General features: G+C 69.7%; 30 protein-coding genes and 1 pseudogene. 17 read left to right on the top strand and 14 right to left on the bottom strand.

Going from position 1 to position 42,108, the window contains the following annotated elements; translation table 11 throughout:
• Nucleotides 1-354 (top strand): winged helix-turn-helix domain-containing protein (locus A6A27_RS33425; protein WP_143194295.1); only part of this gene is annotated, 354 nt, incomplete at its 5' end.
• 52 nt (nt 355-406) lie between these two features.
• Here A6A27_RS33425 and A6A27_RS33420 read toward each other — a convergent pair.
• Nucleotides 407-961 (bottom strand): DUF4240 domain-containing protein, encoded by a 555-nt coding sequence (locus A6A27_RS33420; RefSeq protein WP_073838650.1) that lies wholly within the window; start codon nt 959-961, stop codon nt 407-409.
• Between the two features lie 208 nt (nt 962-1,169).
• Between A6A27_RS33420 and A6A27_RS33415 the strand changes: the two genes are divergently transcribed.
• Nucleotides 1,170-2,357: an RNA ligase RtcB family protein gene (locus A6A27_RS33415; RefSeq protein WP_073838649.1), complete on the top strand. Its 1,188-nt coding sequence runs from the start codon at nt 1,170-1,172 to the stop codon at nt 2,355-2,357.
• Nucleotides 2,354-2,971, top strand: coding sequence for a peptide chain release factor H (gene prfH, locus A6A27_RS33410; protein WP_073838648.1), 618 nt, complete (start codon nt 2,354-2,356; stop codon nt 2,969-2,971). Before A6A27_RS33415 ends, prfH begins: the two co-directional genes overlap by 4 nt.
• 24 nt (nt 2,972-2,995) lie before the next feature.
• Here prfH and A6A27_RS33405 read toward each other — a convergent pair whose 3' ends face one another.
• Both A6A27_RS33405 and A6A27_RS33400 read right to left on the bottom strand, forming a co-directional pair.
• On the bottom strand, nt 2,996-3,262 hold the full coding sequence (locus A6A27_RS33405; protein ID WP_073838647.1) for a hypothetical protein: 267 nt from the start codon (nt 3,260-3,262) through the stop codon (nt 2,996-2,998).
• 230 nt (nt 3,263-3,492) lie between these two features.
• Entirely contained in the window at nt 3,493-4,056 is a 564-nt protein-coding gene (locus A6A27_RS33400; protein ID WP_073838657.1) for a GNAT family N-acetyltransferase, read from the bottom strand.
• 471 nt (nt 4,057-4,527) lie between these two features.
• On the opposite strand from A6A27_RS33400, the gene A6A27_RS33395 reads away from it, so the two are divergent.
• Both A6A27_RS33395 and A6A27_RS33390 read left to right on the top strand, forming a co-directional pair.
• Nucleotides 4,528-6,507 (top strand): zinc ribbon domain-containing protein, encoded by a 1,980-nt coding sequence (locus A6A27_RS33395; RefSeq protein ID WP_073838646.1) that lies wholly within the window; start codon nt 4,528-4,530, stop codon nt 6,505-6,507.
• Between the two features lie 78 nt (nt 6,508-6,585).
• Nucleotides 6,586-7,923 (top strand): annotated as a pseudogene (locus tag A6A27_RS33390) (endo-1,4-beta-xylanase).
• Between the two features lie 99 nt (nt 7,924-8,022).
• On the opposite strand, the gene A6A27_RS33385 reads toward A6A27_RS33390, so the two are convergent.
• Both A6A27_RS33385 and A6A27_RS33380 read right to left on the bottom strand, forming a co-directional pair.
• Complete coding sequence (locus tag A6A27_RS33385; RefSeq protein ID WP_073838645.1) at nt 8,023-8,502, bottom strand: SRPBCC family protein; 480 nt, start codon at nt 8,500-8,502, stop codon at nt 8,023-8,025.
• Between the two features lie 5 nt (nt 8,503-8,507).
• The gene (locus A6A27_RS33380; protein ID WP_073838656.1) at nt 8,508-8,852 is read right to left on the bottom strand and encodes an ArsR/SmtB family transcription factor; all 345 of its coding nucleotides are present in this window, start codon (nt 8,850-8,852) and stop codon (nt 8,508-8,510) included.
• 72 nt (nt 8,853-8,924) lie between these two features.
• Here A6A27_RS33380 and A6A27_RS33375 point away from each other — a divergent pair, with 72 nt between their 5' ends.
• The 6 genes from A6A27_RS33375 to A6A27_RS33350 all read left to right on the top strand — a co-directional run bounded on the left by A6A27_RS33375 (nt 8,925) and on the right by A6A27_RS33350 (nt 16,311).
• Nucleotides 8,925-9,569, top strand: coding sequence for a class I SAM-dependent DNA methyltransferase (locus A6A27_RS33375; protein ID WP_073838644.1), 645 nt, complete (start codon nt 8,925-8,927; stop codon nt 9,567-9,569).
• A gap of 115 nt (nt 9,570-9,684) precedes the next feature.
• Complete coding sequence (locus tag A6A27_RS33370) at nt 9,685-10,623, top strand: superoxide dismutase (protein ID WP_073838643.1); 939 nt, start codon at nt 9,685-9,687, stop codon at nt 10,621-10,623.
• 614 nt (nt 10,624-11,237) lie between these two features.
• Nucleotides 11,238-12,617 (top strand): ABC transporter substrate-binding protein, encoded by a 1,380-nt coding sequence (locus A6A27_RS33365; RefSeq protein ID WP_073838642.1) that lies wholly within the window; start codon nt 11,238-11,240, stop codon nt 12,615-12,617.
• A 75-nt stretch (nt 12,618-12,692) separates the two neighbouring features.
• On the top strand, nt 12,693-13,646 hold the full coding sequence (locus A6A27_RS43675) for a carbohydrate ABC transporter permease (protein ID WP_073838641.1): 954 nt from the start codon (nt 12,693-12,695) through the stop codon (nt 13,644-13,646).
• A 12-nt stretch (nt 13,647-13,658) separates the two neighbouring features.
• On the top strand, nt 13,659-14,546 hold the full coding sequence (locus A6A27_RS43670; RefSeq protein ID WP_073838655.1) for a carbohydrate ABC transporter permease: 888 nt from the start codon (nt 13,659-13,661) through the stop codon (nt 14,544-14,546).
• A 103-nt stretch (nt 14,547-14,649) separates the two neighbouring features.
• Nucleotides 14,650-16,311, top strand: coding sequence for a glycoside hydrolase family 13 protein (locus tag A6A27_RS33350; protein WP_073838654.1), 1,662 nt, complete (start codon nt 14,650-14,652; stop codon nt 16,309-16,311).
• A 130-nt stretch (nt 16,312-16,441) separates the two neighbouring features.
• Here the strand turns inward: A6A27_RS33350 and A6A27_RS33345 are convergent, their stop codons facing one another.
• On the bottom strand, nt 16,442-20,716 hold the full coding sequence (locus A6A27_RS33345) for a discoidin domain-containing protein (RefSeq protein WP_073838640.1): 4,275 nt from the start codon (nt 20,714-20,716) through the stop codon (nt 16,442-16,444).
• A 345-nt stretch (nt 20,717-21,061) separates the two neighbouring features.
• On the opposite strand from A6A27_RS33345, the gene A6A27_RS33340 reads away from it, so the two are divergent.
• On the top strand, nt 21,062-22,144 hold the full coding sequence (locus tag A6A27_RS33340; protein WP_073838653.1) for a LacI family DNA-binding transcriptional regulator: 1,083 nt from the start codon (nt 21,062-21,064) through the stop codon (nt 22,142-22,144).
• 117 nt (nt 22,145-22,261) lie between these two features.
• Here A6A27_RS33340 and A6A27_RS33335 read toward each other — a convergent pair whose 3' ends face one another.
• Nucleotides 22,262-24,304, bottom strand: a complete 2,043-nt coding sequence (locus A6A27_RS33335) for a glycosyl hydrolase family 28-related protein (protein ID WP_073838639.1) — start codon at nt 24,302-24,304, stop codon at nt 22,262-22,264.
• An 819-nt stretch (nt 24,305-25,123) separates the two neighbouring features.
• On the opposite strand from A6A27_RS33335, the gene mptB reads away from it, so the two are divergent.
• Nucleotides 25,124-26,854, top strand: coding sequence for a polyprenol phosphomannose-dependent alpha 1,6 mannosyltransferase MptB (mptB, locus tag A6A27_RS33330; RefSeq protein WP_073838638.1), 1,731 nt, complete (start codon nt 25,124-25,126; stop codon nt 26,852-26,854).
• A gap of 90 nt (nt 26,855-26,944) precedes the next feature.
• Here mptB and A6A27_RS33325 read toward each other — a convergent pair whose 3' ends face one another.
• Nucleotides 26,945-27,883 (bottom strand): cyclase family protein, encoded by a 939-nt coding sequence (locus A6A27_RS33325; RefSeq protein WP_073838637.1) that lies wholly within the window; start codon nt 27,881-27,883, stop codon nt 26,945-26,947.
• A gap of 160 nt (nt 27,884-28,043) precedes the next feature.
• Nucleotides 28,044-28,448, bottom strand: a complete 405-nt coding sequence (locus A6A27_RS33320; protein WP_073838636.1) for a Fur family transcriptional regulator — start codon at nt 28,446-28,448, stop codon at nt 28,044-28,046.
• Between the two features lie 328 nt (nt 28,449-28,776).
• Between A6A27_RS33320 and A6A27_RS33315 the strand changes: the two genes are divergently transcribed.
• The 4 genes from A6A27_RS33315 (at nt 28,777) to A6A27_RS33300 (ending at nt 33,011) form a co-directional block, all read left to right on the top strand.
• On the top strand, nt 28,777-29,589 hold the full coding sequence (locus A6A27_RS33315) for an SAM-dependent methyltransferase (protein ID WP_274534614.1): 813 nt from the start codon (nt 28,777-28,779) through the stop codon (nt 29,587-29,589).
• 207 nt (nt 29,590-29,796) lie between these two features.
• Nucleotides 29,797-30,762, top strand: a complete 966-nt coding sequence (locus A6A27_RS33310) for a carbohydrate ABC transporter permease (protein ID WP_073838634.1) — start codon at nt 29,797-29,799, stop codon at nt 30,760-30,762.
• Entirely contained in the window at nt 30,759-31,589 is an 831-nt protein-coding gene (locus A6A27_RS33305) for a carbohydrate ABC transporter permease (RefSeq protein WP_073838633.1), read from the top strand. Before A6A27_RS33310 ends, A6A27_RS33305 begins: the two co-directional genes overlap by 4 nt.
• An 18-nt stretch (nt 31,590-31,607) precedes the next feature.
• Nucleotides 31,608-33,011: an ABC transporter substrate-binding protein gene (locus A6A27_RS33300; protein WP_083673080.1), complete on the top strand. Its 1,404-nt coding sequence runs from the start codon at nt 31,608-31,610 to the stop codon at nt 33,009-33,011.
• A gap of 128 nt (nt 33,012-33,139) precedes the next feature.
• Here A6A27_RS33300 and A6A27_RS33295 read toward each other — a convergent pair whose 3' ends face one another.
• From A6A27_RS33295 to A6A27_RS47805, 5 genes are all read right to left on the bottom strand, one after another.
• Nucleotides 33,140-35,794, bottom strand: a complete 2,655-nt coding sequence (locus A6A27_RS33295; protein ID WP_241825576.1) for a M36 family metallopeptidase — start codon at nt 35,792-35,794, stop codon at nt 33,140-33,142.
• Between the two features lie 519 nt (nt 35,795-36,313).
• Nucleotides 36,314-37,300, bottom strand: a complete 987-nt coding sequence (locus A6A27_RS33290) for a TrmB family transcriptional regulator (RefSeq protein ID WP_073838631.1) — start codon at nt 37,298-37,300, stop codon at nt 36,314-36,316.
• 137 nt (nt 37,301-37,437) lie between these two features.
• Nucleotides 37,438-41,145, bottom strand: a complete 3,708-nt coding sequence (locus A6A27_RS33285; RefSeq protein ID WP_073838630.1) for a S8 family peptidase — start codon at nt 41,143-41,145, stop codon at nt 37,438-37,440.
• A gap of 180 nt (nt 41,146-41,325) precedes the next feature.
• Nucleotides 41,326-41,886: a DUF305 domain-containing protein gene (locus A6A27_RS33280; protein ID WP_241825575.1), complete on the bottom strand. Its 561-nt coding sequence runs from the start codon at nt 41,884-41,886 to the stop codon at nt 41,326-41,328.
• Nucleotides 41,887-41,966: 80 nt separating this feature from the next.
• Nucleotides 41,967-42,053, bottom strand: a complete 87-nt coding sequence (locus A6A27_RS47805) for a hypothetical protein (RefSeq protein ID WP_443190024.1) — start codon at nt 42,051-42,053, stop codon at nt 41,967-41,969.
• Nucleotides 42,054-42,108 lie beyond the last annotated feature (55 nt).

Here is a 42,108-nt window from a genome sequence, read left to right as displayed (position 1 = left end):
CAGCCGTTACACCACTTCCAGGGGCTTGACCCGACCGGCGCAGTGGCGCTGGGACGCCTGGTGGTCGATCAGCAGCGGCAACAGGTCAGCTGGGCCGGCCAGGTCCTCCCGCTGACCCGCCTGGAACGGGACGTGCTCGCCGCACTGGCCAGCCCACCCCTGCGCGTCTGGACCTATCAGCAGTTGTACGAGCGGGTCTGGGGCGCGGACTACCTGGAGGACGCGGCAGCCGTCCGGTCCACCGTCAAACGCTTGCGGGCCAAGCTCCGCGACGCGAACGCCACCGTCGCCGTCGAGTCCGCACGCGGTGTCGGTTACTCCCTGGTGGACGCAAACTCCCATGGCCGCCACTGACGGCGCCCGAGAAATCGAGCACACTGGCCGGGCACCGGTTCACCCGCGGTGATCAGTCCTCCGGCCACCCGGTCGGGTTACACACGGACTCCCGTGAGATGCCCGAGCCGGTCTCGGGCCACACGCCGAAGCGCTCCTCGTACAGGTGGGCGAAGAGGTAACAGAGTCCCTCGCAGTCGGCGTCGAGCACAGCCATCGTCGGATTCGCCTGGACCGCCTCGTAGAACTGGCGGCCCATCGCCACGATGAACCCGCGGGCGTACAGGAAACCGTCGTCGGACCCGTCCGTCACCTCCTGGATGTCGGCGCGGTCGATGTCATACAGCTTCCGCTCGACGACCCGGTCGAGGTCGACCAACTCCGGGCCCGAGAGCTCGACGCACAGCTCACGCAGCTCGCCCAGGAACGGGTCGAGCCACTTGTCGATCGCGTACAGCCCGTCCCCACCCTCCTCGTCGTCCGCCGGGTCCCGGTCGAGCAGGGCGCGACGCAGCACCGCCGGCTCCGGGCCGAGTCGGGCCCACGCCTCCTCCACGAGCGCCCAGAAGCGGGACTCTTCCTCGCCCGTCGGCAACCGCGGCGGAGCCGCGAGATCGGTGTCGGTCACGGGCGCAGGCTATTGAAACCCACCGACAAGCAGCGGGCCTGAACGGGGGCCACGCGGCCGAAAAGTCACTTGCCGCGCCCCGGCGGGTTCCGGGAGGGTGAGCGCCATGACGTTCTGACGGACCGCACCCACTGATCCCAGGTTCCACGGCACCGACCAGTGCCGTCCTGGCCGTCCGCCCATACCTTTCCGTCAGAAGCGAGCGTCTTTGTCTCAGCACCCCTCACGGCGGGAGCCCGTGCCGCCGTCCACTCCGGCCACCATCACCGTGTTCGCCTCCCCCACCAGCTGGATCGAGTCCGACGCCGTCGCCCAGTGCCATCAGGTGGCCACCCTCGACGGCATGATCCACGTCGCCGCCATGCCGGACCTGCACCCAGGCAAGGGTGCCCCCATCGGCGCCGCGATGGCGTCGACCGTGCTGTACCCGTTCCTGGTGGGCTCCGACATCGGCTGCGGAATCGCCATGTTCCCGATCAAGCTCAAGCGCCCCACACCCGAGACGCTCGCCGCCCGGTTCCCCGATCTCGACCGCGCCCTGGACCCGCAACGGGGCGCCGACGACCCCGCCTGGGCCGTCGTGGACGGCGAGGTTCCCGCCGGCCACCTCGAGGGACTCGGCACGGTCGGCCGGGGTAACCACTTCGTCGAGCTGGCGCGCATCGGCACCGTCTTCGACCCGGGTCACGCGAACCGTCTCGGGCTCGACGCCGGCGACCTCGTACTCGTCGCCCACAGCGGCTCCCGAGGTCTCGGCGAACGGACTCTGCGGGCGCACACCGAGGTCCACGGCGCGGGCCCCGCCCCTGACCCCGCCGCCTACCTGGCCCTGCACGACCAGGCCGTACGCTGGGGTTCGCTCAACCGGCGGCTGTTGGCGGCCCGGGTCGCGCACGCGCTGGGGACCGAGCCCAGCGAACCGATCCTCGACCAGTGCCACAACCTGGTCGAAATCCGCGACGGGGTCTACCTGCACCGCAAAGGCGCGGCGCCGGGCGACGGCCGCGACGTGCTCATCGCCGGCACCCGCGGCACCCCGTCCTACCTCGTGGCCGCCCACGCCGGCCCGGACGCCAACCACTCCGTGGCCCACGGCGCGGGCCGCAAGATGTCCCGCGCCGACGCCCTGCGCCGGGGCCGCGCCAAACACACCGTCGAGGAACTGCGCCGCACGCCGGTGGGGTCGCTGGTGCTGTGCGGCGACCGCCAACTGCTGTTCGAGGAGGCGCCCAGCGCCTACAAACGCATCGAGCAGGTGATCAGCGACCTGGTCGACCACCACCTGGCCACACCGGTGGCGACCACGATCCCCCTGGTCACCTACAAGACGCCCGACGTCGGGGCCACGCCACGACCGGACCGCCGCGACAACCGCCGCAGGCGAGGCCAGCCATGAGTGTGCACCTGCTCATCTCCGCCGGGCGCGGCCCGCAGGAGTGCGCCTGGGCGCTGGCCCGGCTGCTGTCCCGTCTGGAGGCCGACGCCACCCGGCACGCGCTGACCACCCGCCGGGTCCAGACCGTGCCCGGTGACCGGCCCGACACCTACCGCTCCGTCCTGGTGCGCATCGCCGGCGCCCGCGCCGAGGAGTTCGCCGCCTCGTGGACCGGAACCCTGTGCTGGCCGGCACCCAGCCCCTACCGGACGAGCACCGGCCGGAAGAACTGGTACGTCACCGCCCGGCCCTGCCAGGTCGACACCCCGACCACGACGTTCACCGAAGCGGACGTCGACATCGTCGCCTGCCGCACCGGCGGCCCGGGTGGCCAGCACCGCAACAAGGCCAGCACGGCCGTACGGGCAACTCACCGGCCCTCGGGCGTCGTCGTCGTGGTCGACACCGAGCGCCAGTTCGTCCTCAACCGCCGCATCGCCATGCAACTGCTGCGGCAACGCATCGAGCACAGCGACGAGGAGGCACGCCGCGCCCTCACCACCGGCCGATGGCGCGTCCACGACGAACTCGTTCGCGGCAATCCCACCCGCATCGAGCGCCCAAAGCCGTCGTGACAGGACGGCCGGGGGCGAGACGCCTCAGCCGGGCGGCTCGAACGCCACGAACAGCGAGGTCGCGGCCCAGTCGGAGAGCGGCTCGCCCTCCCGCCAGCCCTGATACTTGGCGGCCAACAGGCGCCGGGCCAGCGCCTCCTCGCCTGGGGCGGCCACGAACCGGGCCGTCACGGCGGCCGTCCCGGGCAGATCTGCGTGCAGTTCGCGGGGACCACCGAGGCGCAACCGGGCGCTCGGCTCCCGGCGCAGGTTGCGTACCCAGTCGGCGCCGTCACCGTCGCCGGACAGCACATACCGAACGCCCTGGTGCTCCGCGTACCAGATCTCGATCGTGTGGGGGCCGACCGCTGCGCCGGCCGACGGTGGTCAGGTAGGCGAATTCGTGGACGGGCACGAGGCGACCCTATCGGCCCGCGGCGACCACCGCGCGCACCTGCACGACAGCCCCCTCTCGCGCTGATCGGGTACACGTGGTTGCGGCAGCTGGTGAACGGCGTATGCGTTCCACCACGGACCCCACGTCAGCCGGGGAGCGCCGCCGACCGCGACCGCCATTCCCGGGCCAACATCGCGAACACGAGCCGGTCGGCCCACTCGCCGCGGAACAGGTAGCTCTCGACATGCCGCGCCTCGCACCGCATCCCGAGCCGGGTCATCAGCCGGGCCGACGCCTCGTTGCCGGCGTGGCACCGGCCGTAGACGCGGTGCAGGCCGAACTCCTCGAAGCCCCAGTCCAGCAGCGCCGCCACGGCCTCGGTGGCCAGCCCCCGGCCGGAAAACTCCGGATTGAAGACGTACCCGACCTCGGCGGTCCGGTCGGCCTGGCTCCGCCAGACCAGCTCGACAGTGCCGGCCACCCGCCCCTCCGCCGCGGCGGCCAGGGTCAGGACGTCGCCCTCGACACGCAGCCCGTCCTCGCGGGCCATCGCCGCCACCGACTCCCGCGACTGCTCGCGGGTACGCGGCTCGCCGCCGAGCAGCCACCGGCACACGTCGGGCCGGCGCTGGTACGCGTACACGTCGTCAAGGTCGTCCGGGGTGACCGGCCGAAGGGTTAGCCGGCGGGTGCGGATCGGGGTGAACACGGCCGGAGCGTACCGGGACGGGCTTGTTCGGTCCGGCCGGTTTTCGCTCGGGGCCGGCACGGCCTCCCCGCCGTACGTCGGCCACCAGGCATCGATCGGCATGCCACGACACGTTGTGGACCAGAAAAGGTTCCGGTACTTTTTGATGGATATCCTTCGATCAACTCATGGTGGGGCGGGAGACGATCCCGGCGCGGCCTCCGGGCGGCCGCGCAGCGAGCCGACCACCGTGGCGGGCAGTGGTCGAAGAGTCCTCCTCATCGCACGGCTTTGGAAAGGCTCACCGATTTGCTTATCGAGCATCGGTGATCATAGATTGGTCTGTGTGGAACGTTTCGGCTTTCCAAGGCCGGGAAGGGTGTCGGTGTTCACCCTGTGGCGCATCACGTTGGGTTGGCTCGGGCGGGTTCCGGTGGCGTGGGTCGGCGGTGAGGGCCGGTTCTTGTGGATCGGTGTTGGGTCGTTGAGTCGGTGAGCGGGAAGCTGCGGCTGGTCGAGGGTGAGACGGCCCGGACCGCGTGCGCCCGCGCTGTGCTGCGCACCGGTGTGGACGAGGCAACCGGTGAGGTGCTGTCTGCGGCGGTGCTTGCGCAGCGGGTTGGTTGGTGTGCTGATCTGGTGGCGGGCATGGCGGGCGTCCTGGTCGGTGAGCATTGGAACAGCGTGGATGTGGAGGTGCTGGCCGGCGGGGTGGATGCGGGTGGGCGGAGGTTGCCGTCGCGCGCGTGGATGGCGTTGCGACGTCTTGGCTGGACGGTCGCCCCGCCTCCGGGTGTGCGGGTTAATGACCGGGTCGTGCGGATGGCGCAGGAGCAGGCGGGGCGTGTTCTTCGTTCGGCGGCGTGGCGTGCCGAGGTGACCGCCGGGATCCTGTCGACGTGGCCGGCCGATCCGCGCAAGCGCACCCCCGCCGAGTGGGACCAGGTCCGCAAGGCGATCCCGGGCGGGCAGCATCTGCCATCCAACGTCATCAAGGGCCGGACCCGGCAGGTCGTCACGTTCGGCAAGGTCAACGGTCGGCTGCCGGTGGATGTGTTCGAACTCGAAGGCGTCCCGAGGATCGGGCGGATGTTGCTGTTGGCCGCGTGTGACCGGCAGCAGGCCACCATCGAGCGCAGCGACACCGACCCGGCGAAGGCGCTGCTGCGGCTGCAACTGCCCACCCGTCCGGATCCGCAGACGTATCGGGACTGGACGTGGGTGGCGTGCCCGATCAGGCTGCCGTCCACGGTTCCCGCCGAGGCGGTGCTGCACCTGCCCACCCTCCGCCTCGCCGACGGGACGGTGCGTGCCGACATGGCATACACGCACGTCGTGCCGAAAGCCCGGACTACCGGTCACTCGGTGGCGGTTGGCGTGGACTGGGGCCTCAACACCCTCCTCAGCGCCGGAGCCCTACGACTACAGGCGGACGGGCGGATCACGGCGTTGGGGGCTGGTGGACAGTTCCGGGCCGCCGGGGTCCTGGCCAAGCAGCACCGCCTGCGCCGCCACAGTGAGCGGCTGCACGCGAAGGCCGACCAGTACGCGCGGCTGCTCGGCGGCCGCCCGGACGAGCATCTGGGAGCGAAACACGAGGTGCTGGCCGGCGAGATCCGCCACGTGTCCGCCCGCCGCCAAAACTTGAACGACGCGCTCGCGTGGGCTGCCGCCCGCTGGGCCGTCGACCAGGCGATCGCCACCCGAGCGTCCGTCATCTACCTGGAAGACCTGCGGTCGATGGAAGCCAAGGGCATGGGCCACACCCTGAATACCCGCCTGTCCCAGCAGGTCCGCGGAAAGATCAGCGACCGGATGCGGCACCTCGCCGCCGAGCACGGTATCGCCGTGGTCACCGCCCCCGCCCGCAACACCTCCAAACACTGCCCGCAATGTTTGACCCCGCTGCAGCACCGTAAAGCCCCCGACCGGCCCACCACACCGGGATGGAAGTGGGCCATCTGCCCCAACACCGGGTGCGGTTGGCAGGGCGACCGTGACCACGGCGCCTGGCGGCGTATCGCCGCCCGTGGCCTGACCCATCAGGGCAAGACCGTCATCGACAAGACCAGCGGCGCCATGGTGATCCGCTCGGTCGTCGACGAGCTCGAAGCTGCAGCCGTTGTCACCCCAAGCGCCTCCAAGACCAGTCGGTGGGACCGGTCGAAGTCCGGCCCTACCCGGCACAAGCCGCCACGCTCCGCGCCCAGGCGACGCAGGGCACCCTCCCCCACCCGGCCCCACAGCCTGGCGGGCAAGCGTCCGGAGGGACACGCACCAACGGACCGGCTGAGGCTGCCCCGCGCAGCCCACCGGCACCAGGGCGTGAACACGATCAGCACACCCACCACCACCGGCCACCGGCCATGCGGAGCCGCACTGGGCGCGGGATTCCACCTCCACGCCCACGCGACCCCACCACGATGGGAAACGATCCCGGAAACCCCATCCGGCTCAGGATCGCAAAGCTGATCAGGGACGCTTTCTGATGGACAAGGTGCTCGCCGCGACAGCGGGAGCTCAACGGCCCGGTCACGCCCGCATACCGCCCTGGCGTTGGCGGCGGCTGGTGTCGCGGTGTTCGCCGCCACGGTGGCGGTGACCTCCACGGCCAGCGCCGGCACGACCCTGGGGACCTCGGCGGCCGAGCAGGGCCGCTACTTCGGCGCCGCGGTGGCGGCGAACAAGCTGTCGGACGCCACGTACGTCGGCATCCTGAACCGCGAGTTCAACATGGTCACCCCCGAGAACGAGATGAAGTGGGACGCCACCGAACCGTCCCAGGGCCAGTTCACCTACACCAACGCCGACCGCATCGTCAGCCACGCCCAGACCAACGGCATGCGGGTACGCGGCCACGCGCTGACGTGGCACTCGCAGCAGCCCGGCTGGGCGCAGAACATTAGCGGCAGCGCCCTGCGCCAGGCGATGGTCAACCACATCACCCAGGTCGTCACCCACTACCGTGGCAAGATCTACGCCTGGGACGTGGTCAACGAGGCCTTCGCCGACGGCGGCAGCGGCGGCCGCCGGGACTCGAACCTGCAGCGCACGGGCAACGACTGGATCGAGGTCGCTTTCCGCACCGCCCGAGCCGCCGACCCCGGCGCCAGGCTCTGTTACAACGACTACAACACCGACGGGCAGAACGCGAAGTCCAACGCCGTCTACGCGGTGGTGCAGGACTTCAAGGCCCGTGGCGTGCCGATCGACTGCGTCGGCTTCCAGTCCCATTTCAACACCGCCTCCCCGGTACCCGGTGACTACCAGGCCAACCTGCAGCGGTTCGCCAACCTCGGCGTCGACGTGCAGATCACCGAACTGGACATCGAAGGCTCTGGCACCACCCAGGCCGACAACTACGGTCGGGTCGTCCGGGCCTGCCTGGCCGTGTCCCGCTGCACCGGCATCACCGTCTGGGGCATCCGGGACACCGACTCGTGGCGGGCCAGCGGCACCCCGCTGCTTTTCGACGGCAGCGGCAACAAGAAGCCGCGTACACCGCGGTCCTCAACGCCCTGAACGGCGGCTCCACCCCGCCACCGACCACGACTCCCCCGACCACGACCCCGCCGACCAGCCCGCCGCCCTCGGGCAGCGGCTGCACCGCGACCCTGACCCTCAGCCAGTGGCAGGGCGGCTTCGGTCACCTACGTCCGCGTCACGGCCGGTGCGACCCCGCTCAACGGGTGGACGGTCGGGCTCACCCCGCCGGGCGCCACGACGATCACCAACACGTGGAACGCCCAGCCCAGCGGCACGTCCGGTGCCGTGGCCTTCCGCAACCTCAGCTACAACGGCCAGCTCGGCGCCGGAGCCAGCACCGAGTTCGGCTTCCAGGGTGTCGGCATCGGACCCTCCGGCACCGCCACCTGCACCGCTGCCTGACAGAGCGCGGTCCGGCGCGGAAGATCCCGCGCCGGGCCGCCGCCCTGCATACCGGTGCCATCTCGTGCCGGCGCGGCCCACTCACCGCCGCGTCGGGTCTCAACGGGACTTCGCGACCTCGACCAGCTGGTCCAGGGCCGCGCCCCAGCCCTCGTGGAAGCCCATGTCCGCGTGCGACTTCCTCGACGAGGCGTCGGCGTGCATCGCGGTGGCCGTGTACTTCGTGCCGTCACCGTCGGGCTCGATGCTGATCACGGCGGTGAACGCGAACCCCTCGACGAGCTGTGGGCGGAACCCGGGGCCGAGACCCGAGGTGAAGACCAACCTCGACCCCTCCTCGACCACCAGGACACAGCCGGTGTTCGGATACTCGTCGCCCTCCGGCGAGCGCATGACGGTGTTGAACCTGCCTCCGGGCTGCAGGTCGAGCTCGCAGGTTGTCGTCGTCCAGGGCCTCGGGGCGAACCACCGCACGATCAGTTCGGGCGTCGTCCACGCTTTCCAGACCAGCTGGGGCGCGACGTCGACGGTGCGCTCCAGCACGAGGTCGAGCTCCGGGTTGGTGAGGTGAACGGTCATGACTGCTACTCCTTCAGGTCGTATAGAAGCGAATCAAGTTGATCGAGACGTTGGTTCCACAGCGCGCGCTGCGCGGCGAGCCAGGCGTCGACGCGGTCGAGCGGCTGGGGCGCGAGCCAGTAGGTCCGCACCCGGCCCTTCTTCTCCGACCGCACCAGGCCGGAGCGTTCGAGAACGCTCAGGTGTTGAGTGAACGACGGCAGCGCCATGTCGAACGGCCGAGCCAGGTCGCTGGTTGTCGCGGGCCCCTGGCCGAGCCGCTCGATGACCCGGCGGCGGGTGGGGTCCGACAAGGCGTGAAAGACCTCGTCCAGCGGCGCCACGGCCACGCCACCCCCATGCTTAGGCATGCACCTAAGTATGCCGGCGACCCTCACTTAGGTCAACTACTAAGTGACGTTCCGGGCCATTACCCTGTCCGGGTGAGCGATCAAGGTTGGTTGGCGGACACCCGGACCTCCTACGACACCGTCGCGGTCAGCTATGCCGACCAATTACGCGACGCTCTCACCCGCGCGCCCTACCTACGCGGGAGCTTGGCGGTGTTCGCCGACCTGATCCACACCGCCGGTGGCGGACCGGTCGTTGACGTGGGCTGCGGACCCGGACACGTCACCGCCTACCTGCACACGTTGGGCATCGACGCCTTCGGCATCGACCTCTCACCCGGAATGGTCGACGTGGCCCGGCGTGACCACCCCGGCCTGCGGTTCGAGGTCGGCTCGATGACGGACCTACGCCTCGCCGACACCTCCGTCGCCGGTCTGCTCGCCTGCTGGTCGCTGATCCACGTTCCCGACGACGCGGTCCCCGTGGCCCTCGGCCACTTCCGGCGGGCGTTGCGTCCCGGCGGACCACTGCTGCTCGGCTTCCACGTTGGAGACGGCTCGCGGCTGAAGACGCAGGGCTACGGTGGCCACCCGATGAACGTCCACGTTCACCGCCGCCAACCCGATCAGGTGGCCGCCTGGCTGCGCGACGCGGGATTCACGGTCGAGGCCCAACTGCTGATCGATCCGGACCAGGACGTGCCGGGGGCCCTCCTCTTCGCCCGCCGCCAGCCCTAGAAACGTGCGGTGCGGAAAGTACAGTGGGGAAAGTCCTGGCCCCGCTGATCTTGGCAGGCACCCGGTTCCGGCGATTTGCCCACCGGCAACCGGCCTGCCAGCCGGAAGGAGCACAGTGCGCAGACGTATCAGGAGCGCCCTCGGTGTCGCCCTGGCTGCCGCCCTCCTCGCCACCGTTCCGCAGGCTCCGTCGCAGGCGCACGGCAGGCAGGCTAAGCCGAACGTCATCTCGTTGCCGGACGGATTCCAGCCCGAAGGCATCGCCACGGCCGGCACGTACGCCTACTTCGGATCCCGCGCCACCGGCGCCATCTACCGCGCCGACCTGATCTCCGGCGAAGGCAAGCAGATCAGCCCCGCCACCGGCACCCCCTCGGTCGGGCTCAAGGTCGACCGGTGCGGCCGCCTCTTCGTCTCTGGCGGCACGGCCGGCGATGCCCGGGTGATCGACACCCGCACCGGGGCCGTCCTGGCGCGTTACCAGTTCGCCACCGCCCCGACGTTCGTCAACGACGTCGTCCTCACCAGAGAGGCGGCCTACTTCACCGACTCCAACAAGCCGGTCCTCTACCGCCTGCCACTCGGCCGCGACGGCGCACTGCCGCTGACCGACGGTTTCACGGCGATCCCCCTCACCGGCGCCTACCAGCAGGTCGGCACCGGGATCAACCTCAACGGCATCGCGCGGACGCCCGACGGGCAGGCACTGATCGTCGTTCAGTCCAACACCGGCGTCCTCTTCCGTGTCGACCCGGCGACCAGCGTCACCACCACGGTCGATGTGCCCGGCCACACCTTCGCCAACGGGGACGGGCTGCTGCTCGTCGGTCGCACGCTCTACATCGTCCAGAACCGGCTCAACCAGATCTCCGCGGTCGAGCTGAACCTCTCCGGGACCGCCGGCGCGATGACCGGGACCATCACCGACCCGAACTTCGACGTCCCGACGACGGTGGCAAGCGCCCTCGGCCGCCTCTACCTGCCCAACGCGCGCTTCACCACGCCGCCGACCCCCACCACGCCGTACACCGTGGTCGCGGTCCGTCCGCTCTGAGAGCACCTTCGGGGGTACGCGCAGCCCGCGCGTACCCCCGAGATGCTGCTTGTGACCCGCTGCCGTCGCGGCAAAGGTGCGCACGCGGTTCGGGGGCACGGCCTGCTCTATCGCCCGCGGGCTCGACGTCATCAGCGAACCATGGTCTCCGCTGATCCTGCGGCACGGCATCCTGGAGCGCTGCGCCACCTCCACGGGTTCGACGGCCACTCATTCAAAGGCGGCTGGCGACCGTCGGCTCCCGCACGCCGCCGCTGAAATGCGGCCCGTACGCGTCGCGCCGCCCCCGGGGACGCCGGCTCTGCACCACCACCGCACCATGCCGTCCGACACTGGGCGACTCCCGTCGGACAAGGCCGTCGAACGGAGCGCGGAGCCGTCCGGGTCGGCCCCCAGCCCGCCTCGGTTACATAGTTGCATCGGTTCTTTGCATGGATCAGTCGAAACCTTGCGGGCATCAGTCGCCGTCGCTACAGTGACGACTCACGCCACGCCTCCACGCCACCGGGGTCGACCTCGTCCTGGGGTGACTCGGGAAGCAGCACCACACCGCCGCGGTGACGGCCATCGCGGGACCCACCACTACGAACGCCCGTTCCCGAAGGGATGGACAGATGTCGCTACCGCACTACCGAAGGGCCGCGGTGGTAGCCCTCGCGGCCAGCCTGGGGCTCAGCCTCGCGGCCTGCTCCACCAAGAGCGACGACGGGTCGACCGACGCCAAGGGCAAGGTCACCATCACGGTCGACTGCATGCCGGTCGGCTCGCAGAAGGACCTGGTGAAGAACTGGAACGACGACGTAGCCGAGTTCCAACGGCAGAACCCGACCATCACCATCAAGAGCGTGAGCGTCGGCGAGCAGTGCAACAACCCGCCGGACTTCACCGCCCGCCTCGCCGGCGGCACCGTGACGGACCTGTTCTACGGGTACATGACCGACCTGCAGCAGGTGCTCGACTCCGGCCAGGCGATGGACGTCACCGAGTACGCCAACAAGAACACGATCCCGACCTGGGACAGCATCGACCCGGCGCTCAAGGACGTCTTCACCGACAACGGCAAGCTCTACGCCATCCCGACGAAGAACTACTCGATGGGGCTGCTCTACAACAAGGCCCTGTTCCAGCAGGCCGGGCTCGACGTGAACAACCCGCCGAAGACCTGGGCCGACGTCCGGGCGGCCGCCAAGAAGATCTCCGCCCTCGGCAACGGCATCGCCGGGTACGCCGACTACAGCGCCGGCAACACCGGCGGCTGGCACTTCACCGCCGAGCTGTACGCGCAGGGCGGCCAGATGGTGACGGCCGACGGCAAGAAGGCCGACTTCAACAACGCGATGGGCAAGCAGGTCCTGCAGAACCTCAAGGACATGCGGTACGGCGACAACAGCATGGGCCAGCGGCAGCTGCTCGGCTGGGGAGACCTGCTCACCCTGGCCGGCGCGGGCAAGGTCGGCATGTTCGTCGGCGCACCGGACGCGACCACCGCGATCGTGACCCAGTTCCAGGGCAAGTACCAGGACTGGGCGATGGCCCCGATGCCCGGCCAGGACGCCCCGGCGAAGGGGACCCTCGGCGGCGGCGAGGGCTACTTCTTCAAGAAGGGCCTGACCAAGGAGCAGGTCGAGGCCGGCCTGAAGTGGCTGGCGTACGAGAAGCTGACGCCGGGCAAGGGCCAGTTCGACTACGCACGGGCCAAGCCGCAGAACCAGCCGGTCGGTCTTCCCCAACCGACAATGTTCGCCGTCGGCAGCGACGCGCAGAAGCAGGAACTGGAGCTCCGCAAGGCGAATGCGAACGTCCCGGTGGAGAACTTCACGGCCTTCGAGGCGAGCCCGGCGCCGATCAAGGGCGAGCCGCGCAACGCGCAGGCGATCTACGCGGTGCTCGACGCCGCGATGTCCGGGGTGCTGACGAACCCGAACGCCAACGTCGACGCGCTGCTCAAGACGGCCGAGTCCAAGGTCAACCAGCTCCTGGCCAGCAACGGATGAGGGCACGGGCGGGGCCGGATTCCGGCCCCGCCCGTCGGCCGCAGCCAATCGCCCCGACGTGCAGGAGCTTGCCGCATGGCTCTCACCACCGCTCCCGGTACCGGACGCCAGCCCGGTAGCCGGCAGTCGCTTCCCGATCGACGATCGCGGGCCCGCCTCGGTCGGAGGGTGCGGGACAACGTCACCGGACACGCGTTCCTGATCGGGGCGATGCTCTGCTTCGCCCTCTTCGCCTGGTACCCGATGATCCGCGGTGTCGTCATGAGCTTCCAGCGGACCCGGCGAGGCGAGACCACCTGGGTGGGCTGGGACAACTACGTCCGCATCGTCAACGACCCCAGCTTCTGGACGGCGTGGAAGAACACTGTCTACTTCACCCTGCTCGCGCTCGTCCTCGGGTACGTGGTGCCGTTCGCCGTGGCGATCGTGCTCAACGAGTTCCGCCACGCCAAGGGGTACCTGCGGGTTCTGGTCTACCTGCCGGTGATGCTGCCACCCGCGTCGGCGCTGTTCCTGTTCAAGTTCTACGTGTACGACCCGAGCGACGCCGGCCTGTTCAACGCCATCTTCAGGGCGCTGCACCTGCCGACCTCGGAGTGGATGCAGTCCTCGACGATGACCATGCCGGCGATGGTGATCGCGTCGACCTGGATGAACATGGGCGGCGCCGTGCTGATCTACCTGGCGGCACTGCAGAACATCCCCGGTGAGCTGTACGAGGCGGCAGAGCTCGACGGGGCCGGAATCTGGCGGCGGATCGTCAACGTGACCATCCCCCAGACCCGGCTGATCCTCACCCTGATGGCGATGCTGCAGATCGTCGCCACGATGCAGCTGTTCATCGAGCCACTGATCCTCGCCAACGGCGCCGGCACGCAGGACGCCGCGACCTCGGTGGCGTACCTCATCTACCAGCACGGGTTCTTCCAGAACGACCTCAACGGCGCCGCGGCGCTCGGCGTGATCATGCTCGTGGCGTTGGGCGGCTTCTCCGCCGTCTACGCACGGCTGGCCGCACGACAGGACTAGGACGGGGTGACCATGGCACAGGACTCCGGGGGCCGTACCCTCATCTCCCCCGCCCAGCTGCGGCGGGGCCGCAGCAAGGTCGTCTACTGGATCTTGCTGTTCGCCGTCGTCGCCGGCTTCACGCTCGTCTTCCTCGGGCCGCTCTACTGGATGGTGACGGGCGCGCTGAAGTCGGGCCAGGAGATCGCCCAGACTCCCCCGACGCTGGTCCCGAACGATCCCCGGCCACAGAACTACGCCGACGCGTGGACCAACCTGAACCTCGCCAAGCTGCTGTTCAACACCTTCTACTACGCCACCGGGGCGCTGCTGTTCCAACTCGTGCTCGACACCGCGGCGGCGTACGCCCTGTCGAAGCTGCGCCCGGTGCTCGGCAACCTGATCCTCGGCCTGATGCTGGCCACGCTGATGATCCCGGCGATGGTGCTCATCGTCCCGCAGTACGTGACCGTGATCGACCTACCGATCCTGCACCTCAACCTGCTCGACTCGCCCTTCGCGATCTGGCTGCCGGCAGTGGCGAACGCCTTCAACATCTTCCTGCTGAAGCGTTTCTTCGACGCCATCCCCGAGGACCTGATGGCGGCGGCCACCATCGACGGCGCGGGGCCACTGCGGACGCTGTGGTCGATCGTCCTGCCGATCTCCCGTCCGATCCTGGGCGTGGTCTCCATCTTCGCGGTGACCGCGGTCTGGAAGGACTTCCTGTGGCCGAAACTGGTCATGCCCTCACCCGAAACCCGGACGGTGAGCGTCGGCATCTACGCGTTCTCCGCGGGCACCCCGATGAACGTGGTGGTCGCCGCCGCGGTCATCGCCGCCGTCCCCACGATCGTGTTCTTCCTGATCTTCCAGAAGAACATCATGTCCGGCCTGACCAGCGGCAGCCTCAAGGGCTGACCGAGGTCCGCGTCCCCTCGACGTGATGCGCGGCCACCTCCGCCAGGCGCGGCGGCAGCCGGCAGCACCGTACGCACGAGAAAGCAGGTAGTCCGTGGCGGAAATCCAGGCCCTTCAGGCCACCAGGGCACGCACACTTCCCACCGAATGGTGGCGTTCTGCCGTCATCTACCAGATCTACCCACGCAGCTTCGCCGACAGCAACGGCGACGGCATAGGCGACCTCGGCGGCGTACGCGCGCACCTGGACCACCTCGAGGCGCTCGGGGTCGACGCCGTGTGGTTCAACCCCTGGTACGCATCACCGCAGGCGGACGCCGGCTACGACGTGGCCGACTACCGGGCCATCGACCCGGTCTTCGGCACCCTGGCCGAGGCCGAGGAGCTGATCCGCGAGGCGCACGAGCGGGGCATCCGAATCATCGTCGACGTGGTGCCCAACCACTGCTCGGACGCGCATCCGTGGTTCGTCGAGGCGCTGCGCACCGGCCCGGGATCCGCCGCCCGCGACCTCTTCTGCTTCCGCCCCGGCCGGGGCGCCAACGGCGAACTGCCGCCGAACGACTGGCAGTCCATCTTCGGTGGCCCGGCGTGGACCAGGACCAGCAACCCGGACGGCTCCCCGGGCGAGTGGTACCTGCACCTGTTCGCCGCCGAGCAGCCCGACCTCAACTGGGAGAACCCGAAGGTCCGTGAGGAGTTCGAGGACGTCCTGCGGTTCTGGTTCGACCGGGGCGCCGACGGCGTACGCATCGACTCCGCCGCGCTGCTGATGAAGGATCCGGCGCTGACCGATTTCGATCCGGCCGATCCGCCGTTCCCCCACCCCTACACCGACCGGGACGAGGTGCACGCGGTGTACCGGTCGTGGCGAGCGATCGCGGACAGTTACCCTGAGCCGCGCGCGCTGATCGGCGAGGTATGGCTGCCGGACGCGGAACGGTTCGCCGCCTACCTGCGCCCCGACGAGCTGCACACGGCCTTCAACTTCGCCTTCCTCGGCTGTGCGTGGGAACCGGACGCGCTGCGCCGGGTCATCGACGAGACGATGGCGGTGCATGCGCCGGTCGACGCGCCGCCGACGTGGGTGCTGTCCAACCACGACGTGCCGCGGCACGTGACCCGCTACGGTCGTGCCGACACGTCGTTCAACCTCGAATACCGGCAGCTCGGCGCGCCCACCGACCAGTCGCTGGGCCTGCGCCGCGCCCGCGCCGCCATCCTGCTCACCCTCGCCCTGCCCGGCTCGGCCTATCTTTACCAGGGCGAGGAACTCGGGCTGGATGAGGTGGAGGACATCCCCGAGGTGCTGCGGCAGGATCCGATGTTCCACCGCACGCAGGGCGAGAATCTCGGCCGCGACGGGTGCCGGGTGCCGATGCCCTGGTCGGGCCAGGTGCCACCGTTCGACTTCAGCCCGGCCGACGCCTCGCGGGAGCCCTGGCTGCCGCAGCCGCGGGCATGGCGGGACCGGACGGTCGAGGCGCAGACCGGTGATCCCGACTCGATGCTGGAGCTGTATCGCCGGGCGCTGGCCTGCCGGCGCGGCGAGCCGACGCTCGGGGACGGCCCGTTCGCCTGGTTGCCGGCGCCCGAGTCCGTCCTCGCCTTCAGCCGGGGCCCGCAGGGTCGCTTCGTCTGCGTGGTGAACCTGTCGGACCGGGCCATCGAACTCCCTGTGGCCGGCGCGGTGCTGCTCAGCAGCGGCCCGCTGGACGGAGCGCTGCTGCCGCCGGACACCGCCGCCTGGGTGTCGACGCGCTGAACTGCCCTACCACGCGGGTGCCGCCAGGGCTCTGGCGGCACCCGCGCCGTCATGCTGTCCGCTGCCCGCAAGCAGCGGGGTACCCGGCGACGGTCTGAGCCACCGCCGGGTACCGCGGTCGAGCTGGCTGCTACGGGTTGACCGTGATGGTGAAGGTGGACGTCGTGTTCCGGATGTTCTGGTAGTTGTTCCGGAAGGTCAGGTTGTTGAAGGTCGCCGACCCGACCGCCGGTCCCTGTCCCGACTCCGGCAGCTCATTGGCCCAGATGCCGAAGCCGGACGTGGCGTCGAACGCGTCTCCGCTGCGCTGGGCGCCGGAGATGGTGATGTTCGTGAAGACGGTGTCGGTGACCGGGGTCTGCTCCGGGTACTTGGTCTGGAACATGATCCCGTGGTAGGTCGGGTCGACGATGTCGATGTCGCTGATCCGGATGCCGCGGAACTCCTTCGAGGCGGCGAAGAGCCAGATTCCGGGGAAGGTCTGCGCGCCCCAGAAATGGCCGCCCGCCCGGACGATCGAGGCGTTTTCTATCCGGGTCGGTGTGGTGCCGAATCCGACGAACGGGTAGCCGAAGTCGAGCGAACTGATGGTGATGCCGGCGTACGTCAGCATGTCCGCGATGTAGAGGTTGCGGAAGGTGTTGTTGGAGCCGCCGTAGACCGCGATGCCGGCCGCCCGCCAGGTGAGCGTGGCGGACAGGTTCTCGAAGATGTTGTTGTTGTTGCCGACCCCGGCGCCCTGGTCGGTGGCGGAGAACAGCGCGAATGCGTCGTCGCCGTTGCCCCGGCCCTCGTTGTTGCTGACCAGGACGTTGGTGGTGCCGTTGGTGAAGTTCACCGCGTCGGCGAAGGTGTTGCGGAAGCGGGAATTCTTGATCGTGACGGTGTCGTTGTGCACGCCCCAGTACGCGCAGACGGTGTGCTCGACCCAGACGTCGTCGATGGTCAGGTTCGAGACGTTCATCAGCTCACCCCACACCTTGCCGGGGCCGTCGATGCGGGAGGTGTAGTTGCCGAAGAACGCCAGGTGCTTGAACGACGAGCCGTTGGCCGTGCTCTGGACCGCGAAGCCGGCGTCGGTGTTCTCCTGGCCCGGCGGGGTCTGGAATCTCGTGTACCAGACGCCGGCGCCGACCACCTGGACCGGCTTGCCGTACACCTGGAGCTTCTGCGCGGTGTCGTAGGTGCCCGGCGGCAGGTAGACGCCCACCTTGGTGCCGGTGGTGTCCATGCGTACCGCGTCGAGGGCGTTCTGCACGTCCTGGTGGCTGAAGCCGGCCGGGACGACGTACCGGCTCGGGTCCGGGTTGGCGATCGGCGACACCTGCTCCAGGTTGACGAAGTCGATCGCGTACTGGGAGGTGTTGGCCGCGTCCTTCTGCAACCGGATGGTGCTGCCCTTCGGGACGCTGCTGTCGAGCAGGACGTTGGCCTCGTCGTAGATGTGGCGCGGGCTGCCTGCCCCCGGCGAGTTGCCCGGGGAGGCTTCGGCGCCATAGAGCCACATGTACTTGGAGCTGAGCGGGATCGCCTTGTGGAAGGCGCCGTTGACGTAGATGTTCAGCGTGGTGTTGATCCCGCCGCCACCTGGCGCGTCGGGGATGGAGAACCGGACCACCAGTGTGTTGGTCGGCACCCGGGTGGTCCACTGCACGTAGCTGCCGGTGCTGTTCAGGGTGACCGCCTTCCGGCCGGACGCCTCGCCGGCCAGGTCGCCGATCGTCCGGTTCGGCCCGACGACCTGGGCGCCGCCCCCGACCGTGCCGTCCTCGGCCTCGTACATGTCGTACGGCAGGTTGGCGCCGCGGCCGACGAACAGCGAGGTGCTGCTGGTGTTGTTGCCCTGCTTGACGGGCAGTTCGTTCGGGTCGACGGCGATCACCACCTGCACGGTGTACCTGCCGTTGACGGCCGTCCAGGTGCCAAGCGACACCGGCGTGGCCGTCGCGCCGGCCGCGATCGTCCCGTTGGCGGCGCCGCTCAGGGTCGCCACCGTGGTGTTGTTCGCGTCGACGACCCGTAGCGTGATGCCGTGTGAGCCGGAGCCGGAGGCCATGGTGCCCTGGTTCTTGACGGCGACGGAGAAGCTGACCGCGTTGCCGGCCGAGGGGGTGCTCGGCGACCAGGTCACCGACGCCGCCACCAGGTCGGAGCTCTGCACCGGGGTGACCACAAGGTTGGTGCTGCTGGTGAAGCTGTTGTTGGCGTCGTTGAGCTCGATGACGGAGTTGGCCTCGTCGACCTTGGCGGTGAGCTGGTAGCTGCCGGCGTCGCGGGTGCCGATGCCCGTCGACACCGTGGTGGAGTTGCCGGCGGCCAGCTCGGCGACGGCGGCGGTGCCCACCTTCGCGGTGCCGAGGTAGAAGTTGACATCGGTCGCGCCGGACGCGGCGGTGCCGGTGTTCTGCACGGTCGCCGACACGGTCACGGTGTCCGTCTCCACCGGCGCGGACGGGCTCCACGAGAGGCCGATCACCTGCAGGTCGGGGTTGGGCGCCGGGGTGCCGATCACCTGGAACTCGGCCACCTGGCCGCCCGGTGCGCCGGTGTTGCTGGCGATCTGCAGCCGCACGTCGGCGACGCGCCCGCTCACCGGGATCGTCACGGTGTTGCCCGACGACGGGTTGAAGGTGTGGTTCTGGGCGGCGGCGAGCGCCGTGAAGGAGCCGGTGTTCTGCTCCCGCCCGAGGACCTGGATGTTCTGGGTGCGGGTCGCCCAGGCCGGGTCGGGGTTGAGCTTGACCACGACGGACGTGACGTCGGCGTTGGCGCCCAGGCTGACCGTGAGGGTGCTCGGGAAGCCGGCGCCCTCGAAGTACGTGGTGACGTCGTTGTCGTTGGCGTTGGCCGGCACGTAGATGTAGGTGTTGGCCGAACCGGTGATCGGTTTTCCGACCGCCAGATTGGCCCCACCGCCGCCGCTCCCGACGCGGGTCACCGTGTTGCTGGCGGCCGAGGTGTTGCCGGCGGCGTCCTTCGCCTTGACGTAGTAGGAGACGGTCGCCGTGTCGGGCTGGCTGTCGCTGTACGAGAGGGTCGAGCCGTTGACGCCGGCGCGCAGGGTGCCGTTGGCGTAGATGTCGTAGCCGGTCACGCCGACGTTGTCGGTGGCGGCGCCCCAGGCGAGCCGGATCTGGCCGGAGCCGGGCTGCGTGTAGGTGAGGTTGGTCGGTGCCGTCGGCGCGGTGGTGTCCCCGCCGTGGCCGGTACGGGTCACCGTGTTGCTGTTGCCGGACTGGTTCCCGGCCGCGTCCCGAGCCCGCACGTAGTAGCTCACCGTGGCGCTGTCCGGCTGGCTGTCCGGGTAGGTCAGCGCCGTCCCGGGCACGCTGGTGAGCAGATTACCGTTGCGGTAGATGTCGTAGTTGGTCACGCCGACGTTGTCGCTCGACGCGTTCCAGGTCAGCCGGATCTGCCCGCTGGCCGGCTCGGTGTAGGCGAGATTGGTGGGCGCGGTGGGGGCCTGGGTGTCGCCGGTGCCCGGGCCGTAGACCTCCAGCTCGCCCAGTTGCGCGGCCGGCCAGCCGGTGTTCGCGGTGAAGTTCAACCGCACGTACCGGGTGGTGGTGGCGTTAACGTTGATGGTCACCGTGCTGCCGCCGGCCGGGTCGAAGGTGTACGCGGCGGAGCCCACGATGTCGCTGAAGCTCGACCCGTTGGTGCTGCCCTGGACGCTGAGCGTCTGCGTACGCGCCGACCAGCGCGAGGTGGGCAGCTTGAGCACCAGCCGGTTGACGCTGACCGAGGCGGCGAGGTCGACCTGGATCCACTGTGGGAACGCGCTGTTGGCGCTCTCCCAGTAGGTGGCCGGGTTGCCGTCGTTGGCGCGGCTCGCGGTGTAGACGTCGGAGTGGCTGCTCTCCGTCATGGTCCTGCCCTGGGCGAGGTTGCCGGTCGAGGAGGCGGTGCCGTACACCTCGAGCTCGGAGAGCTGTCCTGCCGGCCAGCCGGTGTTGGCGGTGATGTTGAGGCGGACGAAGCGGGTGTTGGTCGCCGGGAAGTTGATGGTGACGGTGTTGCTCGACGGCGGGTTGAATGTGTAGGTGGCGGAGGTGACGATTGTCGCGTAGCCGGTGCCGTCGAGGCTCCCCTGGACTGCCAGGGTCTGGGTCCGGCTGCCCCAGCCGCTGGGCAGCCGCAACACGGCCTGGTCGATGCTGGTGGACGACCCGAGGTCGACCTGAACCCACTGCGGGAAGGCATTGTTCGCACTCTCCCAGTAGGTCGCCGGATTGCCGTCGGTGATGTTGCGCGAGGAGTAGACGTCGGCGGAGCTGCTGGCCGAGGTGGCCTTGCCGGCGGCGAGGTTGGGCCCGCCGGCCGCCTGAGCCGACAGGGCCGGCGCGGAGGCCACGGTCAGGGCCGTGACGGCGACTGCCACGAGCAGCCGGTGCAGTGTTCTCATGTGCGACCTCAATCTTCCGCGGGGGACGCGTTCGCGGCGTAGCGGGGACTGCGCCGCGAGAGGCAGGGCAGGGTCGCTCACTTCGGTACCGCGCGAGGCGGCCCGATCGGCGCTGCCGAAGCCGCACCGGTCGTGCCTCCTCCCGTGGAGAACGAGAGGAGCGGCGGTAGGAACGGACGTAACGCCGGCAAGAATCGTAGGGATCGGTGCAAATTCTTGCGGTGTCAGGAAGGTTACCGAGGTGCTACGCGACGGTCAATGGGGCCAGACGGCTATTTATTGACGGGTTTCGCTGCCAACTTGATCGTGCAAGTAGTTGCACTGGCATGCACTATGATTGCGCTCGTGACACGCAGGTTGGCGGAAGTGGCCAGGTACGTCGGGGTCAGCGAGGCGACCGTGAGCCGGGTGCTAAATGGCAAGCCCGGCATCTCGGATGCCACAAGGGCCTCGGTGCTGACGGCCCTCGACGTGCTCGGGTACGAGCGGCCCTCGAAGCTGCGCGGCGAACGCGCCCGACTGGTCGGGCTCGTGCTGCCCGAGCTGCAGAACCCGATCTTCCCGGCGTTCGCCGAGGTCGTGGGCGAGGCGCTGGCCAAACGGGGACTCACCCCGGTCCTCTGCACCCGCACCGTGGACGGCCTGTCCGAAGCGGACTACGTCGACATGCTGCTCGACCAGCAGGTGTCCGGGGTGATCTTCGCAGGCGGCAACTACGCCCAAGCCGCCGCCGACCACGGTCACTACCAGCGGCTGCTCGACCGGCGGCTGCCGGTCGTGTTGGTCAACGCCGGCATCAGCGACCTCAAGTTCCCCACCGTGGCGACGGACGACGCCCACGCCGTCGACCAGGCGTACGCCCACCTGACCACCCTCGGCCACGAGCGGATCGGGCTCATCCTCGGCCCGCGTGACCACGTGCCCTCGTCGCGCAAGCTGGCCGCGTTCCAGCGGTTGACCGGGGCGGTCGACGACCGGGACGACGTGGACGACTCCCCCGCCGGTGGCCTCATCAAGCGGACGATCTTCTCCATGGAAGGTGGACACGCCGCCGCGACCCGCCTGATCAAGCGCGGCGCCACCGGCCTCATCTGCGCGTCCGACGTCATCGCGCTGGGTGCCGTCCGGGCCGTCCGACGGCTCGGCATGAGCGTCCCCGGGGACGTGTCCGTGGTGGGTTACGACGATTCCGCGTTCATGGCCTGCACCGACCCGCCACTGACCACCATCCGGCAACCGATCGACGCGATGGGTCAGGCCGCAGTGAAACTGCTGGTCAGCGAGATCGCCGGCAACGCCGTCCCGACCGACGAGCTGGTGTTCGAGCCCGAACTCGTCGTACGCGGGTCCACCGGAGCGGCGCCCAGCGCGCCGTCGGCCCCGCCGGCGAAGCGCCGAGCGCGCCGCACCGCGACCGCGCAGTCCTAGTCGTCCGGGACCCGCCCCCGTACGCCGGTTCGGCGGTCCCGCTGCACGGACGAGCCGGGTGCGGGCGGACGGTCCGGCCACACGGGCCGCACCCGTCCGCCCGATAGCGCCCGGGCATCACCACGCGGACGGCGGCGGTGGCGGAACCACCGGGGGACGGTCGTCGCAGGTGATGGTGTTCGGCAGTTCCCAGGGCGCGAGCCAGGGCCCGGTCGTGCCGCCACCGTCGTTGCCGCCGAGGTCCGTCAGCGAGAACTCCGAGCCGGCCGGGGTGAAGTGGAACGAGCCGCAGTTGTTGACGCCGACCGCGCCCACGTTGCGCGCGTCGACGTTCTCGAAGGACGCCGAGCCCGCCACCCGGGCGCTCACCACCGAGGTTCCCGTACCGTCGATCCTGACGTCTTTGAAGTTCACCCCGGTGATCGAGTACAGGTCCTTCACCGACCACTCGCTGACCAGCATGATCGCGTTGTACGTGCTGTCGAGGTAGTGGTCACCGGTCACCCGGATGTCCGCGTCGATGCTCCGGTCGAGCGCGTAGAGCCAGATCGCGCCCAGCCCGATGTTCCAGTTCAGCTCGTACGTGCCGGCCCGGACCACCGTGTTGTTCGTGATCCACAGGTGGCCGGCGAAGGGCTCGGCGCCGAATCGGGACCCGGCGTGGATACCGCTGCCCTCCCGGATCGGGTCGGCGACCAGATTGTTCGAGACCGTGTTGTCCGTGCCACCGTAGATCGCGATGCCGTTGGCCAGCGTCGGGATCTGCACGGTGTTGTGGTCGAACGTGTTGTTGGCGTTGGTGGTCTGCTCCGCCCACATGGCGAGGGCGTCGTCGCCCGTGTTGCGAATGACGTTGTTCGCCACGACGGAGTTCGTCACACCGGTGTGGAAATTGATCCCGTCGGCGATCTGGTCGACGATGACGTTGTCGGTGATCCGCAGGTTCGTCATCGGCCCGTCAAACCACATGCCGACCTTGGTGTGGCGGAGATAGAGGCCGTCGATGGTCGAGTGGCTCATCGCCCCACCGATGCCGTTCACCTGGTCGGTGTCGATCCGCTCGCGGACGTCGCCCTCGATCGCGAAGCCGGAGAGGTGGACATTGCGGCTACCGCCCGCCGCGGCGTCCCTGCCGTAGAAGCCGACACCGGTGTGCACGGAGCCGTCGGGGGCCGGCGGGTCGAGGGGCACCTCCCTGCCCTTGATGATCGTGTACCAGCTGCCCGCCCCCTCGATCGTGATGTCGTCGACGACGATGTGGCGGTTCACCTGGTAGGTGCCCGGCGGGAGGTAGACCGGCAGGTGGGCGCGCCGGGCGAAGGCGATGGCCTTGTCGATCGCCCCGGCGGAGTCGCGCCGGCCGGTCGGGTCGGCGCCGAACGCCAGCACGTTCGCGGTGGCGGCCCGCCGGCGCGGCGGCCCGACCAGCTCCGAGTCGAGCAGGTCGATGACCGTCCACGCGGCGCCGCTGCCGGCCGGAACCGTGAGCCGCACCCGGTCACCCGGCCGGTAGGTGCGGCCGAGCAGGAGCCGCTGCTCGTCGTAGAAGTGCATCGGGCGGAACGGCTTGGAAATGGACGGGAACGGGGTCGTGGCCGCCGGTACGCAGGAGCACTCGGTGATCCACCAGTCGGGGTGCAGCAGCCCGGCGGTCGGGTCGTTGGTGAACGGATACTGGTTGTAGAGCCAGGCGTACTGCGACGTGAGGATCATCGTCCGCTTCGGCCCGCGGTTCACGGAGACGTCCAGCGGCGCGGTGATACCGCCGCCGCCCGGCGCGTCCGGGATGCTGTACCGCACCGTGATCGCGTTGGCCGCGCCGGGGAGGGTGAACTCGACGTACTGGCCCGCGGTCAGCCTCACCGCCCGGCGGCCGGACGCCTCCGCCGGCAGCGTGTACGCGGACCGGTCCGGCCGGATGACCGTGCCGTTGGTCGCGGCGTTCTCCGCCTCCTGCTCGACGAAGCCCACGCTGGCGCCGCGGCCGGCGATCAGCGACGGGTCAAGGGCGGCGCGGGTCACGACCGGCGCCGGCCCGGCGGTGACCGCGGCCAGAGCGGGGGTACCGGTGACGACTGCGCACGTGGCGGCCGCCAGCGCGACCCAGCGCGATCGCCGCCAGGACCACCCCGCCGCAACTGCGATGATGCTCCGTGCCATGGATGACTCGTTTCTCTCGGGATGGGTTGCGGGTCAGGGGATGCCCGGGATGGTGTGCCGGGCCGTCGTGACCGCATCCGTCACTGGTTGACCGGTGCGAAACAAGCTGAGCCGCGATCATGCTATGGCAGGTTCCTGCGGTACTCAAGCATGCTTTTGCGATGCTCCATAGATTTTTTGCGGACCGTCCGCGGCCCTGCCCGGCCCGCCACCCCTGCGGCGGATGACGGCAACCCTCGCAGTGGACACCGTGGCTTTGCGCGCCGGAGGCACTCTCACCGGGGCGACGGAAAATCGCAAATAATGTCGGCTGACGGCCGCAACAAGAAACGGGCGCCACGTCGCAGAAATGATGGACGTCGCGAAATTGCGGATTACTTGAAAGTGCCTAGTTACTTGCCCCCAATCCGCCCGGGACGGCCATCCTCCCACCCACGGAACGGCACAGGCTGATCTTCCGGTCAGCCCCGTCCTGATGGGCCGGAGCAGGACGAAGCCGCACTTCCGCTTCGCCATTGCCGCGTTTCCCCCACGCCTCGCCCCGTCAGTCATCGCCGCCTACTTCCTCATCAGCAGCCACACCCTTCGTTATCCGGACCGCAAGGCGGCGGGAAACGTTAGATTCAGTCGGAGGTGCAGCCATTTCCGCTCGGCGGCGAGCGACCGCGGCGAGGGCTGCCAGGTGCGGCGGACGGCAGTCGCGGATCGCCTTCGACGGCGATCACTGCCCAGGCGAATGGTTGCTGATTGCTGATGATGTTGCTTAGCGCCACGACAGAGTGCGATGACAAGGTGTCCGCACGGCCCCCCAGGTACCGCTTGGCCGCGCACCGCGTGCTCGGGACGGCGGGTTCGCTGGTGACCGTGGTGGGCGGTCTGCTGGCGGGCGTACGGCCCGTCGGCGAGGTGGCGATCGACCTGCCGATCGTCCATCAGGTACGCGCGTCGACGGCTCTGTCGGTCGCCGTGGTCTACGTCGGCCTCACGATGCTGTTGCTCGCCTGGTGGCAGGTGGGCCGGCAGGTTCGTTCCGGTGACACCTCCTGCCGCAGCCTGGCGACGACCGCGGCATGGTGGGGAGCGCCCTTCGCCCTCACCATCCCGATCTTCAGCGGCGACGTCCACAGCTATCTCGCCCAGGGTGCGATGACCAGGGCCGGGCTGGACGCGTATCAGGTCGGACCAGCCGCCCTGGGTGGCCCCCTCACGGTGAACGTGCCCGACATCTGGCAGCACACGCCGGCGCCGTACGGTCCGATCTTCCTCAACCTCGCCGGCGGGGTGACCGAGGTGACCGGGGGTGGCGTCTGGGCGGGCATCCTCGGGATGCGTCTGCTGGCCCTGTTGGGGGTGGGCCTGATGGTGTGGTCGGTGCCCCGACTGGCCCGCTTCTGCGGGGTGCGCCCGGCGGCGGCGATGTGGCTGGGCGTGCTCAACCCGCTCGTGCTGCTCCATCTGATCGGCGATGCCCACAACGAGGCGGTGATGCTGGGCCTGATGTGTGTCGGCCTGGTCATGACGCTACGGCACCGACCGGTGGTCGGGGTCGTGCTGCTCACGCTCGCCACGCTCGTCAAGGCGCCCGCGGCGCTGGCGATCGCCTTCGTGGTGCCCATCTGGGCGCGGCAGATCGGTGGCCGCTGGCCACGACTGCGGGTTGCGCTGTGGGTCGGCGCGGTCGCCGGCGTCACCGCGGTGTTGGTCACGGCGCTGGCCGGGATGAGCTTCGGCTGGGTGCAGGCCCTGGGTACGCCCACCCACGCGCGTACCTGGATGTCGATCACCACCGACCTGGGCTGGGCGGTGGGCACGGTGCTGCACCACCTGATCGGCGTCGGTGTGGAGCAGACGAGGCACGCTGTCTGGCTGGTGGGTCTCGTCGGTGCCGCGGGGTTGTGCGTGGCCCTGTGGCGGCGCAGCGCGCGGACCGGACCGGTCACCGCCCTCGGCCTGTCACTCGCGGTGGTCGTCATTGCTGGCCCGGTGGTGCATCCGTGGTACCTGCTCTGGGCGATCGTGCCACTCGCGGCAGCCGCGAACGGCACCGCGATCCGTCGGGTGGTCACGGCCGGCTCGGTGGCCCTCGTCCTGCTGGTCCTGCCCGGCGGCGTCCAACCCGGCCTGCCCGCGCTCGTCGGCGCGCTGGCAGGAACGGTGCCCGTCCTTGTCGCGGCCGCGGCGTTCCTCCGCCTGCGGCGCCGAGGTGGATCAGCTTCGTCGGCAGCCGACCCGGCCGAGCGGATTCAGCCGGTGCTCACGGCCGGCCGGGCAGTCGGTCGTTCGCCCGGCGGCCGGCGACCTACCGCGCAACCAGCGCTGGTGGCAGCCACGGGCAACGCCGGTCGGCGGGCGCCCGCCCGTCACGTCGACCCGGCCGGCGACACTGATCACGACGCGCCGCCCGCCGCCGGACAGCGCCTCGCGCTGCGTGCGGTCAGCACGCGGCGCGGTGGCCTGCCGCGTTGGTACACCGCAGTTCCCACCACAGCGGCGGGTCCGGCGGTCTGTCACTGCTGGTGGTCCAGCGGGCCACACCGTCGGCATCGATGACCTGATCTCGTTCCGACTTTGACCCGGGTCGCCCCTCCCACCAGGTGCGGGCCGCGTCCTTCGCGGCATCTCGCCCCTCGTGAACCGCGGTCAGAATGTGGCGATCGGGTTGACCGGGCTGCCGGACGTACCGGCGAAGCGGACCGGCGCGACGGCGAGGTGGAAGTCCCACTGGCCGAGCTCGGCAGCCGTCGTCGCGCACGCCTCCAGGTCGCAGTTGTCGAGCAGCCACAGACCCATCGCGACGAGGCTCACGGCGTGAACCGGCATCAACACGTCTTCGTACCCCGACGGCTGAACGTCCTGGGGGGTGTCAGCACCGATCAGCGCGACCTCGCGTTCATGCAGCCACGGCAGGCAGGACGCGTGCCAGCCGGCCTGCGTGAAACCGCTGGCCGCACCGGCCTCGTGCCGGACGCGGCCATAGCCGGTCCGCAGGAGTACCGCATCGCCGGATCGCACCCGCACACCCTGGCGGCGCTCGGCCTCCTCGAGATCCTCGGGAAACACACCCTGCCCGGGTTCCAACCACGGCACGTCGCGGACCCTCGCGATGTCCAGCAGGACACCACGCGTGATGATCCCGTTCGCCGCCGCCGTGACGGCCGCCCACGCCGATCCCGTTGCGGCGTCGACCAACGAGTGCGAACGACCGTTGTACATCGTGCCGTCCCAGAAGATGTGGCACGGCGAGTCGATGTGGGTGAGGGTGTTGCCGTGGAAGGTGATGCCGAGCCGCTCGGACGAAAAGCCCCAGCGCCGGTCGGCGTGAAAGGCGGGCACCGGCATGTTCTCGGCACCTGGCATGTCGGCGGCGCACGGGCACGTCGTCGTCGACCGCTCCATGTCTTCCGGTACGGCAACCTCCCATGCGCACGACACGCTCCTGCCGTGGCGCACGGCCCGCGCCGCCGCCAGCCGAACGTCGTCGGTGATGTGGTTCAGGGTCCCCAACTGGTCGTCGTCGCCCCACCGTCCCCAGTTCGACAGCGTGTTGAAGTACCCGAGCACGTCGTCCTGTGTGGGCATCGGTCGCCCTGCCCTCATCCCAGCATCGACTCCTCCGGTCACGCGGTTCGAGGCACCGCAGGTAGGGTATCCCGCCTGGCGCGAGAAGCTCACCCGCGGCATCACCCTCGACGCCCTGCTCGACCGGATGCTTACCGTGCGAGCGCGTCGACTGCCCTGATCACTTCGCGCACTGGGCGCAGGTGCCGAAGATCTCCAGGGTGTGACCGACGTCGGTGAAGCCGTGCTGGGTCGCGACCTGGTCGGCCCAACGCTCCACCGCCGGACCGGCCACCTCGACCGTGCGACCGCACTCCCGGCAGACCAGGTGATGGTGATGCCGGCCCTGGCTGCACCGGCGAAACAGCTGCTCCCCGCCCGGCAGCCGGGTCGAGTCGATCTCACCGGCGTCGACCAGCAGCTGCAGCGTCCGGTAGACGGTGGTCAGGCCCACCCGGGCCTTGCGGGCGACGAGCATCTGGTGCAGCTGCTGCGCGGTGTGGAAGCCCTCCACCTCACGCAACAGCTGCAGTACCTCGCCGCGTTGACGGGTGTTCCGGGTCACCTTCGGGATCGCCTGAGTCACCGCACCGCCGTCTCCGCTCGTCCTCGTCGGCCGCCGTCACCCCCGCCGGGTTCATGCCATGCGCTGGCCGGGCGGCCGCCCAACCCATTATGCGTCGCGCATGTGCCGGCACCACCACCCGCGGCGGATCACGAGAACCAGCGCCACACTGACGAGGCCCGTTGCCGTCCAGGCCACCGAAGGTGCCCGGCCCCGGACAGCTCCCGACATTGGACAGCGCAACAGCAAGCTCCTGGAGACCACTCGCCCGACCGCGCCGCGCTAGGCTGTGCCGAATTCGCGAATCGTCCTCAGTGGGAGGTTGCTCGTGCGGCAGGGTGACGAGGCAGTGACAGATCAGCACCAGCCGGCGTCCGCCGGCATCGACGCCACCGTGCCGCACTCGGCGAGGATCTACGACTACTGGCTCGGCGGCAAGGACAACTTCGCCGCTGACCGGGCGGTGGCGGAGGCACTGGTCGCCGCGATCCCCACGATTCGGGCGATGGCCGCCGAGAACCGGAGCTTCGTGCACCGGGTGGCGCGCTACCTCGTCGGGCAGGCGAGGGTACGGCAGTTCCTCGACATCGGCACCGGCATCCCGACCCGGCCGAACCTGCACGAGGTCGCCCAGCAGATCGCCCCGGAGACCCGGGTGGTCTACGTCGACAACGACCCGATCGTGCTGGTGCACGCGCGTGCCCTGATGATCAGCACCGACGAGGGGCGTAGTGAATACATCCACGCCGACCTGCGGGAGCCGGAGAAGATCCTGCAGGACCCGGCGCTGACCGGCACGCTCGACCTCGACCAGCCGGTCGCCCTGACCTTGATCGCGATCCTGATGCTGCTCAAGGACGCCGACGACCCGTTTGGCAAGGTCCGGGTGCTGATGGACGCCCTGCCGTCGGGCAGCTATGTGGCCATCACCCACCCCACCGGGGACTTCGACCCGGAAGCGATGGCGACAGCCGTCGCCTCCGCCAGTCACGGCGGGATGACTCTGGTGCCCCGGAGCCGGGACGAGGTCGCGCGCTTCTTCGACGGGTGGGAACTGATCGAACCGGGAATCACGCCGGTGATGGCCTGGCAGCCCGACAACGGCGCGCCCAGCGATCCGCACGCCGCCTACTACTGGGCGGGAGTGGCTCGCAAGCCGTAGACTCCGCCGCCCTGGTGGCCACAGTCGATAGCACGGGCCTCGGCACCACCCCACCCACCAGCCAGCCAGGCCGGCGGGTGGTGGTGGCTGACCGTGCCCGCAGTTGTCATTTCGGACGGTCAGACTTCCAGCGCTGGAGATAATTTCCGGCCCCGAATGCGGGGTGTAAGGATTTCTTCTTATCGATGTCGTTGATACTGTGCTGCCGTGCCTCCCCCTCGCACCGTCAACGCACCACCTGCCGACCGTGCCCCGACCGGGGAGACCACTCGCTCCGGCGGCCCGCGTGGACAGCGCCTTCGCCTCCGCGAAGCCGGTCTCGGGTGGTTGCTGCTGCTGCCGTCGGTGGTGGTGTTCGCCCTGTTCGTGTTCTGGCCGCTCGGGCGAACCCTGTACCTGTCGGTACACGGCAATGACATCTTCGGCGCCCCGTCGGCGTACGTCGGTGCGGACCACTACCGGGAGATGCTGTCCGCGGATTTCGGTCGGGTTCTGGCCACCACCGCGTTGTTCACGCTCTTCTCGGTGCTGCCGGCCGTGGCCGGCGCGCTGGTCGTGGTGCTGCTGCTGGAGGCACGCATCCGGGGCGTACGGGTGCTGCGGACCGCGTTCGCGTTGCCCTTCGCGTTCTCGGTGGCAACCGCCTCGGTCATCTTCGCGGTCATCTACAACCCGGCGATCGGGGTGGCCAACGGCCTGCTCGGCGCGTTCGGGATCGACCGGGTCAACTGGCTGACCGATCCCTCGATCGCGCTGCCCGCCGTCTGCGCGGCGACGGTGTGGATGAACTTCGGCTACAACATCCTCGTCCTCTCCGCCGGTGTGGCGGCCATCCCGCCCGAGGTCGTCGAGGCCGCCCGGCTGGACGGCGCGACCGGCTGGCGGCTGGCGTCGCGGATCACCGTGCCGCTGCTCTCCCCGCAACTGTTCTTCCTCGTCGTGGTCTCCACGATCCACGCCCTGCAGAGCTTCGGGCAGATCCACATCCTGACCAAGGGCGGACCTGACCAGGCCACCACCACGCTGGTCTACTCGATCTACGAGAAGGCGTTCGCCTTCGGCTCGGCGGACTTCGGCGCGGCCAGCGCGCAGGCCGTCGTGCTCCTGGTCATCATGCTCGCCTGCACGGCCGTGCAGTTCGGCATCCTCGAACGGCGGGTCCACTACCGATGAGGAAACCCTCCCTCGGCCAGGTCGGCGTCTATGTCGTGCTCGGCGTGGCCGCGATCCCGGTCCTGTTCCCCGTCTACTACGGCTTCGTCGGTGCCGTGATGGGCCCGGGCGACCTGGCGACCTACCCGCCCGCGCTGGTGCCGACCGAACTGCACTGGCAGAACGTCGCCGACGTGTTCCGGTCGGTGCCGCTGGGCCGGTTCTATCTCAACTCCGCGGTCCAGGCCGGGGTCATCACCCTGGCCCAGGTCGTCACCAGCATCGTCGCCGCGTATGCGTTCGCGTTCCTCCGCCTGCCGGCCAGGGCCGCCACCTTCGGGCTGTTCCTCGCCACCCTCATGGTGCCGTGGGAGTCGATCATCATCCCCAACTACCTGACCGTCTCCGGTTGGGGGCTGGCCCGCGGCAGCCTGACCTACCTCGGCCTGGTGCTGCCCTTCCTCGCCTCGGCGTTCGGCACCTTCCTGCTACGGCAGGCCTTCCTGCAGTTCCCGGCCGAGTTGCGGGACGCCGCGGTGATCGACGGCTGCGGCCACTGGCGGCTGTTGTGGCGGGTCCTCGTGCCGCTGTCCAAGCCGTCCATCGCGGCGGTCGGCGTGTACGTCTTCCTCTCGGCCTGGAACCAGTACTTCTGGCCGCTGATCCTGATCCGGGACACCGAGTTCCAGACGCTCCAGATCGGCATCTCGCAGCTCAACGACGCGGAGGCCGCACAACCAGGTCTGGTCCTCGCCGGCGTGGCGCTCTCGCTGCTCCCCACGCTGGCCGTCGTGATCCTGGGTCAGCGCTACATCGTCCGCGGGCTCACCGCCGGCGCCCTGCGTTGAACCGACAGAAGGAGAAGCATGACAAGACTTCGGCTCCGCCGAACCATGGCGGCATTCGTCGCCCTGGTGGCCGTCGCGGCGATGGGCGGGTGCGGCGGCTCGGGATCCGATGCCGGCGGCGACGCGCTCGACGCACCCGGCGCCGAGGTGCTCGAGAAGGCCACGGGCAAGACCACCATCGAGTTCTGGCACTCGATGAAGGGACCGAACGCCCAGGCGGTCGACCAACTGGTCGCCGACTTCAACGCCCAGAGCGGGGGCAAGGTCGAGGTCAAAGCGGTCTTCCAGGGCAGCTACGACGAGACGATCGCCAAGTACAAGGCGTCGGTCCAGCAGAAGAGCACCCCAGCGCTGGTGCAGATCTACGACATCGGCACCCGCTTCATGGTCGACTCGAAGCAGGTCGTGCCGGTCCACAAGTTCGTCGAGAAGGACGCTTTCAACGCCGCCGACATCGAGCCGAACATCGCCAGCTACTACTCCATCGACGGCAAGCTGTGGTCGATGCCGTTCAACTCCTCCACGCCACTGCTGTACCTGAACAAGGAGGCGTTCGAGCGGGCCGGCCTCGACCCGACGAAGCCGCCGCGCAACCTCACCGAGATCGGGGAACTGGCGAAGAAGCTGACCGTCAAGGACGCCAGCGGCAAGACCGTCCAGTACGGCTTCGGCGCCGCGATCTACGGGTGGCTGCTGGAGCAGTTGCTCGCCACCGACGGCAAGGAGTACTGCGACCACGGCAACGGGCGTACGGGTCTGGCCTCGAAGGTCCAGTTCGACCAGGAGACCGCGGTAGGCGTCGCGCAGTGGTGGACGGACCTGGTGAAGGGCGGCTACGCGACCAACACCGGGCGCAAAACCGACGACGCGCAGGCCGCGTTCAAGGCGGGTACGGTCGCCATGCATCTGGAGTCGACCAGCGTGCTGCGTGGTTACGTCGACGCGGCGAAGGGAAAGTTCACCGTGCTCACCGCTCCCTACCCGAAGGTGGGCAGCTCGTCGGCGGGTGGCCCGATCATCGGCGGGGCCTCGCTGTGGATCGGCGGTGTCGGGCACAGTGCGCAGGAGAAGCGGGCTGCCTGGGAGTTCGTGAAGTTCGCGTCCAGCCCGGCAGCGCAGGCCAAGTGGCACACCGGCACCGGCTACGTGCCGATCAACGCCAAGGCCCTGGAGGAGCAGATCGACAAGGACTGGATGGCGAAGTTCCCGCAGTTCCGCACCGCCGTCGACCAACTGCACGCGCTGCCCCCGTCGGTCGCGTCGGCCGGATGCCTGCTCGGTGTGATGCCGCAGGCGCGCAAGGCGTCCGAGGACGGGCTGGAGGCGGCGATCGTCGGTAGCAAGCCGGCGGAGCAGGCCATGAAGGACGCCGCAGCCAGCGTGCAGGGCGCCATCGACAGCTACAACAAGTCCGTCGGCTGACCGTCCGGACAACCCGGGCTGGACTCGGCGACGATGAGGGCCAGCTCCATGCGGAGCTGGCCCTCATCGCTTGCCGCGCCGCCGGAGGGAGCGTTCCTCGTCGGGACGCTCCCACCGGCAGCGAGGGCTCAGCTGGTGAACTTGAAGTAGGCCCGGTGCTGGAATCCGTTGTCGAGGGTCAGGACGAACTCGCGGCAGGTGCCGGCCCAGGACGGGTCGGTTTTCCACGGGTAGTTGTACTGGCCGTTGGCGTTGACCGACATGCTCGATCCGCCCGGGTTGCGGGCCGCGACCGGGGTCGGCCGCGGGGTGGTGGCGCCGTCGGGGCCGACGGTCTTGAGGGTGTCGCAGTCGACCAGCCGCGAGTACGGCGAGCCGCTGGCGAGGATGTTCAGACCGCGGTCGGCGGCGAGCTTGAACTTCATCGGTACGGCGTCACCGGCGACGACGGTGTTCAGCGCCGGCTGCGCCGAGCGGCCGACGAAGTCGCCCCGGCAGGACGGGTGGGTGTCGAACGCCTCGGTGTTGTCGTTGCGACCGGTGGTGCCCTGCACCGCGCTGTAGCCGAGGCCACGGCGGGCGAAGGAGCCCCAGAGGATGCAGGCGTTCTCCCCGCCGGTGAGCGCGGCGTCGGCGGCGATGATCGCGTTGCGGCCGGTCACGAAGCCCGGGCCGCAACCCTGCATCTTCAGCCCGTCAATGACCAGCTGCAGCGCCAGGTTGTTACCGCCGGTGTTCCACGCCTCGTAGACGTTCGGGTTGAAGCCGTGGCGGTCGACCAGGTTCCAGGTCATGTCCCACAGGATCGAAGCCCAGCCGTGGCCGATGCCGTGCGGAGCCGCCAGCGAGGTGCCGTCCAGCCAGCCACCGGTCTTGATGCTGTCGTAGGTGAACGGCTGGATCTCCATGTTCCGCGAGTACGGCCGCGGCCGGATGCCGTCACCCACCCGGCTGTCCTGGAACAGCGCGTACTGCCCGTAGCCGCGGGCGTTCTCCGGGTCGTCGATCGCGGGGTTGAGCAGCGCGGTGATCGCGAGGAAGTCGCTCCAGCCCTCGCCCATCTGCTCGTCGCCGGTGAGGCAGTTGACCGTCGCGCCACCGGTCAGCCGGTTGGAAACACCGTGGCCGTACTCGTGGAAGATCGTCTCCGAGCGGAACGAGGCGTCCCGCATCGCCGGCCGGGCCAGGTTGCGGTGCACCCGACCCGCGGCCGGCAGGCCGCCCTTGATGCGGTTTCCGTCGGCCTGGCTCACCATGACCGCGGGAATGCCGACCGCCGGGCTCATGGATCCGCTCATCGCCGCCGGGGCGCCCGCCACGTTGTTGACCACCACCACGGCGGCGGCGCCGGCCGTCTCGGCGTTGGCCACCTGGGTGTAGAAGTTGCAGCCGCTGGTCCGGTCGACCACGGCGATCGCACCCTGGGGCAGGGTGTAGGCGGTGCAGCCGTCGCCGGTCGCCCCGACGCCGTCGTTGACCAGCACCACCTCGCCGGCGAAGCCGGCGCTGGTGGGCGCGGGCGTGAACCGCGCGTACTCCGCCTCGTAGGTGCCGGCGGCGGACCCCGCGTCGATCGTCACGGCGTTGGGCAGGCCGAACTGGTTGCCCGGCCAGAGGAACATCTGCATCCGGGGGCGACCGCCGTCCAGCGCCGGCGTGGAGAAGTTGGCGTTGTTCTGGCCGGAGCCGTCGTGCGCCTCGCACTGCACGTCGTCGCCGCCGGTGCCGCCCCGGCCGTAGTTGTTGACCTGGAAGTTGCCGGACGCCTCGTCGAAGCCGTACCGGTAGGTCAGGTCGTGGACCATGTTGCACCAGTAGAACTGGTTCACCACGGCGGCCTGGGTGTAGGTCTGCGGGTGCTCGTTCAGGTCGGCCGGGAAGTTGAAGGTGAGACCGGCGCCGCCCTCGGCGGAGCTGCCGGGGTCGATCTGGTTGTTGGCGTCCCGGTCCGTGTAGGCGTGCGCGTTGTTGCCCCGGGTGATGGTGTACTCGGCGCCCGGGGCACCGTTGGTGTCGTGCCAGCCGTACGGGGAGGCGTCCCCGTCCGCCGGGTTGGTCACCACGGTCTGCGGGCCGTCGTTCGGGTCACCCTTCGGGAACTCGAAGACGCGGTAGCTGGACCCGTCATCGACCGGGCTCGGGGGGCGGACCTTGGTGGCGGGGGTGCTGGTGGTGGCAACCGTCGTGGCGGGGGCCTCGCGACGGCCGAGCGTCGCGGCCAGGTCCTTCGGGCTGTCGTGGTCGGTCCAGTCGTCGGCGTTGAGCAGCTCGCCGCTGTGCGCGTCGACGCTGGCGTTCCACAGGTGGGCGTCGGAGGAGTCGTCGATGACCAGCTGCCAGGCCAGGCGCAGCCCGTCGTCGGTCGGCTGCCACCCCAGCTTGGCCGGGATGGGCTGGTCGGAGATGCCGCTGCCGGACACCACCGTCCGCTGCGCCGCACCGCCGCTGCTGCTCATCACCTTCGGGTTGGCCGGATCCGCCAGATCGAGGCCGTCGGCGGCAGCCTGCACGGCCTCGACCGCGTCCAGGGAAGCGGCCCCGGAGGCCTTGTCCGACAGGCCGGACACCAGAGTGCCAGCGCCACCGACGAAGATGACACTGCCGTCCCGGGCGATGCTCACCGTCGTCACGGCCCCGAACACGTCGAGGTCCTTGTACCGCTGCGCCAGGTTCACCTGGGTGACCCCGTTGTGGCGGCTGGTGGAACTCGACGCCACCACGAGATCGGACAGGTCACCGGCGGCGACACCGAAGTCACCGGGATGAGCCCGCAGATAGGACATGGCGATGTCCTTCGCCGCGCCCTCATTCGGGCCGGTCAGGAAAATCGGATTCTTCGGACCAGGCCCATCGGGCTCAGCCCAAGCCGGTCCCGCGGTCAACGACGTCGTAGCCGCGACCAAGGTCGTGGACAGCAACAACGCGGCGTTGCGACGACCACGGGACGGACGCCAATGCAGAGGCACCGTAGCTCCTTTCGGGGGTTGAAAAAGACAGCACGGAGCACCGATCCACCACCGCCACCCGGCGGCCCGCCACGACCATCCGCGGCACTCGCCCGGCGGTCACGTTCAGTAACCAGACCCGTGCGAGGTGAATCGCATCGACGCTACGGTGCCCTTTACCAGCCGATCATCCGACGAGTGGCGAAACATTCGGCCAGCACCTCCTACGCCTGTCGCGGTTCACCCGGTGACGCCAAAGTGGAGATCCGCGTGCGGCGGAAACCGCGAGATCCGTTGCCGAAACGGGGCTTACGAGGCAGCGCTCCGCAGTGGACGCCGACCGGGCGCCCGGACCGGTCACGCCCAGTTGTGGCGGGCGGCGTACCAGCCGAGCTGCATCCGGCTCTGGACGCCGGCGAGATCCATCAGGTAACGGAGGCGGCGTTGCAGCGTTCGCAGGGACAGGTCGAGCTGGCTGGCGACCGCCTGATCCGTGAGTCCGGCCAGCAGCAGAGCCAGGATCCTGCGGTCCAACCCGGTCGGCGCCGCCGAGTCGGCGCCCTGGGCGTCCTCGGTGGTGAGCTCATCGAATGCGGACACGTTGAGTGGATGGGCGTGGCGCCACACGATTTCGAACAGCGCGTCCATGGCGGACAGCAGGCCGCTGCGGTGCAGGAGCACGGCACCGGGTTCACCGCCCGATTCGGCCGTCAGCGGCACCAGACCCAGGTCGGCGTCGGCCAGAACGAGTTTGATCGGTAGCGACTCGGCCACCCGTACCTGGACGCCTTTACGCAGCGATGCGACGGTCTCGGCGATCATGCCAGGTTCGGCGAGCGCCGCTCGTTCCAGCACGACCCGATACTCCACCCCGCGGTCCATCATCACTGTTTCCAGCGCGTTGGTGCCGGGGGGCACGGCGACGAACGGGGCGGTAACGAGGTTTCGTACCAGAGCCCGGGCGGCGTGCTGCACCTGGGCGAACCGGTGTCGGATCCCGTCGACCCCGGTGACCACCTCGATCAATTCGCTGATGCTCCGACCTGCCATCGCGACGCGGTGTTCCTCGGCGAGGGTGACGAGTGCCAACTCAGCGGCGTGCAGGCCATCCCGCCGTTCGCTGATCAGCGCGCCGAGCGCGACCGCAGGCGGCGCGGCCGAAAATTCGCCGTCGGGCGTGCGTTTCACCAGCCCGTCCGCCATCAGTTGCGACAACGCCGCTCGGACCGTCGGTTCGGGGAGGTGGGTGGCATCCGTGAGGTCGGCTGAGCTGACGGCTGCGCGCCCGACCAGCTGGCGGTAGACGGACTCCTCGTCGGTGCTCAGACCCAACGCGCCCAGCATCGGCGGCTGCCTCCCCTCCACCTGTCGCTGCGGGGAGAGTATGCGCCACAGTGTTGGATCTTGCCCAGACCCAGGTGAGAAGGGGAAAGACGGGACGAGCCCTGGGACGTCGCCGCCCCAGGGCCCCTCGAACGGTCTCACCGGAGGCCGTACGCCCGGATGATCTCCTGCTTGATGCTGAAGCCGGCGTCGGTCGTGCCGGTGGCCCGCACCGACAGGAAGCCGCCCGGCTGCTTCGCCAGCTTGAGCTCACCGTTCCACCAGTCGCCGGTGTCCTTGCCCAGGGTCACCTGCTGCCAGTTGGCACCGTCGTCGTACGACACCTCCAGGGTCACCGAGGTGACGTTGCCGGTGCTGGGTCCGCCGCCCGCCTGGGGGATCGGCTTGAGGCGGATCCCCTCGGTGGTGCCCGCCTTCACGTCACCGTGCAGGTCGGTGTCGAGGCGGTACTCCATCTGCAGCAACGCGAACGGCTCGAACCTGTCCGACTGGTTGGAGCTGGAGACGAAGTCCCACTCGGTGTGGGTGCGGGTCGACAGCCGCCACTGCTCGGCCGGGCGGGATGCGTCCAGCACAAGGCGGTAGGGCAGCGTGCCGGCCGGCACCGACTTCCACTGCAGGTCGGACGAGTACTTGTTCTCGTACAGCAGCCGGTCGCCCTGGTAGAGCTTCATGTTGGCCGGCACCGATCCATACTGCAGGTTTCCGCCGTGCTCCAGCCCGTCCCCGGACGGGCTCCACGCCTGGACGTTGATGGTCATGTTGTCGCGGTAGCGGCTGTTCTGCACCGCGAACGCCCGGTTGAACGCCGGCCGGATCGCCGGCGCGAACCAGTCCTGGCGGGTGGTGCTGCCCTTGGCGTACGTGTTGCGGTTGGCCGTGTCCGTCCAGCTGCCCTGCACGTGCGACTCGTGCCAGACCTGGTCCGGGGTGACCCACTCCGTGCGGGTGCTCGGGTGCCACTCCCGCTCCGCGAAGCCGAGGGACGGGGTGAGGGTCACGTCGTAGCGGTAGCCGCCGCCCTCCATTCCCTTCGTGATGTTGTAGTAGTGCGCGTCGATCCGGGCGAGGTCCTGCCGCGTCGGGTGGTAGCTGAGCGCCTTGTCCGGCACCTGCCCCGAGTAGTCGCGGGCCAGGTCGTAGACGAAGCTCGCATAGGGCACCTGGTTGGTGATCAGCCGCAACGCGCCGGTCTTGGCCAGACCGATCAGTTGCGCTCCGGCGTCGCGGTGCACGGTGGCGACCGGGATCGGCGACGTGCCGACCGACTCGTTGAGCACGCCGAGGCCGTCGTTGACGACCAGCAGCAGCTTCGCCCCGGCGGCCACGGCGGCGGCGGTACGGTCCTTGGCGCTGACCGTGTCGCTGCGGGTCACCACCACGGCCTTGCCCTTCGCGTCGAGCGTGGCGTAGTCGGCGGCCGCACCGGTGCCCGCGTAGACCGCGGGCAGGGTCACGTTGCCGGCGGTGAGCGTGCTGCCCGGCTGGACCGTGACGTCCACCGGCGGCATACCAGGGACGTCCACGCTCAGCATCGGCTCGCCCTTGCGCCACCGGGTGACCATCGTGAACGACCCCTGGGTGACCTTGTCGGTCGGCGTGACGTAGAGGTCGTCGTACTTGATCGGCACGATGAACCCGTCACGGAAGCTGTCGCCGTTGGCGTACTTGACGGTGTAGTCGAGCTTGCGCTGCCGGTCCTGGCTCCGCTGCGGCGCGACGGTGTCCAGCAGGCGCGCCTTGCTCGCGTCCAGCACCACCTCGGCTCCGGAGCCGTCGAGCGCGGTCTCCGGGTCCACCAGCAGGGCGAGGCCGAGCGAGTCGGCTCGCTCACCCGGAACGTCCAGCGTCGACTCGACCGTGTAGGTGCCCGGCGGCATCCGCAGCGTCATCTCACCGTCGACGGTGAGCACCCACGGGTAGAACTCGCCGGCCTTCTTGATCACGACGTTCGAGGCGGCGGGCTTGCCGTCCCGGCCGATCAGCTTGACCTTCAGGTCGTAGCGCTCGTCCTCCTTGAGCAGGCCCAAGGAGGTACGGGTGACCGCGGTGCCCGTGGCGGCGTCGGTGCCGACGAGGTAGGCGGTGAACTGGCCGGTGCCGGGCTTGGTCGGGTCACCGGTGAGCGGCACCCTCGCGCTCCCACCCGCGGGCACCGTCACCGAGGAGGCGCCCAGTGCGAACGGGCCCGAACCGGCGATCGCCAGGTTCAGCGTCACGGCGGTGCTGCCCGAGTTGGTGAACGTCGCCTGCTTGGTCACCGGGGCGTCGGTGGGCTCGTGCGGCCAGTCGAAATTGCCGAAGAAGACCGAGCCGCTGGCCCGGACAGTCGCCCGCACGGCGGCGGCGACGTCGAGCCGGCCGGTGCCCACCTCGTACGCCGAGTACCCGGCGGCCAGCCCCTTCGCGCTGCTCATCAGCGCGTCCTTGAGCTGCGCGCCGGACCAGTCGGGGTGACGCTGGGCCAGGATCGCCGCGGCGCCCGAGACGTGCGGGGTGGCCATCGAGGTGCCGCTGATGCTCCGGTACAGGCCGGAGCCCGTGGTCATCTGCTGCGAGCGGGCGGCAGTGATGTCGACGCCGGGGGCGGTGATGTCCGGCTTGAGGGCACCGCTGCGCACCAGCGGACCGGTGCTGGAGAAGTACGCCAACCGGTCCTGCTTGTCGACGGCACCGACCGTCAGGGCGCTGGCGGCCGAGCTGGGCGTGCCGATGCTCTGCGGCCCGGCGTTACCGGAAGCGATGACGAACAGCGTGCCGTACTGCGCGGACAGCGTGTCGACCGCCACCGCCATCGGGTCGGCCCCGTCGGACAGCGTCGGGTCGCTCAGGCTCATGCTGACCACGTCCGCCCCGGATTCGGCCGCCCACTGCATGCCGGCGAGCACCCAGGAGTCCAGGCCAGATCCGGCGTTGTTGAGCACCTTGCCCACGATGAGGTCCGCGCCGGGCGCGACACCCTTGTACGAGCCGCCGGACGCCGCACCGGTGCCCACGATCGTCGAGGCGACGTGGGTGCCGTGACCGTTGACGTCGGCCGTGTCCTCGTCCGGTACGAAGCTGACCTTGTCGTCGATCTGGTTGACGAGGTCGGGATGACTGGCGTCCACGCCGGTGTCCAGTACGGCGACCTTCACCCCGCGGCCGTCGTACCCGGCAGCCCACGCCTCCGGAGCGCCGATCTGCGGCACGCTCTCCTTGAGGCTGGCGGTGACCCGGCCGTCCAACCAGAGCTTCTCAACGCCATTGGCGAGCGCCGGGCTGGACCCGGGGCCGGCCGGGGCAAGGGTGCTCCAGAAGGAGCGGGTGTGCCGCTTGTCCACCGCCAGCGCGGCGGCACCGACCCGCCGCAGGTCGCGGAGCAGCGTCGCGCCCTGCGGCGGGACCGGCTTGGCCGTACGCGCCCTGGCCGGCGCGTACGTGCTGATCAGCGGCACGCTCGCGGTCGTCCCGTCGTCGTAGCCCATCTCGATGAGATCGGTGACGTTGAACAGCCGTCGGTCCAGCTTGTCGGCGGCCAGCAGCGGCAGTACCTCGTCGGGCAGGACGAACAGGTCTTCGCCGCTCTCCTGCAGGTGCACGCCGCCGGTGGCGTTGTCGGGCCGGTCGACATCGACCGTCTCCGCGCCGCCGACGGAGGTGGTCACCGTGACCACATCGCCGGTGATCAGGGTAACGGTGTGCGTGGACTTGATCGGAGCCTTGGGGGCGGTGGCGGGGTTCGCCGCGGTCGCCGGCGCCTGGACCGCAGCGATTCCGCCAGTGATCAGGCCGGCCGCCGTCACGGCGGCGATCAGCCGCCGCCGGACCCGGCCAGGCATAGAGGGCGGTAATAGTGATGACATGTGAAACGTTCTACCGCCGGCGTCGCAGCCAGGTGAATAGCTGTCACTGGCGGAGTCGCGCCAAGGCACCACCCCGCCACCGGCAGACGCCGCCATGGAACAGCGGCGGGAACGCGAGCAGGCGAGTAGGGACGGCCGGCCGTCAGCTCTTCCGGAGGGGCGGTCCGCCGGTCCGTAGCGTCATCGCCCGGGCGGCGCGGCCGGAAGCTTCGCCATCAGCTCGACCTCGGCGGTGCGCGACCGTTCGATGCGCCGGGCCAGCTCCCGGACCCGCTCGCTGCTGCCGGCACGCACCTGCGCCCGGGCCAGGCCGGCCGCCGTCCGCTGGTGCGCGCTGAGCACGTCCAGGAGCACCCGGTCCACGTCGCCGGGCGCGGCGGCGCGCAGCCGGGCGAGGCCGGCGACGGCGTCGCTGTGTCCGGAGTGGTCGTGCCGGGCGGCGACGGCCATCGCCGAAGGGCCGGCGTCGCGCAACCAGCCGCGCATGCCGGCCAGTTCGTCGGTCTCGGTGACGTCGATGGCGGCGATGAGCGTACGGATCCGGGTGTCAACCGCGCGGTCGAGCCCGACCCGGACGATCTCCAGGGTCTGCTCGGTGTGCGCCACCATCATGGTCAGGAACAACACGTCGATGCCGCTGGTCGGGGTGTCGGCGGCCGCGCTCGGTGCCGGGGCGGGCCGCGCCGGGTCGGGTGCGCATCCGGCGGTGGACAGCAGGACCAGCAGCACGACGGCGGACACCAGGCGACGGATGCCGTTTCTCCGTTGCGGCGACCGGGCGTCGGGTGCGGCGCACGCCGGGCGTGGCCGCACCCGTCCGGTCAGACCTGGAGCCACAGCGCCGGGGTGTTCGGCGGTTCCCAGCCCGCGATCGTGGCGGACGCCTGGCGGCGGCAGCGGTACGTCAGGCCGTTTTGACATCCTCTTCCGCCTAAAGGACTCCGTTGGGAAATCCGTAATAGC

Source organism: Micromonospora sp. CB01531, from assembly GCF_001905095.1.
Classification (GTDB): domain Bacteria; phylum Actinomycetota; class Actinomycetes; order Mycobacteriales; family Micromonosporaceae; genus Micromonospora.
This window is presented reverse-complemented; position numbering and strand designations above follow the sequence as displayed.

Coding starts and splice junctions, on each gene's coding strand:
- prfH (WP_073838648.1), top strand. CDS start 2,354: ATGAGTGTGCACCTGCTCATCTCCGCCGGGCGCGGCCCGCAGGAGTGC.
- A6A27_RS33385 (WP_073838645.1), bottom strand. CDS start 8,502: ATGACCGTTCACCTCACCAACCCGGAGCTCGACCTCGTGCTGGAGCGC.
- A6A27_RS33380 (WP_073838656.1), bottom strand. CDS start 8,852: ATGCCTAAGCATGGGGGTGGCGTGGCCGTGGCGCCGCTGGACGAGGTC.
- A6A27_RS33365 (WP_073838642.1), top strand. CDS start 11,238: ATGTCGCTACCGCACTACCGAAGGGCCGCGGTGGTAGCCCTCGCGGCC.
- A6A27_RS43675 (WP_073838641.1), top strand. CDS start 12,693: ATGGCTCTCACCACCGCTCCCGGTACCGGACGCCAGCCCGGTAGCCGG.
- A6A27_RS43670 (WP_073838655.1), top strand. CDS start 13,659: ATGGCACAGGACTCCGGGGGCCGTACCCTCATCTCCCCCGCCCAGCTG.
- A6A27_RS33345 (WP_073838640.1), bottom strand. CDS start 20,716: ATGAGAACACTGCACCGGCTGCTCGTGGCAGTCGCCGTCACGGCCCTG.
- A6A27_RS33335 (WP_073838639.1), bottom strand. CDS start 24,304: ATGGCACGGAGCATCATCGCAGTTGCGGCGGGGTGGTCCTGGCGGCGA.
- A6A27_RS33325 (WP_073838637.1), bottom strand. CDS start 27,883: ATGCCCACACAGGACGACGTGCTCGGGTACTTCAACACGCTGTCGAAC.
- A6A27_RS33305 (WP_073838633.1), top strand. CDS start 30,759: ATGAGGAAACCCTCCCTCGGCCAGGTCGGCGTCTATGTCGTGCTCGGC.
- A6A27_RS33300 (WP_083673080.1), top strand. CDS start 31,608: ATGACAAGACTTCGGCTCCGCCGAACCATGGCGGCATTCGTCGCCCTG.
- A6A27_RS33295 (WP_241825576.1), bottom strand. CDS start 35,794: ATGTCCTATCTGCGGGCTCATCCCGGTGACTTCGGTGTCGCCGCCGGT.
- A6A27_RS33290 (WP_073838631.1), bottom strand. CDS start 37,300: ATGCTGGGCGCGTTGGGTCTGAGCACCGACGAGGAGTCCGTCTACCGC.
- A6A27_RS33285 (WP_073838630.1), bottom strand. CDS start 41,145: ATGTCATCACTATTACCGCCCTCTATGCCTGGCCGGGTCCGGCGGCGG.